Source organism: Paenibacillus sp. GSMTC-2017 (assembly GCF_016019935.1).
GTDB lineage: Bacteria > Bacillota > Bacilli > Paenibacillales > Paenibacillaceae > Pristimantibacillus.
The window spans coordinates 807,400-855,000 of sequence record NZ_JAECMT010000003.1; the positions used below are offsets into that span (position 1 = coordinate 807,400).

Annotated in this window: 46 protein-coding genes and 1 riboswitch (2 of these 47 cut by a window edge); of the genes, 35 read left to right on the plus strand and 11 right to left on the minus strand. The window is 40.7% G+C overall.

Annotation, left to right across the window (positions count from 1 at the left end):
• From I6N90_RS15685 to I6N90_RS15710, 6 genes are all read left to right on the plus strand, one after another.
• Positions 1-469 carry the 3' portion of a succinate dehydrogenase cytochrome b558 subunit gene (locus I6N90_RS15685; RefSeq protein ID WP_197936527.1) on the plus strand. It extends 203 nt beyond the left edge of the window, so only the last 469 of its 672 coding nucleotides appear in the window; its start codon lies beyond the left edge, outside the window; its stop codon occupies positions 467-469.
• Between the two features lie 25 nt (positions 470-494).
• Positions 495-2,252: a succinate dehydrogenase flavoprotein subunit gene (gene sdhA, locus I6N90_RS15690; protein WP_197936528.1), complete on the plus strand. Its 1,758-nt coding sequence runs from the start codon at positions 495-497 to the stop codon at positions 2,250-2,252.
• Positions 2,253-2,254: 2 nt separating this feature from the next.
• Positions 2,255-3,019, plus strand: coding sequence for a succinate dehydrogenase iron-sulfur subunit (gene sdhB, locus I6N90_RS15695; protein WP_197936529.1), 765 nt, complete (start codon positions 2,255-2,257; stop codon positions 3,017-3,019).
• A gap of 543 nt (positions 3,020-3,562) precedes the next feature.
• Positions 3,563-3,922, plus strand: coding sequence for a hypothetical protein (locus I6N90_RS15700; RefSeq protein ID WP_232243016.1), 360 nt, complete (start codon positions 3,563-3,565; stop codon positions 3,920-3,922).
• Between the two features lie 102 nt (positions 3,923-4,024).
• A complete protein-coding gene (locus tag I6N90_RS15705) occupies positions 4,025-4,414 on the plus strand; it encodes a hypothetical protein (protein WP_197936531.1) in 390 nt (129 codons plus the stop codon).
• 35 nt (positions 4,415-4,449) lie between these two features.
• Entirely contained in the window at positions 4,450-4,827 is a 378-nt protein-coding gene (locus I6N90_RS15710; protein ID WP_197936532.1) for a hypothetical protein, read from the plus strand.
• Between the two features lie 72 nt (positions 4,828-4,899).
• On the opposite strand, the gene I6N90_RS15715 is transcribed toward I6N90_RS15710, so the two are convergent.
• The 5 genes from I6N90_RS15715 to corA all read right to left on the minus strand — a co-directional run bounded on the left by I6N90_RS15715 (position 4,900) and on the right by corA (position 9,131).
• The gene (locus I6N90_RS15715; protein WP_269669511.1) at positions 4,900-5,217 is read right to left on the minus strand and encodes a winged helix-turn-helix transcriptional regulator; all 318 of its coding nucleotides are present in this window, start codon (positions 5,215-5,217) and stop codon (positions 4,900-4,902) included.
• An 87-nt stretch (positions 5,218-5,304) separates the two neighbouring features.
• Positions 5,305-6,150: a DMT family transporter gene (locus tag I6N90_RS15720; protein ID WP_197936533.1), complete on the minus strand. Its 846-nt coding sequence runs from the start codon at positions 6,148-6,150 to the stop codon at positions 5,305-5,307.
• Positions 6,151-6,375: 225 nt separating this feature from the next.
• Positions 6,376-7,185, minus strand: a complete 810-nt coding sequence (locus I6N90_RS15725) for a histidinol-phosphatase (protein WP_197936534.1) — start codon at positions 7,183-7,185, stop codon at positions 6,376-6,378.
• 11 nt (positions 7,186-7,196) lie between these two features.
• Complete coding sequence (locus I6N90_RS15730) at positions 7,197-8,099, minus strand: LysR family transcriptional regulator (protein ID WP_197936535.1); 903 nt, start codon at positions 8,097-8,099, stop codon at positions 7,197-7,199.
• A 96-nt stretch (positions 8,100-8,195) separates the two neighbouring features.
• Complete coding sequence (corA, locus tag I6N90_RS15735) at positions 8,196-9,131, minus strand: magnesium/cobalt transporter CorA (RefSeq protein WP_197936536.1); 936 nt, start codon at positions 9,129-9,131, stop codon at positions 8,196-8,198.
• Between the two features lie 385 nt (positions 9,132-9,516).
• Positions 9,517-9,625, plus strand: a riboswitch (SAM riboswitch).
• A 116-nt stretch (positions 9,626-9,741) separates the two neighbouring features.
• On the opposite strand from corA, the gene metA reads away from it, so the two are divergent.
• From metA to I6N90_RS15810, 16 genes are all read left to right on the plus strand, one after another.
• Entirely contained in the window at positions 9,742-10,659 is a 918-nt protein-coding gene (gene metA, locus I6N90_RS15740; RefSeq protein ID WP_197936537.1) for a homoserine O-acetyltransferase MetA, read from the plus strand.
• Between the two features lie 28 nt (positions 10,660-10,687).
• Positions 10,688-11,842 carry a PLP-dependent transferase gene (locus tag I6N90_RS15745; protein ID WP_197936538.1) on the plus strand — a complete coding sequence of 385 codons (1,155 nt, stop codon included), beginning with the start codon at positions 10,688-10,690 and terminating at the stop codon, positions 11,840-11,842.
• A gap of 184 nt (positions 11,843-12,026) precedes the next feature.
• The gene (gene mqnC / locus I6N90_RS15750) at positions 12,027-13,163 is read left to right on the plus strand and encodes a cyclic dehypoxanthinyl futalosine synthase (protein ID WP_197936539.1); all 1,137 of its coding nucleotides are present in this window, start codon (positions 12,027-12,029) and stop codon (positions 13,161-13,163) included.
• A 174-nt stretch (positions 13,164-13,337) separates the two neighbouring features.
• The gene (locus I6N90_RS15755; protein WP_197936540.1) at positions 13,338-14,273 is read left to right on the plus strand and encodes a putative sporulation protein YtxC; all 936 of its coding nucleotides are present in this window, start codon (positions 13,338-13,340) and stop codon (positions 14,271-14,273) included.
• Between the two features lie 71 nt (positions 14,274-14,344).
• On the plus strand, positions 14,345-14,476 hold the full coding sequence (locus tag I6N90_RS25105) for a hypothetical protein (protein WP_269669512.1): 132 nt from the start codon (positions 14,345-14,347) through the stop codon (positions 14,474-14,476).
• A 207-nt stretch (positions 14,477-14,683) separates the two neighbouring features.
• Positions 14,684-16,618 carry a threonine--tRNA ligase gene (gene thrS, locus I6N90_RS15760; RefSeq protein ID WP_197936541.1) on the plus strand — a complete coding sequence of 645 codons (1,935 nt, stop codon included), beginning with the start codon at positions 14,684-14,686 and terminating at the stop codon, positions 16,616-16,618.
• A gap of 69 nt (positions 16,619-16,687) precedes the next feature.
• The gene (locus I6N90_RS15765; RefSeq protein ID WP_197936542.1) at positions 16,688-17,233 is read left to right on the plus strand and encodes a 3D domain-containing protein; all 546 of its coding nucleotides are present in this window, start codon (positions 16,688-16,690) and stop codon (positions 17,231-17,233) included.
• Positions 17,234-17,292: 59 nt separating this feature from the next.
• Complete coding sequence (locus I6N90_RS15770) at positions 17,293-17,463, plus strand: hypothetical protein (protein WP_197936543.1); 171 nt, start codon at positions 17,293-17,295, stop codon at positions 17,461-17,463.
• Between the two features lie 218 nt (positions 17,464-17,681).
• On the plus strand, positions 17,682-18,698 hold the full coding sequence (liaF, locus tag I6N90_RS15775) for a cell wall-active antibiotics response protein LiaF (protein ID WP_197936544.1): 1,017 nt from the start codon (positions 17,682-17,684) through the stop codon (positions 18,696-18,698).
• Between the two features lie 52 nt (positions 18,699-18,750).
• Complete coding sequence (locus I6N90_RS15780) at positions 18,751-19,740, plus strand: sensor histidine kinase (RefSeq protein ID WP_332262462.1); 990 nt, start codon at positions 18,751-18,753, stop codon at positions 19,738-19,740.
• Positions 19,737-20,402, plus strand: a complete 666-nt coding sequence (locus I6N90_RS15785; RefSeq protein ID WP_197936546.1) for a response regulator — start codon at positions 19,737-19,739, stop codon at positions 20,400-20,402. Before I6N90_RS15780 ends, I6N90_RS15785 begins: the two co-directional genes overlap by 4 nt.
• A gap of 68 nt (positions 20,403-20,470) precedes the next feature.
• Complete coding sequence (locus tag I6N90_RS15790) at positions 20,471-20,884, plus strand: YugN family protein (RefSeq protein WP_197936547.1); 414 nt, start codon at positions 20,471-20,473, stop codon at positions 20,882-20,884.
• 173 nt (positions 20,885-21,057) lie between these two features.
• Entirely contained in the window at positions 21,058-22,608 is a 1,551-nt protein-coding gene (locus tag I6N90_RS15795) for a S1C family serine protease (RefSeq protein ID WP_197936548.1), read from the plus strand.
• An 84-nt stretch (positions 22,609-22,692) separates the two neighbouring features.
• Positions 22,693-23,385 (plus strand): response regulator transcription factor, encoded by a 693-nt coding sequence (locus tag I6N90_RS15800; protein WP_197936549.1) that lies wholly within the window; start codon positions 22,693-22,695, stop codon positions 23,383-23,385.
• Between the two features lie 3 nt (positions 23,386-23,388).
• The gene (locus I6N90_RS15805) at positions 23,389-24,900 is read left to right on the plus strand and encodes a sensor histidine kinase (protein WP_197936550.1); all 1,512 of its coding nucleotides are present in this window, start codon (positions 23,389-23,391) and stop codon (positions 24,898-24,900) included.
• 42 nt (positions 24,901-24,942) lie between these two features.
• Positions 24,943-25,917, plus strand: a complete 975-nt coding sequence (locus I6N90_RS15810; RefSeq protein WP_197936551.1) for a 4-hydroxy-3-methylbut-2-enyl diphosphate reductase — start codon at positions 24,943-24,945, stop codon at positions 25,915-25,917.
• Positions 25,918-25,977: 60 nt separating this feature from the next.
• On the opposite strand, the gene I6N90_RS24830 is transcribed toward I6N90_RS15810, so the two are convergent.
• Positions 25,978-26,154: a hypothetical protein gene (locus I6N90_RS24830; RefSeq protein WP_232243017.1), complete on the minus strand. Its 177-nt coding sequence runs from the start codon at positions 26,152-26,154 to the stop codon at positions 25,978-25,980.
• A 458-nt stretch (positions 26,155-26,612) separates the two neighbouring features.
• Here I6N90_RS24830 and aroF point away from each other — a divergent pair, with 458 nt between their 5' ends.
• The 3 genes from aroF to serC all read left to right on the plus strand — a co-directional run bounded on the left by aroF (position 26,613) and on the right by serC (position 30,636).
• Entirely contained in the window at positions 26,613-27,677 is a 1,065-nt protein-coding gene (gene aroF / locus I6N90_RS15815; RefSeq protein ID WP_197936552.1) for a 3-deoxy-7-phosphoheptulonate synthase, read from the plus strand.
• Between the two features lie 245 nt (positions 27,678-27,922).
• Positions 27,923-29,347, plus strand: a complete 1,425-nt coding sequence (gene glnA, locus I6N90_RS15820; RefSeq protein WP_197936553.1) for a type I glutamate--ammonia ligase — start codon at positions 27,923-27,925, stop codon at positions 29,345-29,347.
• Between the two features lie 203 nt (positions 29,348-29,550).
• Complete coding sequence (gene serC / locus I6N90_RS15825) at positions 29,551-30,636, plus strand: 3-phosphoserine/phosphohydroxythreonine transaminase (protein ID WP_197936554.1); 1,086 nt, start codon at positions 29,551-29,553, stop codon at positions 30,634-30,636.
• Positions 30,637-30,698: 62 nt separating this feature from the next.
• Here the strand turns inward: serC and I6N90_RS15830 are convergent, their stop codons facing one another.
• Entirely contained in the window at positions 30,699-31,415 is a 717-nt protein-coding gene (locus tag I6N90_RS15830) for a response regulator transcription factor (protein ID WP_197936555.1), read from the minus strand.
• A gap of 117 nt (positions 31,416-31,532) precedes the next feature.
• Between I6N90_RS15830 and trmL the strand changes: the two genes are divergently transcribed.
• The 3 genes from trmL (at position 31,533) to I6N90_RS15845 (ending at position 33,951) form a co-directional block, all read left to right on the plus strand.
• Positions 31,533-31,997 carry a tRNA (uridine(34)/cytosine(34)/5-carboxymethylaminomethyluridine(34)-2'-O)-methyltransferase TrmL gene (trmL, locus tag I6N90_RS15835; RefSeq protein WP_197936556.1) on the plus strand — a complete coding sequence of 155 codons (465 nt, stop codon included), beginning with the start codon at positions 31,533-31,535 and terminating at the stop codon, positions 31,995-31,997.
• Positions 31,998-32,115: 118 nt separating this feature from the next.
• Positions 32,116-32,364 (plus strand): AbrB/MazE/SpoVT family DNA-binding domain-containing protein, encoded by a 249-nt coding sequence (locus I6N90_RS15840; protein WP_197936557.1) that lies wholly within the window; start codon positions 32,116-32,118, stop codon positions 32,362-32,364.
• Positions 32,365-32,754: 390 nt separating this feature from the next.
• Positions 32,755-33,951, plus strand: a complete 1,197-nt coding sequence (locus tag I6N90_RS15845; protein ID WP_197936558.1) for an aminotransferase-like domain-containing protein — start codon at positions 32,755-32,757, stop codon at positions 33,949-33,951.
• Here the strand turns inward: I6N90_RS15845 and I6N90_RS15850 are convergent.
• A complete protein-coding gene (locus I6N90_RS15850) occupies positions 33,935-34,660 on the minus strand; it encodes a DUF2161 family putative PD-(D/E)XK-type phosphodiesterase (protein WP_197936559.1) in 726 nt (241 codons plus the stop codon). The two genes, I6N90_RS15845 and I6N90_RS15850, sit on opposite strands and share 17 nt — an antisense overlap.
• A 245-nt stretch (positions 34,661-34,905) precedes the next feature.
• On the opposite strand from I6N90_RS15850, the gene I6N90_RS15855 reads away from it, so the two are divergent.
• The 3 genes from I6N90_RS15855 (at position 34,906) to I6N90_RS15865 (ending at position 38,573) form a co-directional block, all read left to right on the plus strand.
• The gene (locus I6N90_RS15855) at positions 34,906-36,801 is read left to right on the plus strand and encodes a PrkA family serine protein kinase (RefSeq protein ID WP_197936560.1); all 1,896 of its coding nucleotides are present in this window, start codon (positions 34,906-34,908) and stop codon (positions 36,799-36,801) included.
• A 144-nt stretch (positions 36,802-36,945) separates the two neighbouring features.
• Positions 36,946-37,950 carry a globin-coupled sensor protein gene (locus I6N90_RS15860; protein ID WP_197936561.1) on the plus strand — a complete coding sequence of 335 codons (1,005 nt, stop codon included), beginning with the start codon at positions 36,946-36,948 and terminating at the stop codon, positions 37,948-37,950.
• 77 nt (positions 37,951-38,027) lie between these two features.
• Entirely contained in the window at positions 38,028-38,573 is a 546-nt protein-coding gene (locus I6N90_RS15865; protein ID WP_197936562.1) for a YhcN/YlaJ family sporulation lipoprotein, read from the plus strand.
• An 81-nt stretch (positions 38,574-38,654) separates the two neighbouring features.
• On the opposite strand, the gene I6N90_RS15870 is transcribed toward I6N90_RS15865, so the two are convergent.
• Both I6N90_RS15870 and I6N90_RS15875 read right to left on the minus strand, forming a co-directional pair.
• The gene (locus tag I6N90_RS15870) at positions 38,655-39,131 is read right to left on the minus strand and encodes a WGxxGxxG-CTERM domain-containing protein (RefSeq protein ID WP_197936563.1); all 477 of its coding nucleotides are present in this window, start codon (positions 39,129-39,131) and stop codon (positions 38,655-38,657) included.
• Between the two features lie 117 nt (positions 39,132-39,248).
• On the minus strand, positions 39,249-40,700 hold the full coding sequence (locus I6N90_RS15875; RefSeq protein WP_197936564.1) for a SpoVR family protein: 1,452 nt from the start codon (positions 40,698-40,700) through the stop codon (positions 39,249-39,251).
• Positions 40,701-41,100: 400 nt separating this feature from the next.
• On the opposite strand from I6N90_RS15875, the gene I6N90_RS15880 reads away from it, so the two are divergent.
• Positions 41,101-42,171 carry an ATP-binding protein gene (locus I6N90_RS15880; protein WP_232243018.1) on the plus strand — a complete coding sequence of 357 codons (1,071 nt, stop codon included), beginning with the start codon at positions 41,101-41,103 and terminating at the stop codon, positions 42,169-42,171.
• Positions 42,172-42,174: 3 nt separating this feature from the next.
• Here I6N90_RS15880 and I6N90_RS15885 read toward each other — a convergent pair whose 3' ends face one another.
• Entirely contained in the window at positions 42,175-43,089 is a 915-nt protein-coding gene (locus I6N90_RS15885) for a GGDEF domain-containing protein (RefSeq protein ID WP_197936566.1), read from the minus strand.
• Between the two features lie 186 nt (positions 43,090-43,275).
• On the opposite strand from I6N90_RS15885, the gene I6N90_RS15890 reads away from it, so the two are divergent.
• From I6N90_RS15890 to I6N90_RS15900, 3 genes are all read left to right on the plus strand, one after another.
• Positions 43,276-45,006, plus strand: coding sequence for an ABC transporter ATP-binding protein (locus I6N90_RS15890; RefSeq protein ID WP_197936567.1), 1,731 nt, complete (start codon positions 43,276-43,278; stop codon positions 45,004-45,006).
• Positions 44,999-46,843, plus strand: coding sequence for an ABC transporter ATP-binding protein (locus I6N90_RS15895; protein WP_197936568.1), 1,845 nt, complete (start codon positions 44,999-45,001; stop codon positions 46,841-46,843). Before I6N90_RS15890 ends, I6N90_RS15895 begins: the two co-directional genes overlap by 8 nt.
• A 100-nt stretch (positions 46,844-46,943) precedes the next feature.
• On the plus strand, positions 46,944-47,601 hold the 5' portion of the coding sequence (locus I6N90_RS15900; RefSeq protein ID WP_232243057.1) for an S-layer homology domain-containing protein. 404 nt of this gene lie beyond the right edge of the window; the window shows 658 of its 1,062 coding nt (coding positions 1-658); its start codon is at positions 46,944-46,946; its stop codon lies beyond the right edge, outside the window.

The following is a 47,601-nucleotide window of genomic DNA, read 5'->3' on the forward strand; positions in this document are numbered from 1 at the left end:
GTTTCACGGTATTTATGGCTTATACGTAGCCTACCAGTCGAACTCTAATACGGGCCGTTTTCAGTATGGTCGCAACTGGGCTTTTACAGCTCAACGCGTCACAGGTGTAATAACTTTTGTATTCGTTTTCTGGCATGTATACCAGACAAGGTTGCAGGTGTACTTAGGTAACATCACTCATGAAGAACTTGGTTCAACGATGCATCATATTGCTAGCAGTCCTGTTATGTTTACGCTTTATGTAATAGGTGTACTAGCAGCTGTATTCCATTTCAGTAATGGTCTATGGGCATTTCTAATTAGCTGGGGTATTACGATTGGACCGAAAGCACAACGTATTTCATCATTTATTTGTATGGGCGTGTTTGTGGTTGTGTCTGCCCTATTTATTCTTTCTCTTATTGCGTTCAGTGGCGACGAGTTCAAAGAAGCTGCAAATGCTGCACTAGCATGGACGAACATCGGATAGTTTTGAAGACAAGGAGCGAAGCGTAATGGCAAAAAATAAAATTATCGTAGTCGGCGGCGGACTTGCCGGATTGATGGCGACTATTAAAGCAGCGGAAGCCGGCGTACACGTCGACTTGTTCTCCCTTGTACCGGTTAAGCGCTCTCACTCCGTATGCGCACAGGGCGGAATTAACGGTGCGGTAAATACGAAGGGTGAAGGAGATTCACCTTGGGAGCACTTTGATGACACGGTTTACGGTGGAGACTTCTTAGCCAATCAACCTCCAGTTAAAGCAATGTGCGACGCAGCACCAGGTATTATCCATTTGATGGACCGCATGGGTGTTATGTTTAGCCGTACATCTGAAGGATTACTAGATTTCCGTCGTTTCGGCGGTACTAAATATCACCGTACTGCATTTGCGGGAGCAACAACAGGCCAGCAATTGCTATATGCACTTGATGAGCAAGTTCGTCGTTGGGAAGCAGCTGGGCTTGTAAATAAGTTCGAGCATTGGGAATTCCTCGGCGCTGTATTAGACGATGATGGCGTATGTCGAGGCATATCGGCACAAGATTTACGTTCGATGGAAGTGATTACAGTTCGTGCAGATGCAGTTATTTTGGCATCGGGCGGTCCTGGTATCATTTTCGGTAAAACAACAAACTCGGTTATTAATACAGGTACTGCCGCAAGTGCGGTATATCAACAAGGTGTTAACTACGCTAACGGCGAGTTCATCCAGATTCACCCGACTGCTATTCCAGGAGATGACAAGCTTCGTCTAATGTCGGAATCAGCCCGCGGAGAAGGCGGTCGTGTATGGACATACAAGGACGGTAAACCTTGGTATTTCCTTGAGGAAAAATATCCGGCGTATGGAAACCTTGTACCTCGTGATATCGCGACTCGTGAAATTTTCCATGTGTGCGTTGATGAGAAGTTAGGCATTAATGGCGAGAACATGGTATATCTCGATTTGTCTCATAAGGATCCGAAGGAGCTTGATGTTAAGCTTGGCGGAATTATCGAAATTTATGAGAAGTTTATGGGTGACGACCCACGGAAAATTCCAATGAAAATTTTCCCGGCGGTTCACTACTCCATGGGCGGCATGTGGGTTGACTACAACCAAATGACTAACGTTCCTGGTCTATTCGCAGCTGGTGAGTGTGAGTATCAATACCACGGTGCTAACCGTCTTGGTGCTAACTCCTTGTTATCCGCAATTTACGGCGGTATGGTTGCTGGACCAAAAGCGGTTGAATACATTAAAGGTCTTAAGAAGTCTGCTGAAGATATTTCGTCTTCTGTGTTCGATCGTGATACGAAGCGTCATACAGGCAAGTACAACAGTATCATAGGTATGAGTGGTACGGAAAATGCTTATGTGATTCATAAAGAGCTTGGCGAGTGGATGACTAACAACATGACGGTTGTTCGTTTCAACGATAAGCTTGAAGCAACTATCGGTAAGATCAAAGAATTGAAACAACGTTATAACAACATCAACATTAACGATACAGCACAGTGGAATAATGCAGGCGTTGCATTCACTCGTCAGCTATGGAATATGCTTGAGTTGTCCGAAGCGATGACACTTGGAGCATTGATGCGTAACGAGAGCCGTGGAGCGCATTACAAACCAGAATTCCCTGATCGTAATGATGATCAATTCATGAAATCGACGATTGCTTCATGGTCGCCAGAAGGTCCAAAAATTTCTTATGAAGATATAGATGTTAGTCTTATCGCACCTCGTAAGCGCGATTACTCTACTGATAAGAAGAAAGGAGATTAATCATGGCTGAATCGACTGTCGCTACCAAAACCGTTAAGTTTATTATCTCTCGTCAAGATTCACCGGAATCACAGTCTTACACGGAAGAGTTCGAAATTCCATACCGTCCTAATATGAACGTAATTAGCGGCTTGATGGAAATTCAGCGTAATCCTATGAAGGCTGATGGTAACAAAACTTCACCAGTATGTTGGGATTCCAACTGTTTGGAAGAAGTATGTGGTGCCTGCTCAATGGTCATCAACGGTAAGCCTCGTCAAGCTTGTAGTGCCTTGGTTGACAAGTTGGAACAGCCAATTAAGCTAGAGCCTATGCGTACATTCCCTGTCGTTCGTGACTTAGTCATTAATCGTGAGCGTATGTTCAATGCTTTGAAAAAAGTAAAAGCATGGATTCCAATTGACGGTACTTATGATCTTGGTCCAGGACCTCGTATGGCTGAGTCGAAGCGTCAATGGGCGTACGAGCTATCGAAGTGTATGACATGTGGTGTTTGTTTGGAATCATGTCCAAACGTGAATGATCGTAACAGCTTTATTGGTCCTGCGGCGATTTCACAAGTGCGCTTGTTCAATGCTCATCCAACGGGCGAGATGAATCAGGAGGAGCGTCTAGATGCTCTTATGACTGACGGCGGCATTGAAGGCTGTGGTAACTCTCAAAACTGCGTCCGCTCGTGTCCGAAGGGGATTCCGTTGACGACTTCTATCGCAGCAATGAACAAGGACACTACGAAGCATCTGTTCAAGAAATGGCTTGGTATTTAATAAATGTCCAATCGCAGTGTGGCTGCGATTGATTAAGTCTAGCACTCGATCGCAGAAGCGCGATTGGGTGTTGGACTTTTTTAAAGTATGATATTGATAATTATTATCAATCGTAATGGATTGGATGCTATTTGTCAATCACCTGTAAACAATTGGATTGCCGACCGTGAATCACTCGAAAAGCATTCATTTATTGCTAAGCAAAAGGTGTTTTAAGTTGAAGGTAGTTTCATAGAGAGCTACATTTTTGTTGCTAATGGGTTGTTCGAAGAGTACAATAACAGTACTTGATACATTATATGTAAGTTTTTCCTCTACATGTTCTTCAATAACCTACTCCGGAGATTCCTTATTACAATAATCCTTCTGGTTGATATTGGGCAAACAACTCAATTAATCCACAAACCATTCTGAGGCGCAACTTTGAATTTAACAGAAGCTGAAGCATTTGTTGTTATCCTAATTAAGGGGGTGATTAATAAAAGGCTAAATGCTGTTTTATTTATTTTGTAAGGGCTTACAAAAAATGAAGTGGAGGAATGAATGATGAAAAAAGTAGGGCTGGGTTTGATTGCTATTATTATGATGTTATCATTTGCAACATCTGCTTCTGCAGCGACACGAGAGTCAACCGGTACATTTACACATGCTGGTGGTACCATTTGGGTCGATTATTCTTTTTATGACTCACATGTACATGGATTTTTGAGCGTGTCTGTTTATCGTGTAACTTCTAGCGGTGATGTGTTTGTTGGTTGGTTTTCTAGAGAAGGTGGAAGACCTGGCCATGATATGCACAATGGTACAGGGTATGTTGCTTCTTCTCAACCAGCAGGTACGTATAAGTATGTAGCGACTGTACCAGATGCTTGGATGGGCCCAAGTTTGAGCTTCCACAATTAAATGGACCAAGCTGTTTAACTTTCTGTCATAATATTAGCGATTTGATACTAAATTTAGCAGTGTCTAAAACGTATAAAACGAATTGATATGGAGGAATGAAAAATGAAAAAGTTAGGTTTAAGTTTAATCGCACTTATTATGATGTTATCAATCGCAACATCCGCTTCTGCAACACCATATTATGGTCCCGATGGTCCATATGTTCCTCAAGTTGTAACGAATACTTATAATCTTGCAGGTGGGACAATTTTCCTCGATTATTCTGCTTTTCCTTTTCGACAGCACGGATTTCTGTATATAAAAGCCTATCGGGTTACGACTAGTGGCGATGTGCTAGTAGGTTCATTTGAACTTGAAGGAGGAAGACCAAATTGGCCTATCAGTCATAGTGGCACAGCAACAATAGCTGAGTCTCAGCCAGCAGGTACTTACAAGTTTGTGATAACTTTCCCGCCGCGTTGGATTTTAGCTAATCTGTATTTCCACAACTAAAATACTTAAATTTTTCAAAAAAGGGAGGATGAGTAATGAAAAAATTAGGGCTAAGTTTAATTGCACTTATTATGATGTTATCTTTTGCAACATCCGCTTCTGCAACTAATTATTATCATCAAACTCAGACTTTTGATCTTGCAGGTGGAAATATACTTTTTGAATACGCTGTTTATGACTCTCATATAGTCGGAACGCTATCTGTAGTTGTATATCGCGTAACTGCAAGTGGCGACGTACCAGTAGGTTCGTATTCAATTGATGGAGGACATCCATGGCAAGGTAGACATAAGGGCCAAGCATTATTAGCTACCTCTCAGCCAGCCGGTACGTACAAATTAGTATTGTCCATACCATCTGGTTGGATGGGAGGTTATATTTATATACACAATGGCAACAATCCGCCAAATTAATATACTTTCAAGTGAATGAACGTAAATCAAACAAACAAAAAACCGCCACTTGGCGGTTTTTTTGTATGGAGACTAGCAACTAGTCATCCACTTTTCTCCCCAGCTTTGGATAGACTCAATGACAGGTTTAAGATCTCTTCCTTTTGGAGTTAACTCGTATTCGATTCGAACGGGCATTTCTGGATATACTTGACGATTGACGATACCAATCGTCTCCAGCTCCTTCATTCGATCAGTCAACATTTTATCGCTCATTTCAGGAATTTGTTCTTTAATATCTTTAAATCGCTTCGGACCTCCAAGCAAGACCCGAATAATTCGTCCCGTCCACTTTTTCCCTAACAGATCAGCCGCAGCTTCATACCTTGGGCACATTGTCGAATAATCCAACCGAATCACCCCGCTTTTTGTAATTCTATTGTAGCATACGAACAAACTAAAAGTAAGTGCATATAGGTATTCCTGCACAATTGCATATTACAATCGAATTACAATTAAGCCCGCCAGCATAAACAGGTATGCGGCCCCTTGCACAAGGTTTAACCGCTCCTTAAAAAGTAAAATGGAACCAATTGCTACAATGAGACTATTCGTAGCGAAGATGGGTGCTACAAGGTTCGCTTGACCTATGGCGAGAGCAATTGCGTAAAGTTGAAGACCACCGTAAGAAAACAAACCTGCGGCGAGTCCTAACTTAATCCCGATTCGTTTTGACTTTGCTGTAACGACTTCTTTAGTAGGGATAAAAAACCACAACATAGAAAGCGTGTACGCAACAAATAAGATTGGCGCGCTAGGCAAACTAAGCTCATCCGTTACTTTTAGTCCACCATTACGGAGAGCGAACATAACAATGGCAAGTGCAACTAATATAAACCAGCGTTTCTCAGCAATCGTAAGTGGCTCTTTTTGCCTGTATGCAATAAGTATGACTGCGATTAAAAGAAGTGAAATACCAATTGTCTGTATGAGACTGATCGGCTCTTTATACCACCAGATCGACATCATAACAACAAGTACAATATTCATATTTGTTAGGGGTGAAGTTAAGCTTGCTGGGCCATATTGCAATGCTTTCATAAATAGTGAATTACCCCAAGCAGAGCCTATGCCGATTATTACTCCAGCGACCCAAATACGAATATCCAAAACGAAAGCAAAGCTGCCTTCAATGATTGAATGGATACAAAATCCAAGCGCTCCAGAAGCGTAAAGTGCGAGTAATAACATTCGGGTAGAGCCGCCCTGCATTTGTGATACTTTCATCCACCAGCCTGCTAGTCCAAATATAAGTGCGCTTGCTAAAGCAGTTATTAACCACATTGATGTCCACATCCCTACATTTGTTACACAATTGAAATGATATTGTTACTCCATTTTCACATGAAAGGGATATTATAATAAGCAAGACCCCCTTTTAATATAACTCTTGGGACCTGCCACGTGCGGGTCCACTTTTTTTGCCCTTAACAACCAATATCGTCACAAGTAACTTATTCCACACATAAAGAGAGGAGGAACGTTAAGTTCCCCCTCGATAACATCTACTTACAACAATACAGCTACTTGAACTCGGTTACGATAAAAGACCCACTGTGTGAACCCGATTTCTTTTAGACGCTTAGCAACAAGCTCTAGTTCGTCTCCTACACGACTTGGTTTATGTGCATCGGAGCCAAAGGTCACTTGAACACCGAAGTGGAGAGCACGTTCTAATATATCGTCAGACGGATACCATCCGCCAACAGCTTTTGTACTGCCTGATGTGTTGATCTCAATCGATACGTTACACGCTGCAATTGTCTGTAGAGCATCATCGATGGAATCATGGGCAGGTATATCAGAGAATGCGGGATAATAACCTTTCATTGCATCGATATGTCCTAATATATCGTACATTCCGCTACGAGCAGATTGTTTAATCAGGTCATAGTAGCTCTTTTTTTCATCGACATGCTGCGACTCATCTAACTTGCCCCAACGTTTTCGATTGAAGATGCTCACTCCGCCAACCTGATGTACAGATCCGATAATATAGTCAAAGGGAACTCCGGCAAAAGCGTCACGGTATGCTTGTACATGTACTGGGAAAAAGTCGGCTTCTACACCTAACAGTACTTCGATCTTTCCCGCATACTTTTCTTTTAATCGAAGCACTTCGTTTACATAATTTTCGAAATCGCTGCGAGCCATTGCTACCTTTGGAGACGGTTGATCCTCTTCATGATAGAAGTAGGGAGAGTGGTCAGAAATTCCGATTACGTGTAAGCCGGCATCCATACCTGCAATAATATAATCTTCAATATTTCCGTCGGCATGACCACATCTGAAATGATGGGTATGTAAATCAAACTTCAAAAGTATCACTCCTACTCACTGCTGATGAATTGATGCTCCGGCATGCCTCGTAAGTCACTTAGAAATTGCTGCATCGCCGTATTTAGATATCGTCCCGATCTATAAACGACACCGACAGGATGGCTTATTTCGAGCTCATGCACTTTAATGTTTTTGAGTGTCCCTAGCTTTAATTCCGTAGGGATAGATAGCTTGGAGACGATTGCTGCGCCAAGATCGATCTCGACCATTCGTTTAACCTCTTCACTGCTGGATAGTTCCATAACAATATTAGGTTGAATATTGTACTTACGGAAAATGCCATCAACAAAACGTCTACCCAAAGTGTCAGGAGCTAACATAATCATCGGTATGTCCCTTAGTTTGTCTACTGTCGTATGTTTTAAGTCACTCATAGGATGATCAGGGGACACTACAAGCTCAAATGTATCGTAATATAGAATAGATGAGGAAACGTTTGGATTTTTTTCTGTTAAATAAGTTATTCCGACGTCCACGGAACCGTTCTCAACACTTGTCATCACCTGAGAGGAAGGCATTGTATGAATTGTCGTTTTAATAAGTGGATATTGGTTCTGAAAGTATGATAATACCCTTGGTAAAATTTGAATAGCGATAGATGATGTCGTTCCAAGCAAAATATGTCCTTGCGGTGTATGATTCAAATCATCGAGCTTTTGTTTGAGTTCTTCTACAATAGTTAACATTCGTTCGGCGTGCTCCAGAAATACTTGACCGTGATCGGTTAACGTTACTGGCTGATTTCGATTAATGAGTACGGTCTTGAATTCGTCTTCAAGGCTCTTAATCTGTGCGGAAACGGCAGGTTGTGTCAAATTTAAAAGCTCACCGGCTTTTCTAAAACTCATCGTTTTGGAAATGGTGAGTAAGGTTTCCAGTTGGCTAATATTCATGTCCAGGTATTCCCCCTTTCAAAATAGCGAATGTTCACTGGTCATAACACCATTATAGCTAATATAGAAGCGCTCAGCAAAAAAAAGGAAAGGCAATTAGAGCCATTCCTTTTTGCGGAAGATGAAAAACATGCCACAACCTAAAAATACCATCAAAGCAAGTAAAATATAAGCACCAAAGCGATAATGCAGTCCTGGTATATCATCAAAGTTCATTCCGTAAATACCGGTGAGGAATGTTAGAGGCATGAATATAGTTGTTATTGCGGTAAACACACGCATGATTTCATTCGCTCGACTTGATAGGCTGGACTGATAGGCTTCTCGAAGGTTGCCCATTAGATCGCGGTACGTTTCGAATGATTCAGCAATTTTTAACGCATTTTCGTAAACATCGCTAAAATATTTTTGAAGTTGGTCGTCGATAAGTTTAAGTTCTTTTTTGTTGAGTGTAAAAACAAGCTCGCGCTGTGCACCGAGCATCTTCTTTACCCATAGAATTTCACTGCGCAAACCGATGATTTCGTTTAAGTGTGATTTTTTGGTGTGCATGAGAATATCGACTTCAAGTGTTTCGATTCGAGTATCGATTCGATCACCAACTAAGAAGTAGTTATCGACAACTAAATCGATTAAATAATATAGGAATTGATCAGGTCTGCTAACTTCCTGTTCCCATAGGATAGGTTTTAGGTAGCGTAGCTCATTGATCTTCTGTTTCGTTACTGTAATGATAAAGTGGCGACCCAAAAAAATGTTGAGCGCACGCAGGAAAATTTCTTCATCGTCGAATCGAATACTGTTAGCAACGATAAAATAATGATTTTCGTATATTTCAATTTTTGGACGTTGTTCTTCTTCATTTAAACAATCCTCAACAGCAAGATCGTGCATACCGAATAGAGGCTGAAGAATAACGAGGTCCTCGACATCTGCATCTATCCAATAGAAACCTTCGTTTGGAGCGATGAGTGCTTGTTCAACTTCATCAACTTGTGTAAATACACCGTGATTTACATGTCTTATTTTCATGAGCAGTTTCTCCTCTCTTATCATACAGGAGACTGCCTGTCAGAACTGAGCCTATTTAATGTTAATCAATTATTTCCGGGTTCATAACCACAATGAGAGTGTGGGAACACAGGAAGATAGCTGTTGCTCTTTGCTGACTGACAGCGGCCTTCTAGAGTCTGTTTCGGGCTTCGGTCGATCACCTTCCATGTCCTTCCTCACTCCTTTATTGTCGAATGAATGTCCGAATTCTTGTCTAGTATACTCCTGTGATGGCAGAACATTCAAGTATCAAATGGCTGTAAGTGTCTTTACTTATTCAGCATATGCAGTAAAGATCTTGACGGGAATAGAAGAATGCATTAAAGTAAAAATAATTGGAACAGCAACAATTGAATAGACTACTTTCTTATCAAGAGCAGGCGGAGGGACTAGCCCGATGAAGCCCGGCAACCGGCATAACTATGCACGGTGCTAATTCTTGCGGAAACATTTATGTTTCTGAGAGATGAGAGAGGCGGATGGCTTCTTTTCCGAGCAGACGACCTTTTCTCACGCAGAAAGGGTCTTTTTTATTGCCACCTTCCGAAGTGAGTTTTGTTTTATCAAACTTTATTTAGGAGTGATTAGAATGCCCATCAAAGTACCAGATCATTTACCAGCCAAAGAGATTTTAAGCAACGAGAACATTTTCGTCATGGATGAAAGTACAGCATATCATCAAGATATACGTCCACTTCGGATTGCAATCTTGAACTTGATGCCTACTAAGGAAACGACAGAGACGCAATTACTTCGCCTAATCGGTAATACGCCACTGCAAGTGGAAGTTGTTTTGCTTCATCCAAGAACGCACACATCAAAAAACACATCTTCCGAACATTTGGAATCTTTTTATAAAACGTTTGATGAAATATCACATGAATATTATGATGGTCTAGTTATTACAGGTGCGCCTGTGGAACACCTACCTTTCGAGGAAGTAAACTATTGGGAAGAGCTTCAAGAAATAATGAACTGGAGCAAAAAGTATGTAACATCGACATTCCATATATGTTGGGCCTCACAAGCAGGACTTTATCATCATTATGGTGTTCCGAAATATAATTTGGATAAAAAAGTGTTTGGCGTCTTTCCGCACACTGTAGTGAAACAGAATGTACAGCTTCTGAGAGGATTCGACGAAATGTTTTTTGTTCCTCAATCCCGTCACACTGAAGTAAAACGAGAGGACATTGAGCTTGTTGGAGATCTGGAAATATTGTCGGAGTCTGACGACTCTGGTATATATATTGTAGCTTCACGTGATGGAAGACAAATTTTCGTGACAGGTCATTCAGAATACGATCCTACCTCATTAAAATATGAATACGATCGTGATGTTGCTAAGGGCATGACAATTGATTTGCCGAAAAATTATTTCCCGGGAGATAACCCGGGGTGTATGCCTCTATCAACTTGGAGATCGCATGCGAATCTTCTGTTCTCCAATTGGTTGAATTATTATGTTTACCAGCAAACGCCATATGATCTCGGCGCGGGCATCTAATAATTGAAAAAGGGAGTTGCGACAAATCATGAAAATTGAAAGTCAACTGGCACAAATCGGCTCAATAAAAGAGCCTGTTACAGGAGCAGTCAGCTTTCCTGTATATCAGTCAACTGCATTCCGTCATCCTAAACTAGGTCAAAGTACAGGTTTTGATTATGCTCGTACGAAAAGTCCAACTAGAGCTGTACTAGAAGAGGCAGCCGCACAATTGGAAAGCGGTGATGCAGGATTTGCTTGCAGCTCTGGTATGGCAGCGCTTCAAACGGTACTCGCTTATTTCAGTCAGGGCGATCATCTTATCGTTTCTCTTGATTTATATGGAGGAACTTATCGTCTATTGGAACGGATTATGTCGAGGTTCGGTGTAACGGCTTCATATGTAGATACAAATGATATAGACGGTATGTCATTACTATTACAACCAAATACAAAAGCGGTTCTTATTGAAACACCTACGAACCCACTTATGATGATTACAGATTTGGAACGTGTATGTGGGTGGGCTAAATCTAAAGGATTACTTTCTATTGTAGATAACACGTTATTAACGCCTTTCCTGCAACGTCCAATCGAATTAGGTGCTGACATCGTTGTACATAGCGCTACTAAGTATTTAGGTGGCCATAATGATGTGCTTGCTGGATTAATTGTGACGAAGGGCGAGGAGCTGTCTCAGCAGATGGCAGTTCTGCATAATTCTATCGGGGCTGTACTTGGTCCTCAAGACTCATGGCTTCTTATGAGAGGGATGAAGACGCTTGCCCTTCGTATGGAACGTCATCAATTTAATGCAACAAAGCTAGCAGAATATTTGGATGAACATCCAGCTATAGAAGAAGTATATTACCCAGCACTACCCAAACATCAAGGACATGATATTCAAAATAAACAATCGTCCGGCAATACAGGGATCTTCTCTTTCCGTTTAAAGGATGCCCGTTATGTGGAACCAATTCTTCGTCATATTAAACTTATTGCTTTCGCTGAAAGCTTAGGTGGAGTGGAATCTCTTATGACGTACCCTGCAATGCAGACACACGCAGACATTCCAGAGGAAATTCGTAAAGCGATTGGTGTAGATGATCGTCTTCTTCGTTTCTCAGTGGGAATTGAACATATTGATGATCTGATCGCTGATCTTGGCAATGCACTGGAAGCAGCGAAGCAAGAGTTAGAGTAATGATATAAACTCGAATAATAGCGCGGTATGTTTCGGAAGAAACATACCGCTTTTTATGTGGAGATTATGAACTTTCGCTATTTTGCCATAATGGGTCAAAGCTAGTGGATGACTAGTCAGAATGATCTATGTTAGGATTAAGTATTGCAATTAATTCGAGAACAAAGTTAAGGAGGTCTTGCGAATGAGCTCGATAGACCGAATATTGGATAAAGCCTTAAGAGGCGAGCGTATAGAGTTAGAAGAAGGTATGGAACTGCTAGCATCCGATCAGATTGAGAAGATGGGTCATACAGCTAATCAGATTATGATGAAGTTTCACCGAGAGCCAATTACAACCTTTGTTGTAGGACGTAACGTCAACTATACAAATGTGTGCGACGTATATTGTCGTTTCTGCGCATTTTACCGAGCACCTGGATCCAAAGAAGGTTATGTACTGGATGACGAAGTCATTTTGAATAAGATTCAAGAAACGGTCAATGTTGGCGGTACAGAAATATTGATGCAGGGTGGTACAAATCCTGACCTACCGTTTACTTATTATTTGGATCTACTGAAAAAAATTAAAGCGAGATTCCCAAGTATAACGATGCATTCATTCTCACCTGCTGAGATTCAAAAGATGAAGGTTGTTTCAAACGGCTTATCACTAGACGAAGTTATTTCCCAGTTGCATGCAGCAGGTCTTGATTCGTTGCCTGGCGGCGGCGCAGAAATATTGGATGATCGTACAAGGCGTAAGATTAGCCGGATGAAGGGATCATGGACGGATTGGATGGATGTCATGAACTCCGCTCATCGTCATGGCATGAACACGACAGCAACTATGGTTTATGGGCTTGGCGAGACGGTGGAAGAGCGTGCACTTCATATGCTGCGTATTCGAGATGAGCAAGATAAAGTGAAAGCGAATGGTTATCCGACGGAAGGTTTCAAGGCTTTCATTTCGTGGCCGTTCCAGCCTGACAATACGAATCTTAAGCTTGAGAAGGCAAAACCAGAAGAATATTTGCGAATTGTAGCAGCTAGCCGAATTATGCTCGACAACATTAAGAACTTCCAATCCTCTTGGGTAACGATGGGTCCAGAGATGGGCAAACTTTCGCTATCTTATGGCTGTAATGATTTCGGAAGTACTATGATTGAAGAAAATGTTGTATCCGCTGCGGGTACTACTCATAAAGTAAACATCGAACTTATTCTTGAACTTATTCGTGAAGTTGGAAAAATTCCTGCACAGCGTGATACGAAATATAATATATTGCGTGTATATAATGAATTGGAAAAAGCGGATCTTGATTTCGTTATGCAAAATTAGGTCATTTATTTATTTACGAGTAGTTAAGGGGGATTCCCTTAGCTGCTCGTTTTTTTATTTTCCCGAAAAAAATATAACCAACCATTCCCATGTCCAAGTGCTGGATGTCAAACTCTTCTTTGTATATACGTCGACTTTAGGCCATATACTGTAACGGAAGAAAGGGGTGAGCACATGGACTTGTTTACAGTATCTTTACCAGATAACCTTCAAGGATCAATAAACAAACTACGTATGTTGCTGACTGAGCAAGCAGACGTTGATTTACATATGGCTGATGGATCGAAATTAGTTGCGGCAGGTGTTAAATATCACATTCTCCAGTCTCAACATATTCGCTGTGAAGCACAATTACCCCAGTTTAGGCTAAATACAGATGGCCCACTTCTTTATAGATCAGCTGCAAGTGCAATCGCTGAATACGTAATTAGTGAATTGGAGTCTAAAATGTTATCCGTCATTATTAAGAAAAAGTATCGAAACAATCCGTCCATGGATGTGTCAGTCATCGAAAGATATTGTTATGAATTGCTCAATGGAAAGGAATGGGATGGGTTAGGTAATAAGTTTCATGAAGGGGATCGAAACAGAAGGAAAAATAAAATTTCTGATGAGCTCGAGAAATATTTGGCAGAAGAAACTGAGTTAAATATAGACGGATTTATTACATTCCGCTTATTGTCTTATCGCAATGAGCTAACTGAAATTGTAGAATACGCTCTGGATGAATATGTGTTAGACAAACAATATCAGGAGTTTATTTCTCTGCTCAAATATTTTGTTCAGCTTCAAGAAACAAAGGTGCCTTTTGTACATTTGCTCCATAAAGGCGGACATGACTTTACAATTTACAACGAAAGTTTCCATCTGATTGAACCTAAGCCGCCAGCAGATCGCATTGTAGCGGAGATGTTGGAAACGGAAATGAATATCGAAGATATGGTCATAAGTTCGCTTATCTCCTTATCCCCGAAGCAAATAACGGTTCATACGCGACATCCAGAGTTAAGTGTCATTCGTACGATTGAAACGATATTTGATGGGCGTGTTAAAGTTTGTGTGCAATGTTCGGCTTGTACTAGTACTTTAGATGAATGGGTTCAGCCTTAAATATACAATTGTACTCTTGACCTGTTTAGTCAAATACGTCTATAATAATCAGCATATAGTTTTAAACAGCAATGACAAAAGACATGTGTTCGTTAGAAGCATTTGGAGCAGAGAGAGGAAACTTGGCTGAAATTTCCTTCCATGATGTATACGAATGTACCCCTTTTGTAGCTGTACAGTTGAACCCACCTACATTGCTTTAAGTAGCCTGTGGCGGTTGTAAGCTGTACCGGAATTCTCCGTTATCAGATAATTACGAGGACTGTTATGCCGGTTATACATTGAACCGCACAGTTGAAGTAGGGTGGAACCACGAGGCGATAAGCACTCGTCCCTTTTGCGGGATGCGTGCTTTTTTTGTGCGTTTTTTGCGACATCGCTTGTAAGAGAAGAACGGGAGGATGAAGGAAATGAATGTTAAAGTAACTTTTCCAGATGGTGCAGTTAGAGAGTATGCGGCTGGAACAACAATTGAGGATGTAGCAGGCTCCATTAGTTCTGGACTGAAAAAAAATGCGATAGCCGGAAAAATTGACGGTAAAGTCGTTGATGTATACACGCCAATCGAAGCTGATGCAGCTATTGAGATTGTAACAGTTGATTCGGCTGATGGCCTTGAAGTTTATCGTCATAGTACAGCGCATTTGCTCGCGCAAGCGATTAAACGTATTTACGGCGATAGCAACGTAAAACTAGGTATCGGTCCTGTTATTGAGGATGGCTTCTATTATGATATTGATATGGAGCAATCGCTCACACCGGAAGATTTGACTGCAATCGAAAAAGAAATGACTAAAATTACGAATGAAAACTTAAATATTCGTCGCCGTGTAGCAACTCGCGATGAAGCACTTGCTATTTTTACTGAGCTAGATGATAACCTTAAGTTAGAATTGATTCGTGATCTTCCTGAAGACTCTGTCATTACTCTTTATGATCAAGGTGAATTTTTCGATTTATGTCGTGGACCACATCTTCCTTCAACAGGTAAGATTAAATCCTTTAAACTACTAAGCGTTGCTGGAGCTTATTGGAGAGGCGATTCCAAAAACAAGATGCTTCAACGTATTTACGGAACGGCATTTCCAAAAAAAGCTCAGTTAGATGAGCATCTACATTTCCTAGAGGAAGCAAAAAAACGTGATCACCGTAAACTAGGCCGCGAACTGAAAATGTTTACTTTCTCACGTGAAGTTGGTCAAGGGCTGCCGCTTTGGTTGCCGAATGGCTCGAAACTTCGTAGAACGATGGAACGTTATATCGTGGATCTAGAAGAACGCCTTGGCTATGACCACGTATATACACCAGTGCTTGCTAACGTTGAGCTATACAAAACTTCAGGTCACTGGGAGCACTACAGCGATGATATGTTCCCGAAAATGATTATGGACAACGAAGAACTTGTTCTTCGTCCGATGAACTGCCCGCATCATATGATGGTGTTCAAAAGCGATATGAGAAGCTATCGTGACTTGCCTGTTCGTATTGCTGAACTTGGCACAATGCATAGATACGAAATGTCAGGTGCGCTTACTGGTTTACACCGCGTTCGTGCAATGACGCTCAATGACGCTCATATATTCTGTCGTCCAGATCAGATTAAAGAAGAATTTGCACGCGTTGTTAATTTGATCCGCAAAGTTTATGAGGATTTCGGAATTAAGGATTATCGCTTCCGTCTGTCATATCGTGATCCTAAGGATACTGAAAAGTATTTCCAAAATGATGAGATGTGGGAAATGTCTCAACGTATGCTTCGTGAAGTTGTTGAAGAACTTGAATTGCCATTCTTCGAAGCAGAAGGTGAAGCAGCATTCTACGGTCCTAAACTTGACGTTCAAATTAAAACAGCTCTTGGTAAAGAAGAAACATTATCTACTGCTCAGCTTGATTTCTTGCTTCCTGAGCGTTTTGAACTTGAATATGTAGGCGAGGACGGCAAGAAACATCGTCCAGTCGTTATCCATCGGGGTATTATTAGTACGATGGAACGTATGACTGCCTTCTTACTTGAAAACTTTGCAGGAGCGCTTCCGCTTTGGTTGTCACCAGTTCAAGCGAAAGTTATTCCTGTATCAACGGTTTATGAAGCTTATGCACGTCAAGTAAGTGAAACGCTGCAAGAAGCGGGAATTCGTGTAGAAAGCGATCTTCGTAACGAGAAGCTTGGCTATAAAATTCGCGAAGCACAACTTGAGAAAGTGCCTTACATGCTTGTTGTAGGCGAGAATGAAATGCAAGCAGGAGCTGTTTCCGTTCGGAAGCGCGGCGAAGGCGATATCGGCGCTATACCAAACGCTGAACTAATCGACTTGATCAAGAAACAAATAGAAGACAAAGAGTAGTATAAGCACGTATTTCGCATAAAGCTTGAATCATTGGGGCATTATTCTTCTGAGGAGGAGTTTGCTCACATGGTTACAAGCTTTTTTCTTTACACGAGAACATGGATTATAGGTTTGATGGCAGCTGTTGCTTTGTTATGGACACCTCCAATGCTTAGCATGGCTGAAGCTAAAACTGACAGTAAGCAGCTAGAGAAAAAGCCGGCTCCACAGCAAGTGGAAGTTCTTGCTACTGGATATACGGCAGGAGTGGAATCAACCGGGAAACGACCAGGTCATCCTGGTTACGGAATTACCTTTTCAGGTGTCAAAGTTAGACGGGATCAAGTGTCGACAATTGCGGCTGATCCTAAAGTTTTTCCAATAGGTACGCTGCTTTTTATTCCGGGTTATGGTTATGGAGTTGTCGCGGATACAGGCTCAGCTATAAAAGGTAACCGAATAGATCTTTACTTTAAAACCATTAAAGAAGTATACCAGCAATGGGGTAAGAAGACGGTAAATGTTCAAGTACTGAGACGTGGCAATGGTAAGTTGACACAAGCTTGGCTTAACGATATTAACCGAGCAATCGAGGTTGGCAAGCCAATTCCACAGTCGTATTTGGAATCATAAACCACTGAATAAGAATAACGATACTTGCCATACTAATGGTGAACGGGGAGGTGAATACAATGGCTAATAACAAAAATAACAAAGCTGCACAGAACAATAACAATAACAATAATTTTAATGCTGAATTCGCTGAAGAATTAAACTCAGCAAAAGCAGCGAACAACCAAGCTGCAAATCAAAAGGTAAACCAAGCGGCTCAGAACAACCAAAACAACCAAAACCAACAGTAACATTAAACAAAACAATAGTGACAAAACAAAAGAGAAGCCTTCGGGCTTCTCTTTATTTTTGTCTAAAAATGATTTACGAAGAAAAATAATTGGTAATATATCTCATCCCCTCCGTCTAGAGACTGAGATATAGCTCAATCGACCGCCCCTTATGTGCAAGCTAGATTTTCTGTATACTAGCGTTATAACCATGGATTATGAATAAGGAGTTGTGCACTATGGGAGGGAATTTTGCAAGCAGGTTATTTACTGGGCTTGTCATTATTACGGTTGGCGTTATTTTTCTGCTAAGACAGCTTGGTTATATCTCAATAGGGATAGGCGAAATTTTCTCAATGTTCTGGCCGTGTATTCTAATATATTTTGGGGCGTCTCAGTTTATTTCGAGTCGTTGTAACTTCAGTTCCACTTGGTGGGCTGCGGTTATGATCCTAATCGGCTTTATATTTTTGGGTAATAATCTTGAGTGGTTCACATGGTCAATTGGGGATGTTATTCCTTATTTGATTCCATTCATCATTATATTTGTTGGACTTCGAATGATATGGAGACCTAAATCGAAACCACAGACACCACCATCAGATGACTGGAAATCTTATCGTCCATATACAGATGAGGCTGATATTCCACCTGCCCCTCCACTTCATCCAGATCCAACGGGATTAAGTCATTTCCCTGAAGAAGTTAAAGATGAGACAAAGGATGATTTGGGAAGCTCGCAACAATTTAAGAGTAGCAACTCATATGACGAGACAATGCATCATGAACACATTAAACCAAAGAAACGCAAATCTCACAATCAATGGCATGAAAGCAACAAAGAGCATGTGGAATATTGGAGTTCGGGTGATCCTAATGTAATGAACCGCTCCAACTTTATTGGAGATATTCATATGGGGCATGATCATTGGGAACTTAAGCCGCTTAATATCTCTCATTTTATAGGTGACACCGTCCTTGATCTAACGAAGGCGCAAATCCCATTTGGCGAGACGAAAATAAATATATCATCATTTATAGGTGATGTTAAAGTTTATGTGCCTAATGACTATGATATTGGCATTAAAGTTGTATCGAGTGCCTTTATCGGTGACGTGAAAATATTAGGACAGAAGGAAGGCGGCCTATTTACAAGCGTAACGTTGCAGTCCCCGAGATATTCGGATTCAGAAAAAAAGATCAAGCTGGTCGTCAGCACTTTTATCGGCGATACGCGTGTGACGAAGGTAGGTTAACAGTACGATGATGGTGCGTTTCTTGCGGAGTGGAAAGTGGGAGCTAATCAGTATGTTCGTGATTGCTTCCACGGTTTCGGTATTACTCGCATTCCTATTATGGTATATGATGACGGATCATGTAGGTTTACTGGAGCTTAAGTTGTGGTCAGGAGTAGTCGTCCTTCTAGTGAGTGGTGCTTTTGGTTATTGGGCAGCACAACGTTTTGGAGGACGATTAGACGCGCTTCATTTGTCGCTCAAACAAGCTGTTAACGGAAACTTTCAGGTGCGAATAGCGGACGAAGGGCATCATTCTTTTGTACCTATTTATAGAGAATTTAACGAGCTTGCAGAGCAGATGGAAGAGAAGATGCAATTGCTTCAACTTTTAGGCGAAGAGAAGGTGCTTCAAGAATCTGCTTCCAACGAGGCTGCTGTATTAGAGGAACGAAAGCGATTAGCACGTGATTTACATGATACGGTCAGTCAACAGCTGTTTGCGATTCATATGTGTGCATCATCGCTCCCTAAATTACAGCAGGTTGATCAAGAGCGTGCGTTGTCTGTTTTGGACCAGCTCATTCAAATGTCTAATCTGGCGCAGAAGCAAATGAGAAATTTTATTTCTCAGCTTAGACCGATGGAGCTTGAAGGTAGAACGCTTCAAGAAGCGCTAGATAAATGGTTTCCTGATTATTGTAGGCAAAACAATTTGCAAGGAATGCTTGAATGGCGACTTACTGAACAGCTTAGTGAAGCGAAGGAACATCAACTATTTTTAATCGTGCAAGAGGCAATGGCTAATGTGGTCAAACATGCAAATGCGGTCAGTTGTACACTAACGTTAACGGACAATGAGAGACAGGTTATTATGATGCTTGCTGATGATGGAAGCGGCTTCAAGGTAGATGCTGTCAAAGCAGGTTCTTACGGTTTGTCAACGATGCAAGAGCGAGCTCAAAAGTTAGGCGGAAGAGCCGATATTGTAAGTAAAGTGGGTAGTGGGACGAGAGTGAAAGTAACGATACCAAAGATATCTCGGGGAGAGCAGAATCGATGAGTGAACAAAGTACAATTAAAATAATGATTGTTGATGATCATGATATGGTTAGAATTGGTTTGCGCACCTATTTGATGTTGGAGCCGAAATTTGAAGTGATTGCAGAGGCAAGCAATGGTAATCATGCGTTGAAATGGATGAATAAGAGCGCCGTGGAAGATCGGCCTGATATTATTCTTATGGACCTGATGATGCCCGAGATGGATGGTATTGAAACGACTAGAGCTATTATTGCTAATTTTCCTGCTACCAAAATTGTAATGCTAACGAGTTTTTTAGAAGATGATAAAGTATATTCGGCCATAGAAGCAGGAGCAGTTAGTTACGTACTGAAAACAGTGTCTGCAGAAGAACTTATTTATGCAATAAATGGAGCATTTAAAGGAATGCCGGTAATGACGACGGATGTGTCTCAAGCGCTAACTAGAGGACTAAGACAACGTACTGCACAGTCGGGTGACGAAGGGTTAACGGAGCGCGAGAAAGAAGTGTTGCTTCTCATTGCTGACGGGCAGTCAAATAAGGAAATTGCAGAAGAACTTCATATTAGTATTAAGACGGTAAAAACGCATGTTAGTAATTTGCTAATGAAATGTGAGCTCGAAGATCGTACTCAGCTAGCTGTTCTAGCACATCGCAAAGGTTGGGCAAATCGCACATAAGAGGGATTACAAGCGGACATAATACCCCATAGCAGATAAGAAAAGCTAGTAGTAGGAGGTATTCATGCATGATCCCCGTCTCATCAATTATCGATGGAAAGCAAAAAACGTTTACGGAAGCAAAGCAATGGCTCGAAAATAATGGGTTCACTCTTGGTGGTAATTGGGACTACAATCGGGGTTCATTCGACCGGGCGTTAGATAAAGAGAATAAAGTGTGGCTAAGAATTCCTTTCGAGGTAACGGAGGGGACAATTGATAGTGAGCTCACAGAAAATAATGCGCATATACGATTCGAAGAACCGTATGTATTAAAGCATCTTTACAATGAAGGCAATGATCCTGAAGCATCGGTAAGGGTGGTTGCTGCAGCATTCGATCAGTTTCAGTCTCCTGTAAATCCAGATGCAGATATTGAGCAGCATTGGGTGAATCGTGGAAAAGAAATGATACGACAATTGGAGACATCAATCCCAAATTGAACGCTTTGATAGCTATCTGAGTAAACTCTCCATGAGTGGCTGGAGAGTTTTTTTATTTAAGATTAAATTTCTTTTCAGTTTGTTTTAAGGTAGAATGTGCATGATAGAACTAATAAATAATTTAATTGTTTCTAAGTAATAAGGATCAGCAAGCTGATTGGAGGAGAATGTATATGGATGATCAAAACAATAAGAAGGGGTACGACGATTTTTTTAATCCAGATAACCCAAAGCGTTCAGAGGATATGAATGAATCTGATAGAGTAAAAGAGAATGAAACTAAATCTTCTTATTATTATGCCTATGGACCAAAAACGAATGAACCTTCGGTTACACCATACCGCCAAGAAAATAATATGACTTTAGATTCTTCTACTAACACGATGTATGGGGCGGAATCCACTCAACAGCAACCTCAGCTTCGTCCATTTACAGCTACACATACAGCTGGAAATAATGGATGGAAAGTGAAGGAGAAACGGGGCACATCATTTAAGTCCGTGTTCCTCTCTTTCCTTGCAGGTATGTTAGTAGTTGGAGGTTTGATGTATACAGCCGATGTAAGAAACTGGTTTACATCAAATGGTGTAGTGGAAACATCCAAATCTGGTTCAAATGGTTCTGGTGCTACAGCTGCAGAGTCTGTTAACAAAGGCTCAACAAATACAGCTGCGGGTCGTCCAGATAATATTGATAAGCTTTTCCAAACAGCAAGTCCCGCAGTAGTAAAAATTGAAACTTACGTAAATGCGCAATCACAGGGTGGTGGCGGCAGTATTTTGGATGATCCTTTCTTCCGTCAATTTTTCGGAAACAGAGAGCCTGAAGGAACAACACCTCCGCAAGAACAAGGTGGTCAAATGCAACAGGTTGGAGCGGGAACAGGGTTTTTCTTTGATAAAGAAGGGTACATCCTTACGAACCAGCACGTTATTGGTGATGCAGCAGAAATAAAAATTACGGTGCAAGGGTACGATAAGCCGTTTAAAGGAGAGTTGTTAGGTTCCATCTATGAACTCGACTTAGCTGTAGTGAAAATTAAAGGAGAAAAAGAATTCCCAACACTTCCACTTGGTGATTCTGATAAAATTAACATCGGCGATTGGGTTGTTGCAATCGGTAATCCATACGGTTTCGATCATACGATCACAGTAGGAGTACTGAGTGCGAAAGAACGTCCGATTGACATCCAAGATGCAAATGGTGAACGAAACTACAAACATTTGCTTCAAACAGATGCTTCTATTAACCCCGGAAACTCGGGTGGTCCATTGCTTAATCTTAATGGCGAAGTTATCGGTATGAATACGGCAGTAAGCGCACAAGCACAAGGTATTGGATTTGCAATTCCGACAAGTACAATTCAAGAAGTACTTGAAAATTTGAAAACGAACACTGAAGTTCCAAAGCCGCCTGCTCCATTTATCGGTGCTGAACTATTTAATATGACTGATGAGTTTGCTAAAGAGCTTGGTCTCGCTAAAGCTGAAGGCTCAATTGTCAAAAATGTATATTTAAATTCGCCAGCTTATTTAGCTGATATGAGAACGTATGATGTAATTCTTGGTATAGAAGGTAAGAAGATAGCTACAAGAGAAGAACTGATAAAAGAAATTCAATCACGAAAAGTCGGAGACAAAGTTGAATTTAATATTATCCGTCAAGGCAAAGAGATGAATCTTGTAGTCGAGATTGGTGACAGAAATGTGTTTGGACTAGAATAGGCTGAGTCACTAAGGGCTAGCTTACAAAAAAGCGCAGAGCTTAATGACTCTGTGCTTTTTTTTTCAGTAATAAGGGGGATTCTGATGAGATCACATATCGTAATCGTAGATGATGATGAAAAAATTATTTCTATGCTGCGTCGCAGCTTAGCTTTTGAGGGATATGAAGTGACAACTGCATCTAACGGTGCAGAAGGTTTGAAGGCATTATTGCATATAGAGCCGGATTTGCTCATCTTAGATGTAATGATGCCTCATATCGATGGCTGGGAAGTTTGTCGTCGTGTAAGAGAGAGTGGTAGTTCGGTTCCAGTTATGATGCTTACTGCTAAGGATGATGTCATTGATCGAGTAAAGGGACTTGATCTAGGTGCTGATGATTATTTAGTAAAACCATTTGCACTGGAGGAGTTACTTGCAAGAGTAAGAGCGCTGCTCCGTAGAAAGTCGGACAAGCTTGAAGATTCAAGTAATCAATTAATGTTCGATGATTTGGTCCTTGATATGGATGCACGAGAAGCAATTCGGTTTGGTCGGCGCATTGAACTAACAAGCAAGGAATATGATTTATTGCTCCTCTTTATGAACAATCCACGCCGGGTGTTGACGAGAGACGCAATTATGGAAAAAATATGGGGTTACGACTTTAGTGGAGAATCAAATGTGCTTGAAGTATACATCGCAATGCTTCGTCAGAAGATTGAAGATGGCGGTGGGAAAAGAATTATTCAAACGGTTCGTGGAACAGGTTATGTGTTAAGGGGAGAGGCGGGATAAGGGATGTCTATTCGGCTTCGCCTAACATTATGGTATTCGGGACTTCTTGCGGTGACGCTGCTCGTATTTGGAGTTATTGTGTATTCTTTTTTAAGTTGGAATACGTTTGATGATCTTCGAGAGCAAGTGAAGGGACAAAGTGATAATCTCGGTATAAGTGGCAGGTTTACTTTCAATACGCTCAAACTTGATTTGGATCGGCGAATCGAAGATAAAGATATGTACGTTCAACTCATTAATTACAAAGAAGGTGTCATTCGCCAGTCGAGTAATTTGAAAGAGCAAAATACCGTTATTCCTTATCCGGAAGCAGCTGCAAATCCACAATCTGAATTTGTAGAGTTCCCAATTCGTATAGGTAAGTCAAGTTATACGATGGTCACATATCAGCGACCAATAACGATTAATAACGAGCTTGTTGGTCTATTACAAGTCGGTGCAATTGCGTACAACGAAGAAAAATTTCTCAGCGGTCTTCGGACTTCACTCATTTTCTCATCGTTGGTCGTTGTGCTTATAGCCTTTACAATTGGTATGATCATTGCAAAACAAGCATTACGCCCTATTGGGAGAGTTATTCGGGCAACTCAGCAAATAGAGAAAGGTTCTGATCTTAGTGTTCGTATTCCTTCAGCAGGACCGAAGGACGAGATTAGTCTGCTCGTAGATACACTTAATTCCATGCTCTCTAGACTAGAGAAAGCATATAATGAACTTGATGAAGCTTATATGGCTCAAAGAAGATTCGTTTCCGATGCTTCGCACGAGCTTCGTACGCCGCTTACAACCATACGTGGCAATATTGATTTGCTTGAGAAAATGTGGAGTAGAGCGCAACAATCCCATCATTCTGCTGAAGGAACCGAGGCTGCGTTACTGTTAAATGCGGAGCATTGGAATCTGTCGAACGAAGCGATGTCGGATATTTCTGCTGAAGCGAAACGAATGACTAGTTTAGTCGGTGATCTTCTAGCTCTTGCTCGCGCTGATGCAGGACATAGAGTGGAAAAGGAGCAGCTTGAATTGTTGCCTTTGACCGAGGAAGTTGTACGAAGAGCAATGTTATTGCCGCGTACTGCTGAGTGGCGTGTAGGTGATTTGGAATTGTTGAAAGGTTTTAAGGTACACGGAAACTATAATTATTTGCAGCAATTGTTATTTATTTTTATTGAAAATGCATTTAAATATACACCAGACGGCTATGTGGAGTTAAGTTCAGTTCGTAAAGACGATTATATCGGTTGGAGAATTCAAGATACCGGCATTGGTATGAATCAAGATGAGATTCCACGTATCTTTGACCGCTTCTACAGAGCGGATGAATCACGTGGTGTTACTGTCGGCACTGGACTTGGATTATCGATTGCCAAATGGATATTGGATGAGCATAAAGGTTCCGTTGAGGTAGTAACAGGGGAGAATGAAGGGACAACATTCATCATATGGCTTCCAATAGACTTTTCTGAGAGCAGAGATTCGACTATAATAAAAGAAACAGACTTAGTAGAGGGATAAAACGTCCCGAAGCAGAGCGTTGTCAGAAAGCAGGTGCAAGAGATGGAAATAGTGAAAATTTCGCCGCGAGGCTATTGCTATGGCGTTGTCGATGCGATGGTGCTTGCGCTGCAAACAGCTAAAAACTTGGAGCTTCCAAGACCTATTTATATTCTCGGTATGATTGTTCATAATGCTCATGTAACAGACGCCTTCGAGAAAGAAGGAGTTATTACGTTAGATGGTGCTAACCGACTTGAAATTATGGAACAGATTAACGAAGGAACGGTTATATTCACCGCTCATGGTGTGTCTCCAGAAGTACGTCAGATAGCAAGGGATAAGGGGCTGTCCGTTGTAGATGCTACTTGTCCTGATGTAACGAAGACACATGATCTGATTCGCGAGAAAACGGAAGCGGGCTACCATATCATTTATATCGGTAAAAAGGGTCATCCAGAGCCAGAAGGTGCAATTGGAGTTGCACCTGACTTTGTACATCTTATCGAGACAGAAGAGGAAATTGAACATCTTCAAGTACCTGAAGGTAAAATAATCATTACAAATCAAACGACGATGTCCCAATGGGATATTCGTATTATTATTAATAAGCTAGTTGAAAAGTTTCCTCATGCCGAAGTGCACAATGAGATTTGTTTGGCGACACAAGTTCGCCAAGAAGCAGTTGCAGATCAAGCGGGAACGGCACAGCTTTGTATAGTAGTAGGTGATCCGCGTAGTAATAACTCTAATCGTCTAGCGCAAGTTTCGGAGGAAATTGCTGGTGTGAAAGCATATCGTATCTCAGATGTTAGTGAGATTAATCAGGAATGGCTTCAAGGGATTGATCGAGTAGCCGTCACTTCGGGTGCATCTACGCCAACTCCGCTAACAAAAGAGGTTATTACGTATTTGGAACAATATGATTATCGTGATCCTTCTACATGGGAAATTGTTAGAACAGTCAATATGAATAAATTGCTTCCGAACATTCGTGTAAAAACGGTTGAGAGCAAGGAAGCACCAGTAACACCATAAAGCTAACAGAAGGCGAAATGCCCTAAGTAGATTAATCTACTTAGGGCATTTCGCCCTTTTTTATTTTATTTTTATTGAACATAATTCGTCCTCACTTAAAACAAAACCAAAATGGAGACTTTCTGAAACAACAATTAAATCATTGGGCATTTCTAACATCAATTTCATGGCTCTAGCAATACTAATTATAAAATAAGTACAAATTATAATTGATTGTTGAATGCCTAAAGTTTTCATGTCTACTTTAATTGTGAACTAAGCGAAATTAAAAGTATATATACGTCCTTTTTCAAAGGTTGAAAGATGAATTTGTAATTTAGGTGTAAAAATACATCTATAACCGTGGATAGTCAGATTTTTGGAGATTCTAAGTGTAAAAATGTACTTATTTATTTGTATCCTCCTGATGATCTCTAGCACTCGTTTGTTTTCCGTATCATTCTGAGCACCTACACAATACTGGTCATCTCTATAAGATCCGCTGGAGAGAGAGTATTCCAAATATGTGACAAAGAAAGTACAGAACCCGTTAAGGTATTGACTACGGCTATAAATTTAGTTATATTTACTTTAGTAATTAAAAGCGTAGAAGCTTAAAAGCCAAAAAGCTTAAAAGTGCGAAAGTAAATTTTGGATAATAGCATTAAACTTGCAAAAGAAGATGATGATAAAACAAATATAGAGGAGCGATTACGATGATCGTAATAACAAAATCAAACATTGAAGAGGGCCGAATTGGGGAAATAGTAGCACAGATTGAAAATGCAGGTTTGCAAGCGCATGTATCGATAGGTACAGATCGAACTGTAATCGGAATAATTGGGAAGGCTGAGCCTACACTTGCGGAACATTTGCGCCAAATGAAAGGTGTTGACAATGTGATTAAAATTTCGAAATCATACAAATTAGCAAGTCGTGATTTCCATCCTGACGATACGATCATCGATATTAAAGGAGTTAAAATCGGTGGAAGTAACTTAGTTGTAATGGGTGGACCTTGTGCCGTAGAAAATGCAGAGCAAATTGATGAGATCGCAAGACTTGTAAAGGCAGCGGGCGGTCAAGTGCTGCGCGGAGGTGCATTTAAGCCTAGAACGGGACCATACAGCTTCCAAGGTGTCGGTGTAGAGGGACTAGCGATGATGGCCGAAGCGGGCAAGAAACATGGACTTCTCACAATAACTGAAGTTATGACTCCTGAATATGTGGATGTGTGTGCTGAATACGCCGATATATTGCAGGTTGGAACTCGTAATATGCAAAACTTTGATTTGCTACGTAAGTTAGGTACCATTCAAACTCCTGTTTTACTTAAAAGAGGATTCAGTTCAACTTATGATGAGTTTTTGAATGCTGCTGAATACATTTTGGCAGGCGGTAATCCAAACGTTATGCTCTGTGAGCGTGGCATAAGAACGTTTGAGACGTACACAAGAAATACGCTCGATTTAACGGCAATTCCAGTATTGCAGTCACTTAGCCATCTACCTGTTATTTCTGACCCTAGCCACGGGACAGGACGTCGTGAACTGGTTGAGCCGATGTGTAAAGCTTCTGTAGCAGCTGGTGCGAACGGACTAATTGTTGAGATGCATACAGATCCGGACAATTCGATGACAGGAGACGGCGTTCAATCGTTGTTCCCAGATCAGTTCGCAGCCTTACTGAAAGATTTAGCGCTTCTAGCTCCGATTGTTGGCAAGGAGTTTAACACGGAGAAAGCGCCAGCAGATGCATTTAAAGAATGGAAAATCGTTTAACGTCGTTTCATCAACCCGTCTTCCTTTGTAGGGAGGCGGGTTTTCTATGACTATCCGCGAAAACGCTGTCATTTTTAATGGAAGATGATAGTTGTGAGTTTACCTGACATGACTTCAAAAAATACCTGACATGGCTATTGACGGGGGTTTAAAAGTAGATTTATAATAACGACAAGGTTAAGAGAGATTTAATGAACATTAAATACTCAAACACTAATAAATGTTCGGAAATGGAGGAAGTTTAGATGTCAGTTCAAAAAGTATTAGAGCAAATCAAAGAAAAAAACATTCAGTTCGTAGATTTCCGTTTTGTAGATCTTTCCGGAGGTGCTCATCACATCACGTTGCCTGCTTCGGAGGTAGATGCTGATACTTTCGTGAACGGCGTAGCTTTCGACGGCTCCTCAATCCCTGGCTTCCGCGGTATCGAAGAATCCGATATGGTAATGATGCCAGATCCAGAATCCGTATTTATTGATCCTTTTACAAGTCATCCAACATTGAACATTATGAGCAACATCCATACACCAGACGGCGAGCGTTATGACCGCGATCCACGTAGCATCGCTCAAAGAGCTGAAGAGTACCTACAAACAACTGGTATCGGAACTACAGCGTTTTTCGCACCTGAATCCGAGTTCTTCATTTTCGACGATGTTCGTTATGAAAGCACGATGCACTCTTCTTCCTACTCAGTTGACTCCGAGGAAGCGGCTTGGAACTCCAACCGTAAAGAAGAAGGCGGAAACCTAGGCTTCAAGATTCCTGTAAAAGGCGGCTATGTTCCAGTAGCTCCATTCGATACACAACAAGATATCCGTAGTGAAATGGTTCGTTTGATGCAAGAATCCGGTTTGCGCGTAGAGCGTCATCACCATGAAGTTTCTACTGCTGGTGCTGCTGAAATCAACTTCCGTTTCGATACACTTACAAAAACAGCTGATAACCTTTTGAAATATAAATACATTATCCATAACACAGCTCGTCAATGGGGCAAAGTAGCAACATTTATGCCAAAACCATTGTTCGGCGACAACGGAAGCGGTATGCACGTTCATACTTCCATCTTTGATGGCGACACTCCATTGTTCTACGATAACAAGGAGTACGCTAACCTAAGCAAGATGGCTATGAGCTACATCGCTGGTGTTCTATACCATGCTCCAGCTTTGATCGCGATCACTAACCCAAGTACAAACTCCTTCAAACGTCTCGTTCCTGGCTATGAAGCACCTGTTAACTTGGTATTCTCTAAAGGTAACCGTTCTGCTGCGGTACGTATTCCAATCGCTGCTGTTACGCCAAAAGGTTGTCGTATCGAATTCCGTACTCCGGATTCCACAGCTAACCCTTACCTAGCATTCGCAGCAATGTTGCTAGCTGGTCTTGATGGTATTAAGAAAGGTCTTGATCCTGTAGCACTAGGATATGGCCCATTCGACAAAAACATCTACGACCTTCCAGAAGAAGAGAAAAAAGAAATTCGCAGCGTTCCTGGATCTCTTGATGAAGCGCTTGACGCTCTTGAAGCAGATTCCGGCTTCCTTACAGAAAGCGGCGTATTTACTCAAGACTTCATCGATAACTATGTTGCACTTAAACGTTCTGAAGCAAAAGCTGTTGCAATCCGTATTCACCCGCACGAGTTCGCACTATACTTCGGTTGCTAATCCCAATCGTGTAAAAATTGAAACGAGTCCTTCTGGGCTCGTTTCTTTTATCTATTTAATGACGAAAATCCGAATAATTGATGAAGTCTAACGTAATTATGTTCGACTTTTTTCCAATATTATACGAATTCTACTTGATGCAGACGTTCAAAATTGCTATTATAGCGATATCCTATTAATAGAAGAAGGGTGGAGACGTATAAATGACACGTGCATATAACTTTAATGCAGGACCAGCAGCTATACCGCTCGAAGTATTGCAGAAAGCTCAGGAGCAATTCGTTGATTTTCAGGGCGCAGGCATGTCGATCATGGAGATGTCTCACAGAAGTGCATTGTACGAACAAGTTAATAACGAAGCGCAGTCACTTTTACGCGAGTTGTATAGCATCCCAGATAACTATCACGTTCTTTTCCTTCAAGGTGGAGCAAGTACTCAATTTGCTATGTTACCAATGAATCTATTACGTGCAGGACAGCCAGCAGCATATGTTCATACAGGTGCATGGGCGGACAAAGCGATTAAAGAAGCGAAATTAGTCGGAGAGACGGTTATTGCTGCTTCTTCAGCGTCTGACAACTTTATGCGTACGCCAAGCTTGTCGGAAATTGTAGTGCCTTCTAACGCATCTTACCTTCATCTAACGTCGAACGAAACGATCGGCGGAACTCAGTTTCATGAGTTTCCGAATACGGGAGAAATTCCACTTATCGTAGATATGTCGAGTGACATCTTAAGTCGTCCTGTAGATGTAAGCAAGTTTGGAGTCATTTATGCAGGAGCACAAAAAAATCTAGGACCATCGGGTGTAACTGTCGTCATTATTCGTGATGATTTGGCAAAAGACAGTCCGAAGTCGATTCCTACAATGTTACGTTATGATACACACACAAAGAGTAATTCACTATACAATACACCGCCATCTTTTGCGGTTTACATGGTAAGCCTTACGCTGAAATGGATTAAAGAAAAAGGCGGCATCGCTCAGCTAGAACAGTTCAATCGTGACAAAACGAAACTTATCTATGATGCAATTGATGGAAGCGGAGGTTTCTATCAAGGTTGTGCACAAGTAGATAGCCGTTCATTGATGAATATAACGTTCCGCTTAGGTAATGAAGAGTTGGAAAAACAATTTATTAAAGAATCAGAAGCACAAGGATTTGTTGGACTTAAGGGACACCGTGATGTAGGCGGATTACGTGCTTCCACTTATAATGCAGTTACACTTGAGAGCTGCCAAGCACTTGCACAATTTATGACACAGTTCCAAAAGAAAAACGGTTAATCCTATTAAAATACCGCTCGATCATCGATTATTCGATGACTGAGCGGTATTTTTTATATCGATTATCCAAACGAAAGTGAGTTTAAATGTGGACAGTACATTTTGTACCCAACGTTTCGTACGGTTTTAATATATTCGGGTGACCGTGCATTAATTTCGAGCTTGTCCCGAAGATGACTAATGTGTACATCTACAATTCTAGTATCTCCGAGGAAATGATAGTCCCAAACACCATGTAGCAATTGTTGACGGCTTAACACTTTTCCTTTATGTCTACAAAGGAATAAGAGCAATTCGAATTCTTTTGGTGTCAGCTCTACTGGCCTATCGTCAAGAAAAACTTGTCGTTGTTCGACATCAACATGAAGCCCATTAATAGTGAAGGATATTTCGGTTATTGATCCTGGTATTGATTTTAGTCGTCTAAATAGAGCTTGAATACGCGATATAAGCTCATGTGGGCTAAACGGCTTTGTCATATAATCATCTGCGCCATTATCTAGTCCTGCGATTTTGTCTGTTACATCTTGTAATGCGCTCAGCATGATGACAGGGACAGCGTTATTTTGTTCACGTAACTTTCGACAAACTTGGAGGCCATCCATTTTGCCAAGCATAAGATCTAGGACGATCAAATCAGGGCGGAAAGGCTGCAACATATCGAAGACAGCTTCACCATTACCTATGCATTTCACCTCATAACCAGCGCGTTTTAAATGAAATTCGATTAATAAAGAAATGGAAGGTTCGTCATCGACAATCAAAATCTTCTTTTGCATAAGTTCAGCTCCTTTGCCACCTACTATATTGTATAGTATGATGGTAGACAGTTCGCAAAAGATTAACGGTACGTAAAGCGAATGTAAAATTATAGTGTTTGAGGTGGGTATAGAGGCATGGCATTTCATATCGTCTTAGTCGAGCCGGAAATTCCGGCAAACACAGGCAATATTGCTAGAACGTGCGCGGCAACGGGAACGCATCTACATCTAGTTAGGCCACTTGGTTTCGATACGGATGACCGTACATTGAAGCGGGCTGGACTTGATTATTGGCATTCTGTTCATGTTCATTATCATGATTCTTTTGATGAGGTCGTGCAAAAGTATCCGGAGGGACGGTTTCATTTCGCGAGTACGAGGGCGACGAAACTATATTCGGATTTCCACTATAGGGACGGAGATTTTTTTGTATTTGGAAAAGAAACAAAAGGTCTACCGCAACAACTTATTGAAGACAATCTCGATACTTGCATTCGTATGCCGATGACAGACAGTGTTCGATCATTGAATTTGTCAAATTCCGCAGCAATTGTTGTGTATGAAGCATTAAGGCAAATAGAATACCCTGGATTGCGCTAATTGTGTGAATATTGGAATTTAATTCAGTGAGAAGGAATTAGTCGATATATGTCGAAAGTGTATTATTGCAAAGGTTTCTCTAACTGCTAACAGACTAGACATAAAAGAGGTGAAACTGATGAAACCAGCAGGTGTTGTAAGGAAAGTAGACCAGCTTGGACGTATTGTGCTTCCAAAATCATTGCGTAAACGATATTTAATGAACGAGGGCGACCCCGTTGAAATTTTCGTTCAAGGCGATCATATCATTCTTGAGAGATATCGTCCTAAATGCGTGTTTTGTGGTTCTATGAACGAAGTGCGTGATTTCAAAGAACGTTACGTTTGCGGAGAATGCATGGAAGAAATGGGATACTTGAAGCGCTAGTCTTAGTATCTGGCCACATGATTAATCAAATGGCCTAAAGAAAATGAAATGAAGCTTCCAGAACTTAAGCTATGCTTAGTCCGGAAGCTTCATTTGTTTTTGTGCAAATAGTGGGTAAGGAATTAAAGCCCTTTAGATTTGTCATCGTTATAGGAACTGGTGAGAATTGCGACTATAAACAAAATGAAGACGGTCATCACAATCAAAAAATTCATTCTCTTCACACCTCCAATTAGCTAGTTATATTATAACCAACCATTACAAAAAAGAAAACTTTAAAAGTTGTGAACACATTGTTAACATAGAGGATATGAGTAAGGAAAGACAACCTGAGGTTAGTAGCCTTAGGTGTAAGTAAGAAACACACTATCCTTAAGGGGGAGCGCAATAATGGAATATCGTTTTTCATCCAGAGTGTCACAACTTAAATCATCTGCAGTAAGGGATATCTTGAAACTAACGCAAGGTAAAGATATGATTTCATTCGCTGGAGGGCTTCCTGCAGAAGAGTTATTTCCTGTACAAGCGCTCCGTGAGGCAGCAGATCGTGTATTACTTGCTGGTTCAAGTGCGCTGCAATATGGACTTACGGAAGGTTATCTTCCGCTTAGAGAACAGTTATGCGGTAGAATGGCTGCCAAAGGTATGAAGGTTACACCGGAGGAAATGATTTTAACTACTGGTTCGCAACAAGCCATTGATTTGTTAATTGGAGTATTGACCGAGCCAGGAGATACAATATTGGTGGAAAGACCGACTTATCTAGCGAGCCTACAAGTATTTGCTCTTCATGGCCTGAATGTCGTAGCTGCTGAAAGTGATGAGAATGGTATTATACCTGAATCAGCAGAACAGCTTATTAAGCAGCACAAGCCGAAACTTCTATACGCGGTGCCGACATTTGGTAATCCAACAGGACGAGTATGGAGTATGGAACGTCGAGAGAAGATGCTTGCACTTTGTAAACAAAATGAAATGCTCATTATTGAAGATGATCCATATGGAGATATTAAATTTAGTGCAGAAGATCATTTCCCAACGCTATTCTCACTAGAAGGTGGCGCTAAAGATAGTTCTGTCTTATATACAAGCACATTTTCCAAAACGGTAGCACCAGCGCTCCGCACAGGATGGGCAATTGGTGACAGTCGAGTTATTCGAATGGTGGCTAAAGCGAAACAAGCTGCCGATTTGCATTCAAGCACGATGGATCAACAAATATTAAGCCAGTTGCTGAATCACTTCGATCTAGATGCCCATATCGCCTTAATTTCAAAAGAATACGGTGATCGAATGCTGGAGATGCATGGCCTTCTTAAGAAGGAAGCATTGCCAGATTTGAATTGGGTTATGCCAAAGGGCGGCATGTTTATTTGGGTGGAACTGCCTGATGGGCTCGATGCTGAAGCTTTATTGCGATGTGCCGTTCAAAAAGGTGTTGCATTTGTACCAGGTAGCTCCTTCTTTGCAGGTGATCCAGTGCGTAATACGTTACGTCTTAACTATACACATAATAAAGGCGAACGTACCGTTCATGGTATCGCCCGCCTAGTTGAAGCAATTGGTGAATTTACTGTTCGAAGTTAGTCTGAGTGATCCAATCTGACAGAACTTCTTTATATTGAATAAGTGCCTCAGCGCCCTGCGGAAGCAGGGCGTATTTGCCGCGTTCTATCTTGTGAAACCACCCATATTCATTATTCCGAAGCATGTTCCCGCTTTTACTATATCCAGTAAGCAACGCGACTTCTCGCGGAGCAGAAGGCCCCTTCTTCTGAAGCGCATAAGCGCAGCGTAACGCCTTTTCTCTATAAGCAGTGACCAATTTCCTGCCCGTACTTCCCCCGACGTTGTAATCGCCGCTACGCTCCTTGAACTCGGTTAGTAACCGTTCACGTTTTCGATGTCGTATTCCTCTTTGCGGAGGATCACCCGGTTCACATAACCATTCAATGAACGGTGCTTTCGTTTTATAAAAGGTAACGGTCATAAGTCCCAGTCCAAGCATGCGGCAAAGCTCAGTTAAATCGCCAAAACGTTGATTATGAGCACCACTCTTTTTTCGATTGCGTTCAACTGCAAGTACTACATTGCTATTTAAGCGAAGACGTACAATGCCTTGTAGCAGCAAGGCTAAAGTGAACGTCTTTTTCATTTCAATAATAACAGTATCCGTATGATTCGGATGAAGGGCGACCATATCACAGTGCATCACTTCACTTTTTACGATATAGCCTCGTTCTTCATAATAACGTTTGATCGGGCTATACAGTTCTTCCTCAAGTTTTATAGCCACTTTCGCCTGCTCCTTCCCGCAATAAAAACACCAAAGTCAATTTTGTTGCCCTCATTATACCAAAGGAAAACAGGGCTATGTCGATATTTAACGGATGACAGAATAAAATAGTGGTCAATTTCCTAGTGGAATAAGCATAGGTATGTAATACTTCAAAAAAAGTTGGGCCACGTGGTCAATGATTGGAATTAATCCCGAGCGGAGAAAGAATAGCAGAGAATGGAACCGATGGGAGGAGGCACGGCATGGACATTTTCAAACGATTATCAGAATATCAAGCGGAGAGTGAAAGGCTGGCGTGGACTGGGACTTTCAAGGAGTATACGGAGCATCTGAGGAAGGATCCCTCCCCAGCCATGACCGCGCATGCACGCGTTTATGAAATGATTGAATCGTATGGGGTCGAGGATGTTGGTGGGTACAAATCGTATAAGTTTTTTGAGCAAGAAATTTTTGGTTTGGATCGTGCAGTAGAGAAGTTAGTGGAGGAGTATTTCCATTCCGCAGCTAGGCGGCTTGACGTTCGCAAACGTATTTTGTTGTTGATGGGACCTGTCAGTGGAGGGAAATCAACGATAGTTACAATGCTTAAGAAAGGTCTCGAGCGATTTTCGAGAACAGAGCGAGGGGCAGTTTATGCGATTAAAGGCTGCCCAATGCACGAAGATCCTCTACATCTCATTCCACATGAGCTAAGACCTGAGATTGAAAAAGAATTAGGCGTTCGAATTGAAGGGAATTTATGTCCGTCTTGTCAAATGAGGCTGCAAAGCGAATATGGTGCAAATATCGAAAATGTGCTGGTTGAGAGGGTATTCATATCTGAGGATAACCGTGTAGGTATCGGTACCTTTAGTCCTTCTGATCCGAAATCACAAGACATAGCTGATCTGACGGGTAGTATCGACTTTTCAACCATTACTGAATTTGGATCAGAATCCGATCCACGGGCATACCGATTTGATGGAGAATTAAACAAGGCGAATCGGGGTTTAATGGAGTTTCAGGAGATGCTAAAGTGTGATGAGAAGTTTTTATGGAATTTGCTCTCATTGACGCAAGAAGGGAATTTTAAAGCGGGAAGATTTGCCCTAATTAGCGCCGATGAACTTATAATCGCTCATACCAATGAATCAGAATATAAGTCATTTATTAGCAACAAAAAGAATGAAGCGCTCCAGTCGAGAATGATCGTTATGCCGATCCCCTACAATTTAAAGGTTTCTGAGGAAGAGAAAATATATGCTAAGTTGATTTCACATAGTGATATGCGCCATATCCATATTGCTCCACATGCTCTTAAAGCAGCAGCGATCTTCTCGATATTAACAAGGCTGAAGGAAACGAAAAAACAAGGGATGGATCTAGTTAAGAAGATGCGTCTATATGACGGCCAAGAGGTCGAAGGGTTTAAGGAAGCCGACTTAAAAGAAATGCAGAATGAGTATGTAGAAGAAGGTATGTCAGGCATTGATCCTCGTTATGTCATCAACCGTATTTCTAGCGCGCTCATTAAGCAGGATATGCAATGTATAAACGCGCTGGATGTGCTTAGAGCACTTAAAGATGGTTTGGATCAGCATCCATCCATTACGAAGGATGAGCGCGAGCGTTATTTGAATTTTATTTCGATTGCACGTAAAGAGTATGATGGATTAGCCAAAAAAGAAATCCAAAAGGCGTTTGTTTATTCCTTTGAGGAATCTGCACGTACTTTATTTGAAAATTACTTAGATAATATTGAATCCTATTGTAACTGGGCAAAGATCAAAGATCCTTTGACCGGTGAGGAAATGGACCCGGATGAAAGGCTTATGCGTTCTATCGAGGAACAGATTGGCGTATCGGAAAATGCTAAAAAAGCGTTCCGTGAAGAAATTTTGATCCGAATTTCCTCTTATTCACGTAAAGGTAAAAAGTTTGATTTCACTAGTCATGAACGTTTACGGGAAGCAGTAGAGAAAAAGCTGTTTGCGGATTTGAAAGATATTGTTAAAATAACGACGTCAACAAAAACGCCAGACGAAAGCCAATTGAAACGTATTAATGAAGTAACAAAGCGACTTATAGATGAACATCTATACTGCCCGGTGTGTGCAAATGAACTGTTAAGGTACGTAGGAAGCTTGCTTAATAGATAGTTTGAATTTAGCCTTCGCCTTATATTGGGTGAAGGCTTTTTCATTTGAGAAGGAAATAAAGTGAAAGGGTTGTCTGACTCTAGTATAATGTCGATATAATAGTATACATATCATAAATCATATCGCAGAAGGAGTCGTATTCTATTGATTAATGTATCTGCAGATCGACGCAAACAGCTGGAATATACCGGGATTGGAGAGCAGGATTTGAAATTTCTGAGAGAGCTCAGACCTGTTTTTCAAAAAATAGTAGATGAGGTTGTAGAACGGTTTTATGACAAAATTCAGGAACAACCAGAGCTCGTTGCATTAATCGCTAAAGTAAGTAATGTGGAAAGATTAAAGGAAACACAAAGAGTTTATTGGATGTCACTTGCAGAAGGCGTAATTGACCAATCCTTTATCGAAAATAGAATTCGTATTGGTGCGGTGCATTCACGAATCGGATTAACGACGGACTGGTATCTAGGCACATATATGACTTATTTAGATATCGCAACGGATGTGCTCAGAAGAGTAGTTCCGGATCAATGGCATGCTGTTGTATTTGCACTAACTAAGATGTTTAACTTAGATTCGCAATATGTACTGGAAGCGTACAATCAGCATGAACAATTTCGTATACAAGAGCTGGCTGATTCACGATCCAGTATGTTGTTTACAGTAACGAATGCTGTTGCGGAACTTGCTTCCCTAATGGTGGAGCTGGATGAAGGTGCTCAAGTAATCGCAGCGACTGCACTATCTACATCTCATTCCCAAGATAAAACACATACATTGTTAGGAGAGCTCCGTAAAGAGGTAGACGGAATTCAAGAGATGGGAAGTCTTATACGTGGGTTGTCAGATCAAACGCATTTGCTTGGCTTAAATGCAGCTATTGAAGCAGCTAGAGCTGGAGAACATGGACGCGGTTTTGAAGTTGTAGCAAATGAAGTGCGTAAACTAGCATCATCATCACGTCATGCACTCGAAGGTATTCAAACGAAGTTGTCAGAGATTGAGAAGAAGCTCCGTGAAGTTCGACAAGAATCTGAGCAAACATCTATTGAAGCTAGAAACCAAGCAGCTCGTTCGCAAGAACTCGCATCATTTGTGCAAATGGTGGACAAGGTTACGAAGGATCTGCAAGAGTTAAATAAGTCGTAAACGTAGTTGAATGTAGCTACGATGTATATTTATACGGCCTCTGTAAATGTTAAAAGCATATACGGAGGTGTTTGAGTATGAAAATTCATGTAAAAACGGTTATGTCCGCTTTGTTGTTAGGAGGAATATTAGCTACAGCTAGCGGTTGTACGTCCGGTCAAACTAATCACAATGAACGAGGTACAGTCAAACCTAACGGATTTGCTACGCCAAGTCAAATGCCTCATGTCGCTAATAAGACAACTCCAAATGACAAACATAAACTGCATTTAAGCAGTAAAAATTACGATGAAGTAGGACGGATTAACCGTAATCAGCTTGCACGTATTGTTGTGCAAGTTCCAGGAGTAGAGCATGCTGACGTAGTCATGAACAGCACTGATGTTTTAGTAGGAATTGGAATTGATAACATTGGTAAGCGTAAAATTATTGAGAAGCAAGTTTATTCTGCGCTACAATGGCAATATCCAGAGTATAAGTATTATGTTACTTCGGATGAAGAATTGCATAAGAAAATCATTGCTGTCAATGAAAGAGCGGAAAATGGCTACAACACTCAACTGTTTGATCAAGACATTTCTGCTATAGCCAAGGCTATTGCTTACTCACAGACGAAACCTTAATTTAAGAAAGAAACCTTCAGTTTCGACTATCTCAGTCGTCACTGAAGGTTTCTTGTTATATGGAGCTAAGTTGATGCCAAATTAAGCACGATCGCGATCGCGACTTCTCATACCAGCTAGGCCGAATAATCCAAGTAAACCAAGCCAGCCCCAGCTAAATCCTCTAGTTGCTTTTGTAGTTGCAGTCGTTCGGTAATGTCCATTGTTCAAAGCTTTTGTTCGATGTGTATTCGTATTGTATGCATCGTAATCACGTACACCATACGTGCGATTGCCATAATCCGTAGGCGTAGTTACACGATTCAAATTTGTTTCAGTATTCGTTACTCCACGATTAATGTCGGTTTCGACCCGATTAGTGGCACGATTGACATCATATTTCAAATTGTTGTAACCACGGTTGATGTCCTGTGTAAGAGTGTTGTTCGTTCCATTCGTTGTCACATTGACTTTGGCATTCGGATCCACGGCACTATACTCCGTAGCATTAGCGGCTGGCATTGCAAATACGAATGTGAAACATGCCATAATAATAGTTAATAATCCTGCTTTTTTCATGTTGTGCGAACATCCCTCTCTGCGTTGGTTTTGGTTTCGGGCTTATGTTTGTCTAAATCGCTCCACCATATGCAAACCTGTAATCCACAGAAGGATGGTAAGTTTTTTTGCTAGGTATTACACGAACTTTCGGCTCGTTTTTTTCCCGTCACAGCTGAAGATGATTCGTTTATCTTCAACCACCGTTTCAAGATGAACGTTTTTCCCCCACAACTGGACAACATAAGGTAGTGTACGCTCCACGTACTTGAGATCAAGCTCTGTACCTTCAAATTGATGAATCAAATATAGCTCTCCAACTTGATTGAAGTCGCCATCTTTGACGAACAAGCTTGGGAAACCTCCATTAACCTTGGAATAAACCAACTGATCACGAATTTTCTCCCATGATTTGTCCGTTATTTTCCACTCAGGGCCCTTTTTCTCAAAGATGTAAAGATCGAGTTCATCTACGAGCTCCTTAGTTAAATAATTACGAAGGAACGAGATGTCCGAGTCATATTCTCTAACTTCAAAAATTTTCTCCTTACCTTTACCTGGCACACGATGATATCGCTCTTGTTCTTCCTTTGTTGGATTATCCCACCTGCGCTCAATATCTTCAAAGATCTTTAGACCAAGATAATAAGGATTGAGGCTGTTCCGAGAAGGAACGACTACAGATGAGTTAAGTTTGGCGAACTCAATTGTTTCGTCGCTTGTCAGATCCATTTCACGCAAGATGCGTTGATGCCAGTAGGAAGCCCAGCCTTCGTTCATAATTTTCGTCTCGATCTGCGGCCAGAAGTACAACATTTCATCACGCAGCATCGTTAATATATCGCGTTGCCAATCTTCCAAAATAGGAGAGTACTCCTCGATAAACCAAATGATGTCCTTTTCTGGTTTTGGAGGAAACCGTTTCGCCTCTAACTCCTGTGCATCTGTAAGTGCTGTGGCTTTTGCTACAGCTTCTAAATCAAGATCCCACAAGTCTTCAAAGCTGGTGTTCGGCAATTGCCCTGAGGAGCCTTTATTTTGTTTTTGGTTCATTTCGATATACCGCTTCTTATCGAGTTGGTAAGGTTTAATAAGAGTCGGGTCAACATGTTCTTGAATAGCAAGGATGGCATCTATAAACTTTTCCACAGCTTCTCTGCCATATTGCATCTCGTATTGGTGAATCCGGTCAGCGGTGGCAGACATACTCTCCACCATGTTGCGGTTAGAAACGCCGAATCGAGCGTTGTTTTTGAAGAAATCACAATGTGCCAGTACATGCGCAACAATTAATTTATTTTGGATGAGAGAGTTACCTTCCAGAAGAAAGGCATAACATGGATTAGAGTTGATGACGAGTTCATAAATTTTGCTCAGGCCAAAATCATATTGCATCTTCATCTTATTAAATGTTTTTCCGAAGCTCCAGTGGCTAAACCGAGTCGGCATACCGTATGCACCGAACGTATAGATGATGTCAGCAGGACATATCTCATAGCGCATTTGGTAGAAGTCTAGACCAAATCCTTGCGCAATTTCAGTTATCTCATCAATGGCCCGCTCAAGCTTGCGCATATCATCTTGCTTCATCAATCATCCCTCCGTATAGGTAAATCCGTTTCATACCATATGTATGTTTAACACGGTAGAGATATGAGGGCAAACAGAAACTAGATAATATAGAAGGGATAATACGATAAATGTCGAATATGTAATTTAGTAGTAATATGGAAGTGCATCTTTTGAATTATGCATGAAGGGATTGGCGTATGTGATTGAATCATTATGGGCCCCTCTGATTCACGTTTGGTTATTTATAGCAGCGGCATGCCTAATTTATTTAGTACTCACATCCAAATTTAGATTTAAGCAACATGTAAGACAAATAGTATATATGGGGATAGGCTCCGGCCTGATGTATATATACATACTAACTGAAGATGTGGATTCGTTATTTTTTTCGATAGTACTTACACCGTTATTTTTATTAATGACTTTATTTATAAAAGGAAACTTTCCTAGTATATTGGCAACCATTTTGCTCTTTATTTGCGGTGTTTTTCTTTTGGAGACAGAGCCTATTGGTTTGATTATAAGTAGTAGCGTATTAGTTGTATCAGGCACGTTCATATTGAAGAGATTGAAGTGGGAATCGTTTGTACGAATAGCATTATTTTCTGTTCTATCTGTATCTATTTATTTAGTAGTATTTATCACGATATCCAGATTGTATTATAAAGTGACACTCCCATTTCAGGAATTAGTATTTCTTGTAGCGATGACACTGCTGACGTCGGTCCTAATACCGTTCCTTTACCTATTTGCAAAAAATCAGGTACGTCTTAGGCGTGAACTTATTTTATCCGAAAAAAATCAATCAGTTGGGCAACTGGCTGCCTCTATTTCACATGAGATTAGAAATCCACTTACGACTGCAAGAGGATTTCTCCAATTGATGAATGTAGACAAGCTTTCTAAAGAAAATTTTGAGCGATATCGAAAGTATGCTTTAGAAGGATTGGATCATGCCAATATTATCATTACAGAGTATTTGAATTTTTCCAAGCCAAACATTGAGATTGCAAAGCGACTAGATGTTAAACAAGAAATTGAGAGTATTGTTCAATGGCTACAGCCATATTCCGTTCAGATGAACATATTAATTGTTACACACCATATGTCAGAAGAAGAGCCATTCATTAAAGCAGAGTCGAAGCAATTCCAACAGTGCTTACTAAATATTATGAAAAATGCAATCGAATCGATGACGGATGGCGGTCTGCTTACGATTCATACTCAGATTGTAGAAAACCAAGTCCAAATTCTTATTAGAGATACCGGAATAGGGATGAGCAGTGAGCAACTGAAACGGATTGGAAAGCCGTATTTTACGACAAAAGAAAGTGGTACTGGGTTAGGTCTCATGGTAGTTATGAATTTAGTTAAAGCGATGGATGGAAAAATATTATTTCGCAGTAAGTTAAACCAAGGTACGATTTGTGAAATACATCTGGAACAACTACAATCTCCAGAAATAAAAGAAGAACCTTTGAACGCATAAGCGTCATTGGTTCTTTTCGTTATTTTTGACTGTGTACATAGATTGATCTGCGTCCGATATGAGCTCCCGTAGAGTAGAGCCACCGCCTTGCTTAGAGCTAATTCCTACGCTAGCATAAATGTTAATGGATTGCCCATTAATGGTGTAGGGCTCCCGTAGAGAATGTTCAATCTTATCCGATACAAATTTCATATCTTGATCCTGGGCGAGATGTTGGAAACAGATTAGAAATTCATCCCCACCATAACGAATGAGTACGTCGGATTTGCGGACATTTTGTTTTAGTCTCCCCGCAATCTCCAATAATAGAGCATCACCTGTATCATGGCCGAATTGATCGTTGACTTCTTTAAAATCGTCAATATCGATAAATAGGACGCTGTACAGCTTGTCCGAGCCGCTGTTGCAAAGATGTGTTAAATATCTTCTGTTATATAATCCAGTTAAACTATCGGTTACGCTCGCTTTTTCTAATTCAATCATATAACCAAGTAACGAAGACATCGATGTTAACATCTCTTGCTGAGCTTGGGATAATTGAAAGGGCGATGAATGAATGAGATTAAAGGAGCCGATAGGTACATAACTTTCTGGCTTATATATCGTAATGCTTTTAAGTGAACTGGCTTTACAACATTTAGTTAGTTCAGAAGTTGCTGTACGCTCATCTTCCATGATGTTCGGTATGTCGATAATAGAGGTTACATGTTGCGGTTCTATCGTTACAGACGTTTGTAGAGTTGGCATTATCATTCCGGTTGTGACTACATTTTCATTTCTATTATAGGCGTAAATTACGCGATTAATCATTGATTGGTCGTACAACGAGATACAGATTGTGTTTACTTCAACCATGTGTTTCAAGGTGTTAGCGAACTGCTTGGCTGCATCTTCAATTGAGCGTGCAAGGCTGCTCATGTTCTCAACTCCTGCGATATAGTGAGAGAATAGGACTACATTTCGATATTGTTATCAGATATAGTTCAATAGTATGCTAATTATATTCGTTACTCAACACTTTTAAGGTAAAAGTAGGAATTTATCCCTATAAAATAGTAATAGTATCCCTACATTCTATTTATGATTTGCATAGGAGGTAATCATATGCGCACAGTGTTTTCATATCTTAAACGATATCGTATTGCCGCTGCAACTGCAATCTTACTTATGTTAATTGAACTTACACTTGAATTGTTGCAACCCTTTATCATTGCGAAAATTATTGATAATGGCATACTACAAAATCAAATAAATGTTGTCCTTCTTTGGGGAGGAGTGTTGGTAGCGTGCTCCATAGTTGTATTTGGCATTGGAATACTCAGTTCCTTTTATGCTGCTCATGTTAGCCAGAGCTTTGGTTTTGATTTAAGGGAGAAGCTATTTGAGAAAGTTCAGACTTTTTCTTATACAAGTTTTATCCGATTTCCAGAAGCTTCTTTAATTACTAGACTAACGAATGATGTTATGCAATTGCAAAACACAGTATTCATGGGATTACGAATTATGCTTCGTGCACCTCTATATGTCATTGGTAGTATCGTTATGGCTTTTATCGTTAATCCAGCTTTAGCAATATGGTTTGCTCTTACAATTCCTTTTTTGGCGTTATTTCTAGGGTGGGCATTGAAGCGGGGTGAAGTGCTTTTCCGAGATATACAAAAACAGTTGGATCAAGTGAATGGTATTATGCAACAAAATTTAATCGGCATGCGCCTTATCCGTGTGTTCGTTCGTATTCAACATGAGACGGGTCGCTTCGGAACTGCAAGCGGAGAACTTATGAATAGGGCTATGACCGCAATGAAGTTGACGGAGCTAACGATGCCAGTAGTCTTACTCGTTTTGAATGTTAGCATTATAGCTGTCCTTTGGTTCGGTCGTATTCATCTAGATGCAGGTGTAGCTACTGTCGGAGAGATTGTAGCCATTGTTAATTATATGACGAGAACAGCAGGTGCGTTATCTTTAATGTCGATGCTCGTTGTTAGTTTTTCTAAAGCGAAAGCTTCGGCGCAGCGTATTGAGGAAGTTATTTTAATAGAAGATGATTTGAAAGATATCACTGAAGATGATGAGAATATAAATCAAGAGACTGGAAAAGTGGAGTTTTGCAACGTATCTTTCCGTTATCCTAATACAGACAATGTAATTTTGGAAAATATATCGTTTCAAGCAGCGCCCGCTCAGACAATCGCGATTATGGGGTCAACAGGATCTGGAAAGTCTACATTGTTACAGCTCATTCCTCGTTTCTATGATGTTGATGAAGGAACTTTACTTATAGATGATATAGATAATCGACTAATGAAACTCGAACGATTGCGGCAAGGAATCGGATATGTTCCGCAAGAAGTCTTGTTGTTTACGGGAACAGTAGCGGAAAATATTCGATGGGGAAAAGACGAAGCTAGTTTAGAAGAAATTATGGATGCTGCACGGCTCGCACAAATTCACGAAACGATAATGAAGTTGCCCCTGCAGTACGACTCAATTATTGGTCAAAAAGGGATTAACCTCTCTGGTGGTCAAAAACAAAGGTTGACGATAGCGAGAGCATTAGTGCGTAAACCTTCTATTTTGTTGTTAGATGATTGTACAAGTGCATTAGACGTTCACACGGAAAGTGCACTGCTGGAATCTCTAAAAGAAATGCAATGTACAACGTTTCTTGTTACACAAAAGATAAGCTCAACCGTAAATGCAGATAACATATTGCTAATTGATGATGGCAAGTTGCTTGCTTCTGGTACACATCAGCAGTTGATGAACAGTTGCCCACTCTATATGAAAATATACAAGTCTCAACATGGTAGGGTAGGTGTATCGTATGTTTGACAAGCTGAAGGAGCCATTTCGATATCCACGAATGATTCAAATGGAAGATGTCTCAAATAAGGTTATTAGCAAAGATACAGCTAAGCAAAAACCTAAGGTAAAAGACGCAGCAACAACACTGAAACGATTATGGCTTTATTTAATGGAGTATCGTTTAAAACTCGTTGTTGTCATAGTATTGATCATTTTAAGCACAATATTTTCGTTATTAGGTCCTTATTTGGCAGGTACTGCTATTGATCACTATATTTCTAAGCATAATAGTGGCTTCATACCCTTTCTAATCGTGATGGCGGTCGTCTACATACTTCATGCTTTTACATTATGGCTACAGAACATATGGATGATAGGGATATCTCAAGGAACAGTTAAGCGAATGAGAATGGATTTATTCAGCCATCTGCACAAGTTGCCTATTCCCTTTTTCGGGAAACGTCAGCATGGCGAACTAATGAGTCGCATGACGAATGACATCGAAAATGTAAGTTCGTCACTCAATAGCGCATTTATTCAACTGTTTTCAAGTGTTCTTCTATTAACAGGAATTGTAAGTGTCATGTTATCGCTTAGTCCGATGTTAACGGTAATAACTTTTATGATCGTGCCTTTAATGATAATCGGGATGAATTGGATTACAAATAAGACAAGTCGTTTGTTTAAGTCGCAACAACGGAATCTTGGTGATATGAACGGTTTTGTGGAAGAGACGTTATCAGGACAACGAATCGTAAAAGCTTTTTCTCAAGAACAAACGGTTATTCATAAATTTAAATTACGAAATGAACGTATCCATGCCTCTGGGTTTTGGGCTCAGACGATTTCAGGATTTATCCCAAAACTAATGAATGGTCTTAATAACTTAAGCTTCGCTCTAATTGCAGGAATTGGTGCATTACTTATATTGAATGGTTCATCCATTACAATAGGAGTTATCGTCATTTTTGCGGAGTTTTCTAGACAGTTCACAAGGCCGTTAAATGACCTCGCTAATCAATGGAATACGATGTTATCTGCTATTGCAGGTGCTGAGCGCGTATTTCAAATTTTGGATGAGGAAATAGAAGGTGCAGATGAAGAAAATGCAGTTCGTCTAAAACGTGTAGAGGGCAAAGTAGAATTTCAAAATGTTTCGTTTGCCTATGATTCAGGAAATGCTGCTATAAGTAATGTTACCTTCACAGCATCACAAGGTGAGACCGTCGCGTTTGTTGGTCCAACAGGCGCAGGGAAAACAACATTACTTGCAATGCTTTGTAGATTTTACGAACCTAACTCTGGTCAAATTCGGATAGACGATCGAAATATTAATGAGATACAGCGAGAAAGTTTAAGAAGTCATATGGCATTTGTTCTTCAAGACCCATTATTGTTCGAAGGTACAATTCGGGAGAATATCCGTTATGGCAGACTTGAAGCGACAGACCAAGAAGTAGAGGCAGCTGCTATTGAAGCGAATGCTCATTCTTTTATTATGAGGATGAAAGGTAGTTATGATGCCAAATTGAAGCTGGATGGTTCAGGAATCAGTCAAGGTCAAAAGCAATTAATTGCGATAGCTCGTGCTATTCTTGCCAATCCATCAATACTTGTTCTTGATGAAGCAACGAGCAGTATTGATACGATAACGGAAATGAAAATTCAAGAAGCATTACAGCGTTTAATGAAAGGGCGAACTAGTTTCGTCATTGCTCATCGTCTAAACACGATCGAGCAAGCCCATCAAATTATTGTTTTACAAGATGGTGCTGTAGTGGAGCGGGGCTCGCATAGCGAACTTGTCCATCGTAATGGATATTTTAATAGGTTAGTAAAACGTCAGTTCGTTAGGTATGAATAAGCGACACTCCTTTATTTACCGCTAGATTGAGACACTATATTCTGATATTCTTCTCAAGGACATAATTTTGGTTTAAGAGAGGAACATCACATTGAAAAAAATGATTTCTATGTTTATCCCGTTTGCACTCGCTGTTACACTTGTGTTTCCTGCACTAGCTACAACTACTTACGCGGCAGAGTATACTGAACTGGATATGTACTTTCCGATAGACATCGAAGAACATTGGGCGTACGACGAACTTGATAATTTCGTGAATGCGGACTTGCTTAAAGGGTATAAGGACTTTGAAGGCACAGTAACTGTGAAGCCAGATCAAAGTATTACTAGAGCTGAGTTTGTAGCATTGCTTGTTCGTGCATTAGCACTTAAGAGCGAAGAAACGGGCAAAACGTTTACAGATGTGAGCAAAGACAAATGGTATTATGAGCCCATTCAAATTGCTAGCTCTCTTGGAGTAGTGAATGGTGTAAGTGAATCTAAATTTGATCCTAATAAACGCATTAATAGAGGCGATATTGCAACTATGGTCGTAAGGGCATTCGAAAAATCTGTTTCTTTCGAACAAGAGTTAGGTGAATTGTACTTTAACGACGTTCCTGATTATTACGCTATGGAATCAATCGCTAAAGCATTTGAAGCGGGGATTGTAAATGGGGTAACGGAAGATGAATACAGACCATTTGCGAATGCAAAACGTGCTGAGGCTGTTGTCATGTTGCAACGCGCTTTAGATTTACAGAGAGGTAACTTGCCAA

Bases quoted from the DNA above. Each gene is read 5' to 3' on its own strand.
- mqnC (WP_197936539.1), top strand. From the start codon at position 12,027: ATGAGCTCGATAGACCGAATATTGGATAAAGCCTTAAGAGGCGAGCGT.
- I6N90_RS15845 (WP_197936558.1), top strand. From the start codon at position 32,755: ATGGAATATCGTTTTTCATCCAGAGTGTCACAACTTAAATCATCTGCA.
- I6N90_RS15755 (WP_197936540.1), top strand. From the start codon at position 13,338: ATGGACTTGTTTACAGTATCTTTACCAGATAACCTTCAAGGATCAATA.
- thrS (WP_197936541.1), top strand. From the start codon at position 14,684: ATGAATGTTAAAGTAACTTTTCCAGATGGTGCAGTTAGAGAGTATGCG.
- I6N90_RS15870 (WP_197936563.1), bottom strand. From the start codon at position 39,131: ATGAAAAAAGCAGGATTATTAACTATTATTATGGCATGTTTCACATTC.
- I6N90_RS24830 (WP_232243017.1), bottom strand. From the start codon at position 26,154: ATGAAAACTTTAGGCATTCAACAATCAATTATAATTTGTACTTATTTT.
- I6N90_RS15780 (WP_332262462.1), top strand. From the start codon at position 18,751: ATGTTCGTGATTGCTTCCACGGTTTCGGTATTACTCGCATTCCTATTA.
- I6N90_RS15805 (WP_197936550.1), top strand. From the start codon at position 23,389: ATGTCTATTCGGCTTCGCCTAACATTATGGTATTCGGGACTTCTTGCG.
- serC (WP_197936554.1), top strand. From the start codon at position 29,551: ATGACACGTGCATATAACTTTAATGCAGGACCAGCAGCTATACCGCTC.
- aroF (WP_197936552.1), top strand. From the start codon at position 26,613: ATGATCGTAATAACAAAATCAAACATTGAAGAGGGCCGAATTGGGGAA.
- I6N90_RS15770 (WP_197936543.1), top strand. From the start codon at position 17,293: ATGGCTAATAACAAAAATAACAAAGCTGCACAGAACAATAACAATAAC.
- I6N90_RS15730 (WP_197936535.1), bottom strand. From the start codon at position 8,099: ATGAATATTAGCCAACTGGAAACCTTACTCACCATTTCCAAAACGATG.
- I6N90_RS15895 (WP_197936568.1), top strand. From the start codon at position 44,999: ATGTTTGACAAGCTGAAGGAGCCATTTCGATATCCACGAATGATTCAA.
- trmL (WP_197936556.1), top strand. From the start codon at position 31,533: ATGGCATTTCATATCGTCTTAGTCGAGCCGGAAATTCCGGCAAACACA.
- I6N90_RS15890 (WP_197936567.1), top strand. From the start codon at position 43,276: ATGCGCACAGTGTTTTCATATCTTAAACGATATCGTATTGCCGCTGCA.
- I6N90_RS15710 (WP_197936532.1), top strand. From the start codon at position 4,450: ATGAAAAAATTAGGGCTAAGTTTAATTGCACTTATTATGATGTTATCT.
- I6N90_RS15795 (WP_197936548.1), top strand. From the start codon at position 21,058: ATGGATGATCAAAACAATAAGAAGGGGTACGACGATTTTTTTAATCCA.
- I6N90_RS15785 (WP_197936546.1), top strand. From the start codon at position 19,737: ATGAGTGAACAAAGTACAATTAAAATAATGATTGTTGATGATCATGAT.
- liaF (WP_197936544.1), top strand. From the start codon at position 17,682: ATGGGAGGGAATTTTGCAAGCAGGTTATTTACTGGGCTTGTCATTATT.
- I6N90_RS15800 (WP_197936549.1), top strand. From the start codon at position 22,693: ATGAGATCACATATCGTAATCGTAGATGATGATGAAAAAATTATTTCT.
- glnA (WP_197936553.1), top strand. From the start codon at position 27,923: ATGTCAGTTCAAAAAGTATTAGAGCAAATCAAAGAAAAAAACATTCAG.
- I6N90_RS15700 (WP_232243016.1), top strand. From the start codon at position 3,563: ATGATGAAAAAAGTAGGGCTGGGTTTGATTGCTATTATTATGATGTTA.
- I6N90_RS15705 (WP_197936531.1), top strand. From the start codon at position 4,025: ATGAAAAAGTTAGGTTTAAGTTTAATCGCACTTATTATGATGTTATCA.
- I6N90_RS25105 (WP_269669512.1), top strand. From the start codon at position 14,345: ATGACAAAAGACATGTGTTCGTTAGAAGCATTTGGAGCAGAGAGAGGA.
- metA (WP_197936537.1), top strand. From the start codon at position 9,742: ATGCCCATCAAAGTACCAGATCATTTACCAGCCAAAGAGATTTTAAGC.
- I6N90_RS15745 (WP_197936538.1), top strand. From the start codon at position 10,688: ATGAAAATTGAAAGTCAACTGGCACAAATCGGCTCAATAAAAGAGCCT.
- I6N90_RS15885 (WP_197936566.1), bottom strand. From the start codon at position 43,089: ATGAGCAGCCTTGCACGCTCAATTGAAGATGCAGCCAAGCAGTTCGCT.
- I6N90_RS15830 (WP_197936555.1), bottom strand. From the start codon at position 31,415: ATGCAAAAGAAGATTTTGATTGTCGATGACGAACCTTCCATTTCTTTA.
- I6N90_RS15865 (WP_197936562.1), top strand. From the start codon at position 38,028: ATGAAAATTCATGTAAAAACGGTTATGTCCGCTTTGTTGTTAGGAGGA.
- I6N90_RS15840 (WP_197936557.1), top strand. From the start codon at position 32,116: ATGAAACCAGCAGGTGTTGTAAGGAAAGTAGACCAGCTTGGACGTATT.
- sdhA (WP_197936528.1), top strand. From the start codon at position 495: ATGGCAAAAAATAAAATTATCGTAGTCGGCGGCGGACTTGCCGGATTG.
- I6N90_RS15765 (WP_197936542.1), top strand. From the start codon at position 16,688: ATGGTTACAAGCTTTTTTCTTTACACGAGAACATGGATTATAGGTTTG.
- sdhB (WP_197936529.1), top strand. From the start codon at position 2,255: ATGGCTGAATCGACTGTCGCTACCAAAACCGTTAAGTTTATTATCTCT.
- I6N90_RS15855 (WP_197936560.1), top strand. From the start codon at position 34,906: ATGGACATTTTCAAACGATTATCAGAATATCAAGCGGAGAGTGAAAGG.
- I6N90_RS15720 (WP_197936533.1), bottom strand. From the start codon at position 6,150: ATGTGGTTAATAACTGCTTTAGCAAGCGCACTTATATTTGGACTAGCA.
- I6N90_RS15880 (WP_232243018.1), top strand. From the start codon at position 41,101: ATGACTTTATTTATAAAAGGAAACTTTCCTAGTATATTGGCAACCATT.
- I6N90_RS15875 (WP_197936564.1), bottom strand. From the start codon at position 40,700: ATGAAGCAAGATGATATGCGCAAGCTTGAGCGGGCCATTGATGAGATA.
- I6N90_RS15790 (WP_197936547.1), top strand. From the start codon at position 20,471: ATGATCCCCGTCTCATCAATTATCGATGGAAAGCAAAAAACGTTTACG.
- corA (WP_197936536.1), bottom strand. From the start codon at position 9,131: ATGAAAATAAGACATGTAAATCACGGTGTATTTACACAAGTTGATGAA.
- I6N90_RS15810 (WP_197936551.1), top strand. From the start codon at position 24,943: ATGGAAATAGTGAAAATTTCGCCGCGAGGCTATTGCTATGGCGTTGTC.